This window comes from Qipengyuania vesicularis (assembly GCF_019711415.1).
Classification (GTDB): Bacteria; Pseudomonadota; Alphaproteobacteria; order Sphingomonadales; family Sphingomonadaceae; genus Qipengyuania; species Qipengyuania vesicularis.
Window position 1 is genome coordinate 169,000 of record NZ_JAIGNJ010000003.1, and the last position, 54,287, is coordinate 223,286.

Genomic DNA, 54,287 nt, shown 5'->3' on the forward strand with positions numbered 1-54,287 from the left:
CTGTCGGCGAGAGCTACAATCTGGGCGGTGGCACCGAACTGCCCAACGTGGAGATCGTCGAGGCGATTTGCGCCCATATCGACCGGATGTTCTACGAGCGCCCTGAGCTGGCAGAGCGCTACCCTGCATGTCCCGCAGCACATGGAGGCAAAACCGGTCGGCTGGTGACCTTCGTCGAGGATCGTCCGGGTCATGACCGCCGCTATTCGGTCGACGACAACAAGGCCCGCAGAGAGCTCGGCTATTCGCCGCGCCGCGAGTTCATGCAGTCGCTCCCCGAGACCATCGACTGGTACCTCGCCAATGAGAAATGGTGGCGCGTCCCGACGACCTAGGCGCTCGTTCAGTTCACCCCGGCAGCCTTGTCCTCATTCGCGCGCGCGATGATGTACTCGCGGATAGCGTCCATCTCTTCCTTGGTCAGCGACCCGGCGAAGCTCGCCATGCCGTTGTCCTTGAGGATGCCGTCGTGGACTACCGCCAGGAACGCCGTCTTGTTGCTCAGCGTCCCGCTGCGGCGAAGATCGGGCAGGTAGTCGGTGCCGACCGCAGCAGGGGCGTGGCAGACTGCGCAGTAGCGGGCATACTTGGTGCTCCCGAGGGAAATGGTCGCCGCGCTCGCCCGGCTGGGAGGCGGGTCGAGCGGCAGCTTCGCCAGCGCAGGTATCTCGGGCAGTTGCCCGTTCCCCCCGAGCTTGAATACCAGCAGGCGGCTGATGTTGCGAACCGGCCGCGCATCGTCGATCAACCTGCCGTCTGTGATGAGCGCAAAGGCCCCGCCCCATCCTGCGAGGACTGCGACATATTGTTCGCCTCCTACGCTGTAGGTGATGGGGGGAGCGACGATGCCGGTCTGCGCGTCGAAACTCCAGAGCTTGTCGCCGTTCGAGGCGCGATAGGCCGCGAACTCGCTCGAGGCGTTGCCCTGGAACACGAGACCACCGCCGGTGGCGAGGATGCCGCCGTTCCAAGGGCCGGGATGCTCCACTTCCCAGCGCGCTCTCTGCGCAACCGGGTCCCAGGCGAGCAGCTTGCCGCGTACCGTGCCGTAAAGCTGCCGCCTGATGCCCAGATCGGCAGGCAGATTGCTGGCAGCAACGTCGAAACCGATGTTGATCCCCCTTTGCGGATCGGGCTTCCAGTCGGCTTCGGGTGCGTAGACCGATGCGGCTTCGAAGGCCGGGATATAGACCAGGTTTTCGCCCGGGTGGTAGGCCATGGGATGCCAGTTGTGGCCGCCCAGCGGACTGGGCAGGATCATCGCCGGCTCGCCCGTCACATCGATCCGCGCCTCGAGGTTCTCGATCGGGCGACCGTTCTCATCGATTCCCTCCGCCCAGGTTTGCGGGATATATTGTTCGGCGCTGATGAACTCGCCGGTCGCGCGGTCGAGGACATAGAAGAACCCGTTCTTGGGGGCCTGCACCAGGACTTTGCGCGCAGCACCCTCGATTTCCATATCGGCGAGGATGATGTGCTGGGTCGCGGTGTAGTCCCAGGTCTCGCCTGGCGTGGTCTGGTAATGCCAGACATATTCACCCGTGTCGGGGCGGACCGCGACGATTGAGGACAGGTAGAGGTTATCGCCCATGCCCTTCCCGTCGGGCCCGGGGCTGCGATAGGCGCGGTTCCAGGGCGAGCCATTGCCCACCCCGAAATAGAGCAGGTCGAGCTCAGGATCGTAAGCCATCGAATCCCACACGGTGCCGCCACCGCCGATGCCGCTTTCACTGCCGAGGACATCGCCATGCCAGGTCTCAGCGGCGCGCTGGAGATAGGCGGGCGAGCTGTCATCCTCGTCGCCGGCAGGCACGGTATAGAAGCGCCACAACTCCTCCCCATTGCTCGCGTCATAGGCGGCGAGATAGCCCCGCACCCCGAACTCCGCGCCCCCGCTGCCGATGAAGACCTTGCCATCGATCACACGCGGCGCACCGGTGATGGTATAGTTCTCGGACTGGTCGAAAGTGACGGTTTCCCACTCGACGGCACCTGTCTCGCGATCGAGCGCGATCAGCCTTCCGTCGAGCGTGCCGAAGAACAGGCTATCGCCCCATGCGGCTAGCCCGCGATTGACCACGTCGCAGCAGGCCTTGACCCCCGTTTCGCCGGGAACTTCGGGATCGAATTCCCACAGCAGTTCGCCGGATACGGCATCATAGGCCTTCACCTTGCTCCATGCGGTAGTGAGGTAGAGCTTGCCGTCGATGACCAGCGGCGTCGCTTCCTGGCCGCGCGCCGTATCCATGTCGGCGAACCAAGCGAGGCCCAGATCGCCCACGTTGAGCTCGTTGACCAGTTCGAGAGGCGAAAAGCGCTGTTCGGAATAGGTCCGGCCATGCGTAATCCAGTTGGCATCGTCAGCATCAGCGTTGCGCAAAGTCTCGCCGTCGATCCCGCCCGCTTCGCGTTGCCCGCAGGCCGTCAAGGCGAGACAAGCCGCAAGCAGCATTCCACCGAAATTCAGATTGCCCACTGGCCGCATCGCGTGTCTCCCCTTGGCGCGCCTGATAGCGCGCTCCCGCCCCTAATCTCCTTCTCCGATGATAGCGGGAGATCAAGCGCGCCGACAACCTGCAATGCTTGCAACCTAGTACAGCCCGACAAAAGCTTGCGCCTCATCCTTGTTGGGCGCAGGTAATCTGGAAGAGGGGGAAGGCTCGATGGTGAAAAAGGCAGGGATCATTTTGGCGGGCCTCGTCGCGTTCGCCTTGGTCGCCGCGATCGCGTTCCAGGCTCAGATTGGCACCGCCCTGTTCAAGCGTGCGGTCGAGCAGAACAACGGGCGCGATAGCCTCGCAGCGCTAGAGGATGGCTTGCACGTCGGACTTTGCGGAACCGGTTCGCCCATGCCCAATCCCGACCGTGCCGGCCCGTGCAACCTCGTGGTCGCTGGCAAGCAGGTTTTCGTCGTCGATATTGGGGAGGGCGGGGTCAGGAACCTCGCGATGATGGGCGTCGATGTAGGCAGGCTCGATGCGCTGTTGCTCACCCATTTTCACTCCGATCACATCGACGGGTTTGGGCCGCTCATGCTCAATTTCTGGATCCGCGGAACGAACACCTCTCCCTTGCAGGTCTACGGGCCTTCCGGGGTCGAGGCGATCGTAGACGGTTTCAACGCCGCCTATGCGACCGACGACACTTATCGCACTGCGCATCACGGTGAGGACGTCGCTCCCTCGACCGGCGGCGGGGCGCAAGCGCGCGTCTTCGACATGGCGGGCGACAGTGTCGTGGTTCTCGAAAGGGACGGGCTGACGGTCACGGTATTCAAGGTCCAGCATGCGCCGGTCGATCCGGCGGTCGGCTATCGCTTCGACTACAAGGGCCGCTCGCTCTGCATCAGCGGGGACACAGCGAAATCGACCAACCTCGAACGCGCCTGCAAGGGTGCCGAACTGATCGTGCACGAGGCGCTCCAGCCAGCCCTCGTCGCGGAGATGGAGACGCAACTGGCCGCCTCGGGCAACGCCTCGGGCGCGAAGATCATGGTCGACATCCAAGATTATCACGCATCGCCCGAAGATGCCGCCGATAGCGCGCAGCTGGCGGGCGCGCGCATGCTCGTGCTCTCCCACCTCGTCCCGCCGCTACCGAGCAAATACCTCTATCCCGCTCTCCTGGGCGATGCGGAAAATCGCTTCGATGGAGATCTGGTGGTTGGCGAGGACGGCATGCTGTTCTCCCTCCCTGCTGGCAGCGATGCCATCAATACGAGTGAACTGATCTAGAGATAGGGAATACGGGGCCGATTACTCGATGCCGCTGGGGTCGCAAGAGTCATCGAAGACGAACACTCCGATGGACTTCGGGATTGGAGCGAACAGTTTGCCCCAATGTGTTTCTCTGAAAAGAAGATGGTGCCCAGAAGAGGACTCGAACCTCCACGCCCTTGCGAGCGCCGCCACCTGAAGACGGTGCGTCTACCAATTCCGCCATCTGGGCACACTTACGGGATTTGCGGATCATCCGAGTCCGCACCCGTGGTAGGCGCGCGCCACTAGCGAAGCGGCGCGGGGCTTGTCAACGCTATTTGGTCGCGGCGCGCGCGGAACGCTTGCAGGCGCTCGCCGGTTATGGCTAGGGCGCACCCGACGAATCCCCACTTCGCATATTCGAGACGAGACACATGGCTAAGAGCGGCGCATTGAACGGCAAGATGGTGGTCCTGATGGGCGGCACCGGATTCCTAGGCAATTACGTAGCGCAGGCGCTGCTGTCGCGCGGCGCCCGGCTGCGGATCTGCGGTCGTGATCCGCAGGCTGCTTTCAAGCTCAAGCCGCTTGCCAACCTCGGCCAGCTGCAGTTCGTACGGATGGATGCAACCGACCGCCGCAGCGTCGAACGCTGCATCGATGGCGCCGATGCGGTGGTGAACCTCGTCGGCAGCTTCGACGGCGATCTCTACAAGCTGATGGGCGAGGCGCCCGGCTGGATGGCCGAGGCAGCGAAGGCAACTGGCGCCAGCAGTTTCGTGCATGTCAGCGCGATCGCTGCCGAACCGGATGAGGACACGGACAATGCCTATGCGGGCGCCAAGCATCTGGGCGAGCGGCGCGTGCGCGAGGCGTTCAAGAAATCGACGATCATCCGCCCCTCGATCATCTTCGGGAAGGACGACAACTTCCTCAACATGTTCGGTGAGCTGATTTCCAAGCTGCCGGTGCTGCCGGTTTTCGGTCCCGAAGCGAAACTGCAGCTCGTCTATGTCGACGATGTGGCCGAGGCGATCGCGCAGGCCCTCGAAAATCCCGGTACGCATGGCGGCAAGACCTACGAGCTGGGCGGGCCTGAAGCGCTGTCGATGTTGGAGGTCAACCAGCGCATTGCCGATGCCCAACGTCGCAAGCGCACATTCCTGCCGATGCCCGATGCCCTGTCGGCAACTTTTGCCGCCCTACCGGGCACACCGATGGGCAGCGACCAGTGGAACCTGCTCAAGCAGGGCAATGTCGCCAGCGGAGATTATCCCGGCTTTGAGAAATTCGATATCGAACCCAAGCCGCTCGGCCTGTTCCTCGACAAGTGGATGACGCGGTTCCGCAAGCACGGCCGTTTCGAACCGCGCTTGTCGGCCTGATGCGAGCCTAATCTTCGATCTTTTCCACGATCAGCACGGCACCATCGCTGCCGCTGATCCTGACGCGTTCGCCCACTGCCGCATCGCAGCCCTTGGCAAGCCATTCGCTGTCGCCGTGCTTCACACGACCCGTGCCGCCATCGAGCGCTGTGACAACCGTGGCGGTCTCACCCGCCAGCCGCATGCCGCGCCGGTTCATCTTGGGATCGGCATCGACGATCGGATTGCGGCGGACATAGTTTCGCCCTGCAAAGACCATCACGATCGACAGAATGGAAAAGACGACAACCTGGAGCAGGACCGCCTCGGGGAAGAGCAGCGCAACGATGCCTGTCAGCATGGCAGCGCCGGCCAGCCACATCAGGAAGAAGCCCGGGATGAGGATTTCCGCCGTGGCCAGGAGCAGGCCGATCGCCAGCCAAATCCAGAACGGATCGAGCGAACTGAGCCATTCCATCATCGTGCAGCTCCCGGACCGCTACGAGGCACGCTGGGCGTGGGGCGAGGCGCCGGCGGAGGAGGCGGAGAGGACGGTCCGTCGCTGGTAATGTCTTTCACGAGTTCGCCAATTCCGCCGAGCGAACCGATGAGCTGCGTGGCCTCGACCGGGAACAGGATCGTTTTGGCATTGGGGCTGGTGGCGAACTTGCCCACTGCCTTGGTGTATTCCTGCGCCACGAAGTAGTTGAGCGCCTGGCCGCCCGATCCTGCGATGGCATCGTTGACGACCTGGGTCGCCTTGGCTTCCGCCTCCGCTTCGCGCTCACGCGCTTCGGCGTCGCGGAAGGCGGCTTCGCGGCGCCCTTCGGCTTCCAGGATGGTCGACTGCTTCTCGCCCTCGGCACGCAGGATCTGCGAAGCGCGGTCACCTTCTGCTTCGAGGATTTCGGCACGCTTCAGGCGTTCCGCCTTCATCTGGCGTGCCATCGCCTCGGAGATGTCCATCGGCGGACGGATATCCTTGATCTCGACGCGGGTGATCTTCACTCCCCAGGGCGAGGTCGCGTGGTCGACCACCGAAAGCAAGCGGGCGTTGATCTCGTCACGCTTGGACAGCGTTTCGTCGAGATCCATCGAACCCATGACCGTACGCAGGTTGGTGGTGGTTAGCGCCATGATCGCGTTGTAGAGGTTCGACACTTCATAGGCCGCCTTGCCCGCATCGAGGACCTGGAAGAACACCACCGCATCGGTGCCGACCATGGCGTTGTCCGCAGTGATGATTTCCTGGCCGGGAATGTCGAGAACCTGCTCCATCATGTTCACCTTCTGGCCGACGCGGTCGATGAAGGGGATGATGAGGTGAAGGCCCGGTTCGGCAGCCAGCGTGAACTTGCCCAAACGCTCGATCGTGTAGACATAGCCCTGTTTGACCACGCGCACGCCCATCGCCAGGAAAATGAAGACGAAGACGAGTATCGCGAAAGCGAATACGAGCAGATCCATAGCAACCCCCCAAATCAATCCTGCGCCGATGCTAGCGCGGCTTGCCTATCGGGGGAAGCGAAACCGGATGAAATCCGCCTAGAGTGCCTTCGAATAGGTCGCGAGCAGGCGGGTCCAGGCACGCTCGGCTTCTGCGCGGTCGTAGGAGGGGCTGTCGGGCACGCACCAGCCATGATCGGCTGCGTAGACCTCGATTTCCGCATTGGCGCCCACCGCATCCGCAGCCTCGCGAAACTCCTTTTTGGAGTCAGGGTCCTTCGCATCGTCGTTCTGCGCGATGGCGATGAGGTAGTGTGCGTTTTCACGCAGCATGCGGTGCGGGCTCATGTCGCTGTCGCGCACCAGCCCGCCGCCATGGAAACTTGCCGCAGCCCGGAATTTCTCGTGCGCTGCAACGCTCCACACGGTGAAGGGACCACCCATGCAATAGCCTTGCGTGCCGATTCCTGCGGACTGGTCGACACCGGGTTGCTCGGCGAACCAGCCAGCCACCGCGCGAGCATCGCTCTGAATGGCCTCGGCATCGAGCTTGGCGCGCCAGGGAGTGACCTTCTCCCAGCCGCCATTGCCCGCGAAATCCGCGAAATCGGCGAATTGTTCGCCCGCAACATCGCGGTAATAGGGATTGGCGACCAGCACCGCATAGCCCTCGTCGGCAAGACGCCGCGCCATCGCACGCTTGGATTCGCGCAGCCCCGCGATATCGGGCCACAGGAGGACGGGCTTGTTCACGCCTTCGATCGGACGGACGAAGAATCCATCCATGGTGCCGGAAGCGGTGGTGATCGCGACGGTACTTTCGGAGAGATCGTTGAGCCTTTCGGTCGTTTCGCTCGCATTGGACGCGCAGGCCGCAGCTCCTACCGCCATGGCCGCACTGCCGAATCCACGCCGCGTCAGGCGGCCTTTCGCCCAGCGGGCCACTTGTTCCTGATCGCACATCGCAGTCTCTCCACCACCTCGTTTGCGGACGAGCGTAGCAGGGAAGGGAGTATCGACAAGGGCGCGCGGCACGGGCGCGCAAGTCAGCCCCTGAAGACGACGGTACGCTGGCCATTGAGGAGAACGCGCTCCTCGAGGTGGAGCCGTACCGCTTCGGCCAGCACGCGGCTTTCGATTTCGCGGCCCTTGCGCACCAGTTCATCCGGGCTGTCGGCATGGCTGATCGGTTCGGCGGCCTGGTGGATGATCGGCCCTTCGTCGAGGTCGGCGGTCACATAATGCGCGCTCGCGCCGATCATCTTGACCCCGCGCTCATAGGCCTGGTGGTAGGGTTTCGCGCCCTTGAAGCCGGGCAGGAAGGAATGGTGGATGTTGATGCACCGCCCCGAGAAATGCGCGGCCTGCTCGTCTGACAGGATCTGCATATAGCGGGCGAGCACCACGAGCTCGGCGTCATACTCTTCTGCAAGCGCGCGTACCTGCGCTTCCTGCTCGGCCTTGGTTTCGCGGGTGATCGGCAAGTGATGGAAGGGAATGTCCCCGAGCGGCGTGTGCTCGATTGCCTCGCGCGGATGGTTGGAGACAATTGCCACCGGCTCCATCGGCATTTCGCCGATGCGCCAGCGATAGAGCAGGTCGGCAAGGCAATGATCGAACTTGCTCACCATGATCAGCACACGGCGCGGACGATCGCGCAACGACAGCTTCCAATCCATCCCGAATTCGGCAGCGAGCTGGGCGCAGCCCGTGCGGATCGTGTCGCGATGCGTTTCGCTCGGATCGAATTCCACGCGCATGAAGAAGGCGTCCGAAGCCCGGTCGTTGAACTGCTGTGCCTCAAGGATATTGCCGCCCTGTTGGAACAGGAACGAGGTAACGCGCGCGGTGATGCCGGGGCGATCGGTGCAGGACAGTGTGAGGACAAGCGGTTCGGACATGGGTAGGTTGTGCCGGTTCGGTAGGCCGCGCGGCAAGGTCAAAGCCCTACGCCGCGGTCAAGAAGTGTTTGTCAGTCGTCGCTCTCGAACACGACCTCACGAATACCTGTTTCATGCAGCGCGGCCTTGATGACCGCGCGATCGGCATCGATCAGTGTACCCTCACATCGCACGACATGGGCAATCGGATGGCGAAGCGAAAAACCGCCTTCGCTCAGGATCTTGCGGATCGCACGGACGATCGTGTCTTCGAGAAACCTCGGATGAGCGACCAGCGAGCTTTCCGACGAAAAGGGATATTCGGCTCGCTGATCGACGAAAGTCTCGGTCCCGCGGTGCGTCACCTGCACCCTGTCGCGGTATATCGCGACATCGAGATCGAGCGAATGGATCGCCATCCTACCTGCGCGTGAGCGCCTCTTCGCTTTGTGCCATCAGCTTTTCGATGATGTCGGCCACCGGCTCTTCCGCTTTCAGCATGCCGACCGACTGCCCGGCCATCAGGCTGCCGTTCTCGACATCGCCATCGATCACCGCGCGGCGCAGCGCGCCTGCCCAGTAATGCTCGATCTGCAGCTGGGCCTCGTCCATCGCGATTTCCTCGCGATCCAGGACGCCGGCCACCTCGATCTGCTTGCGCGTGAATTCCTCGGTGCCCTTGTTCTTGAGCGCCCGAACCGGGATCACCGGCAATCGCGGATCGACCTGCACGCTGGCGACCGCGTCGCGGGCACTGGCGCGGAAGAATGCCTTCTTGAAATTCTCATGCGCGATGCTCTCGGTAGCGCAGGCGAAACGCGTGCCAAGTTGGACGCCCGCCGCGCCCATTTCGAGATAGCCCGCAATGGCCTGACCGCGCCCGATGCCGCCAGCCACGAATATTAGGTGCTCTTCGGCAAGCTCGGGGAGCATTTCCTGCGCCAGCACGCTGGTCGATACGGGGCCGATATGACCGCCTGCTTCCATGCCTTCGATCACCAGCGCATCGGCACCGGAACGCAGCAGCTTCTTGGCGAGCGCGAGCGTGGGCGCGAAGCAAATGACCTTTGCCGGGTTATCGCCACCCTTGATTGCCTCGACACTGCCCTTGGGCGGGATACCGCCAGCCAGCACGACGTGGCTGACACCCGCCTTGTCGCAGACCTCGATCAGGTCGAACAGCTGCGGGTGCATGGTAATGAGGTTCACGCCAAACGGCTTGTCGGTGAGCTTCTGCGTTTCGGCGATTTCGGTTTCGAGCAGTTCAGGCGTCATCGCACCGCAGGCAATTACGCCGAAGCCCCCGGCATTGGAGATGGCGGAGACGAGATTGCGTTCCGACACCCAGCTCATCGCGCCGCACAGGATCGCATATTTCGAACCGAGGAATTCTGCGCCGCGCTGCATCAGGCGGTCGGTCTTGGGGTAAGTAGTCATACGAGGGGCGCTTAAGGCGCGCCGAACGCTACGGCAAGCGGCTTGCTCAGTCGCCGTAGACGATGCGCACCTTGTGGGCAGCATCCCGGGCCTTGCGGCGGGCCTCCTCGGTATCACCCGCGGTGGCCAGCGCCACGCCCATGCGGCGATAGGGGCGGCTGGTGGGTTTGGCGAAGATACGAAGGTCCGTGCCGGTTTCGGATAGCGCTTCGGCGAGGCCGTCGTAGCCAAGTTGCGCACTATCCCGCTCGGCGAGGATCACGGCGCTGGCGGAGGGGCGGGCGCGCAGTTCGGCAGGCACTGGCAAACCGAGTACGGCGCGGGCATGCAAGTCGAACTCGGTGAGGTTCTGGCTCACCAACGTCACCATGCCGGTGTCGTGCGGTCGCGGGCTGAGTTCGGAGAAAATCACCTCTTCACCCTTCACGAAGAACTCGACACCGAACAGGCCATGGCCGCCGAGATCGTCGACCACCTTGCGCGCCATGTCCTGCGCACTGGTAATGGCCTCATCGCTCATTGGCGTGGGTTGCCAGCTTTCCTGGTAATCGCCGCGTTCCTGCCGGTGGCCGATCGGCGGGCAGAACGTGACCCCGCCCTTGTGGCGCACTGTCAGCAGGGTGATCTCGTAATCGAAATCGACGAACTGTTCGACGATCACGCGCTGCCTGTCGCCGCGCATGTTCGCGCATGCATAATCCCACGCTTCCTCGAGCGCACCTTCCTCGCGGACGGTGCTCTGGCCTTTGCCGCTGGACGACATGACCGGCTTGATCACGCATGGGAAACCCGTGTGCTCGGCTGCCGCGCGCACTTCGTCGAAGTTCTTGGCGTAGCGGTATTTCGAGGTCTTGAGGCCCAGTTCGTTCGCGGCAAGATCGCGGATCGCGTCGCGGTTCATGGTCAGCTGCGCGGCGCGTGCAGAGGGAACGACCGTAAAACCCTCTTCTTCCAGTTCTGCGAGTACGGACGTCCTGATCGCCTCGATCTCCGGGACGATATAGTCGGGCCGATGCTTCTCCGCAGCCGCTCGCAGCATGTCCCCATCGAGCATGGAGAAGACTTCACGGCTATCCGCCACCTGCATGGCAGGCGCATCGTCATAGGCATCGCAGGCCACGACATAGGCGCCCAACCTCTTGGCCGAGATCACGAACTCGCGGCCGAGTTCGCCCGATCCGAGAAGGAGGATTTTGGCCGTGTGGCTCATCGCCGATCCCTAGGCCGCCTCATCCGCCGCATCGAGGCCGTAAGCAGTGTGCAGCACGCGGACGGCAAGCTCTGTCTCGTCCTCGTCGATCAGCACGCTGACCTTGATCTCTGAGGTCGTGATCGCCTGGATGTTGATGCCGCGATCGGCGAGCGCCTGGAACATGGTGCTGGCGACACCCGCATGGCTCTTCATGCCTACGCCCACGACACTGATCTTGGCGATCTGGCTGTCGGTGATCAGGCGGTTGTAGCCGATCTCGTCACGCTTGTCCTCGAGCAGCGCCTGGGCGCGCGCGAGGTCTGCTTGCGGGACGGTGAAGGTCACGTCGGTCTCACCCTTGTCGCGGCCGACATTCTGGATGATCATGTCGACATTGATCCCCGCCTTGGCGAGCGGATCGAAGATATGCGCCACTGCGCCCGGCTTGTCGGGCACGCGGGTGAGGATGACTTTGGCCTCGTTCTTGTCATGCGCGATACCGGTTACGTGCTGGCGTTCCACTTCGCCCTTCTCCACCAATTCGATCATTTCTTCTTCCGACACGATCATCGTGCCCGGAAGCTCATCTGCGGGGACGGCGTCGTCGCCCACGAAGCTGGAGAGGACCTGCACGCGCACGCCCTCTTTCATCGCGAGGCCCACGCTGCGGGTCTGCAGCACCTTGGCCCCCACGCTCGCCAGCTCGAGCATTTCCTCGTAGGTAACCGCCTTCAGCTTGCGCGCCTTGGCGACGATCCGCGGGTCGGTGGTGTAGACGCCGTCGACATCGGTGTAGATGTCGCAGCGGTCCGCTTTCACAGCCGCAGCAACTGCAACGGCCGAGGTGTCTGAACCGCCCCGCCCAAGTGTCGTGATGCGGCCATCGTCCGACAGGCCCTGAAAGCCGGGGATGACTGCGATCTCGCCCGCTTCCATCGAGGCCACCAGGTCATCGGCGTCTATGCCTTCGATGCGCGCCTTGGCATGTGCCTCGATCGTGCGGACAGGGAGCTGCCAGCCGAGCCAGCTGCGCGCCTTGCAGCCCAGAGATTGCAGCGTGAGGGCGAGAAGGCCCGAAGTGACCTGTTCACCGCTCGCCACCACCACGTCGTATTCCGCCGGGTCGTAAAGCGCGTTGGCTTCGCGGCAGAAATTGACCAGCCGGTCGGTCTCGCCCGCCATGGCGCTGACGACCACTGCAACTTCATTGCCACCGGCAGCCTGCTTGCGCACGATGTTGGCGACGCGGCGAATGCGTTCGGTCCCCGCCATGGAGGTGCCGCCGAATTTCATCACGATACGGGCCAAGCGAGGAATTCTCCGTGCTGGAATGGTTGCCCTGAGGCTGCTAGCCACGCGGCATGAGCGATGCAACCACGAGCCATGCAAGCAATACTTCGGCAGGCCAAACGATCCGGCCCGATGAGGCTGCGCATTTCGGCAAGCTTGCGAAGGATTGGTGGGACCCGAAGGGTTCCTCTGCAATGCTCCACAAGCTCAACCCGGTGCGGCTCGGTTTCCTGCGCGACGCGATCGACTTGCACTGGGCGGGCGATGTGCGTGACACGAGGCCGCTGGCCGGCAGGAGCGCGCTCGACGTGGGCTGCGGCGCGGGCCTTTTGTGCGAACCGCTGGCGCGGCTTGGCGCAGATGTGACCGGCGTCGATGCCGCACCCGAGAACACTGCAGCTGCCGCCATCCATGCCGAGCGGGCGGGCCTCGACATCCGCTACATGGCGGGCGAACTGGCCAGCCATGACATCGGTACATTCGACCTCGTCACGGCGATGGAGGTGATCGAGCACGTTGCCGACAAGCAGGCCTTCGCGAACGAACTGGCGGCGAGGCTCGCACCTGGCGGGCTGATGGTCCTCTCCACTCCCAACCGCACCGCCCGCTCGCGCGCCCTCATGATCGGGGCGGCCGAAGGCTTTGGCCTGATCCCCAAGGGCACCCATCACTGGGACGATTTCATTACACCCGAGGAACTGTCCGACATCCTCGCCGTCGCGGGTCTCGACATGGGTGAGCCACGCGGCATCGCCTTCTCGCCAATGAAGGGCCTGCACCTCTCGGACGACCTCTCGCTGAACTACATCGTCACCGCCCGAGCGCGCTGAGCACCACGGCGGGATCGTCGGTAAATAGCCCGTCGATCCCCGCAGCCGAAGCCAGCAAGACAAGCGCAGGCAGGTTTCCCGCCGTGCCCTCTCCTCCGTCCTTGCGGAAGGGCGCGGGGAGGAAGGCGTTTTCCTTGCGCAGCGTCCATGCATGGACCTGGAGACCTGCCTCATGCGCCGCCTCGATCACGCCGGTGGAGCTCCCGTCGGGTGCCAGCAACATGCGCATGTCCGCCCCGATCGCATCGGCATAGCCTGCTACCTCGGCAAGGCCGCTCGGCGAGACCATGTCTTCATAACGCAACGCAGGTTCATCCGCCGGACCCGCGCCGGGCTTGACGAGCAGGACCAGTGGCACATCGACCAGCCGGTCGAGGCGCCGTAGCGGAGCGACTTCGAAGCTCTGGATGAACACCGCGTCATCGACATCGTCGAGATCCGCCTCGCGGAGTGCCGTCACCAGCAGGTCGACACTGTCGATTCCCGCCTCCTGTAGCAGGAAATGGGGGTGCTTGAGCTCGGGATAGAGGCCGATGGTGCGGCCCGTCTCGGCCTCCTTCGCACGCACGAGCTGCACGATTTCGGCAAAGGTCGGGACGCCATAGAGTCCGTCGAAGCGCGCATTGGCGCGGCGCAATCCGGGCAGGCGCTCCTTGGCTCGCAGCGTGCGCAGTTCGGCGAGCGTGAAATCCTCTGCAAACCAGCCGCTCACCAGTTGGCCGTCGATTGTCTTGGACCGCTGGCGATCCGCAAACTCCTCGCGGCTTGCCACATCGGTCGTGTCCGAAAGCTCGTTCTCGTGCCGTGCGACTAGCACGAGGTCCTTGGTCACCACGAGATCGGGTTCGATATAATCCGCGCCCTGGTCGATCGCGAGTTCATAGGCGGCCAAAGTATGCTCGGGCCGCTCACCGCTTGCGCCGCGATGGGCGATAACCAGCGGGTCCTGCGCTGCCACAGGCAGTCCAAGAACCAGCGCGATGATCGCGACCAATCGCTTCAGCATAGCACTAGGTCCCATTCGCTTTCCGAGAAGCCGACCAGCACCCCGCCCGGATGCTCGACCACCGGGCGTTTGATCATGCTTGGATGTTGCAGCATCAAGTCAATCGCTTTTGCGCGGTCGATATCCGTCTTGTCGGCATCGGATAGCTTGCGGAAAGTCGTGCCGCGCTTGTTGAGCAGCACTTCCCACCCCACCGCATCGGCCCATGCCGCAAGCTTGCCCGCGTCGGCCCCTTCCTTCTTGTAGTCGTGGAAGCCGTAGTCGATGCCGTTCGTATCAAGCCACTTGCGCGCCTTCTTGACGGTATCGCAGTTCGGAATGCCGTAGAGGTGAATGGTCACTGGATCGTCCTACAGGATGGAACAGATGGAACACGGTCCAGGCGAGAAAAGGCCCCACCCGCATAAACCGCACATTTTCGCCTGTTTCCAGCCGATCCTGCGCGATGTCGGAGCCTGCCTAACGCGGGTGCGGCGCGTAGGAAAGATGCGCATCGGCAATAGCCACGGCAAGCGCATCGGCCGCATCGGCTCCGGCGATCTTGGCGCCAGGTAGCAGCACCTTGAGCATTGCCTGTACCTGCGCCTTGTCTGCCCCGCCCGTACCGACCACGGCCTTCTTGACCAGCCGCGCGGCGTGTTCGTTGACCGGCAGCCCCTGCGCGCCGCACGCCGCCAGCACGCAGCCGCGCGCCTGCGCCAGCTTCAGCGTCGATTGCGGGTTCTTGTTGACGAAGACTTCTTCCGCCGCGGCGCGGTCGGGGCGGTGGATGGCGATGACCTCGGCGAGTGCGCTTTGGAGCGATGCCAGTCGCTCGGCCATCGGCGCCTTGGCATCGGTTGGCACCTGGCCATTGGCGATATGCGCAATGCGCGAGCCCTCGGCCCGGATCACGCCCCAGCCGGTACAGCTAAGCGAGGGATCGAGGCCGAGGATGATCACGGATGGATCAGCCGACCTTCTCCATCACCTCGTCGGAGATTTCGTAATTGCCCCAGACGGTCTGGACGTCGTCATCGTCTTCCAGCGCGTCGATCAGCTTGATCAGCGTGCCCGCGCCCTTCTCGTCCATTTCGACGGTGATGTTCGGCTTCCACGCAAGCTTCACGTTCTCTGCTTCTCCGAGCGCTTTTTCGAGATCGCCCGCGACCTGGTGGAGATCGTCCGCGGCCGTCCAGATAGTGTGACCGTCTTCCGAGCTTTCGACATCCTCTGCACCTGCTTCGATAGCGGCCTCGAGAACCTTTTCTTCGTCACCTACGCTGGCAGGGTATTCGATCAGGCCGAGACGTTCGAAGCCATGCTGGACGCTGCCTTCGGTGCCAAGGTTGCCGCCATTCTTGCTGAAGGCCGTGCGCACTGCCGTTGCGGTGCGGTTGCGGTTGTCGGTCAGCGCTTCGACAATGATCGCGCTACCGCCCGGGCCATAGCCTTCGTAGCGGACTTCCTCGTAGTTTTCTGCATCGCCTGCCGAAGCCTTGTCGATCGCGCGCTGGATATTGTCCTTGGGCATCGACTGGCTCTTCGCCGCATTGACGGCAAGGCGCAGGCGCGGGTTCATGTCCGGATCGGGCATGCCCATCTTCGCCGCCACAGTGATTTCGCGGCTCAGCTTGGAGAAGAGGTTCGAACGCTTCTTATCCTGCGCACCCTTGCGGTGCATGATGTTCTTGAACTTGGAATGGCCTGCCATGGGTCTCGCTTCGCTTTGCCCGGACGATCGGGCGCAGATGAATGGAATCGAGCGCTCCCTTAGCCCTCCTCCCCCCTTGCCGACAACCCTCGTGCGCCCTGCAACATAAGTGAATCGCGGCATTCAATACCGGTTCATGGCACTTGGCGTAACACCCTGATCATTCGCCGGAAGAATGCCCAAGGGGAACGGGCGCGAGGCGACACTATGACAATTTCGTGTTACGGCGATTGCGCAACCGTGCGAGACCGGTGCCACGAAGCGAAAGGATGACTGCCATGACTACCCGTACCAAGGGTTGGGGGCGCGCGCTCAAGCTGGCCTCCGTTCCGATGATCCTCGCGGGCCTTGCTGCCTGCGCCACGCCGTTCAAGGCCGATGTTTCGCGCTTCCAGACGCAGCTTCCCGCCCCCGAGGGCGAAAGCTTCTACGTGGTGGCCGACGATCCGTCGCTCGCCGGTGGTCTCGAATTTGCGCAATATGCCGACTTGGTAGAAGGCCAGATGGCGCGCCTCGGCTATGTCCAGGCGCCTTCGGCCGAAGATGCATCGCTGCTGGTGCGCTTCGATTATGGTGTCGACAACGGTCGTGAGCGCGTGCGCACCACGGGCTTCCATGATCCGTTCTATTCGCCCTGGTATGGCTATCGCGGTTTCCACCGCCACTCGCCCTTCTACCGCCCGCGCTACTATCGCACGCGCGACGGACGCCTGATCCGCACGGGCTATGTCGGCAGCCGCTGGGGCTATGGCTTCTACGACCCATGGTTCGGCGGCCCCGAAGTGCGCAGCTACACCGTCTACACCAGCGGCATCGACATGAAGATCGACCGTTCGGCAACCGGCGAGAGGCTGTTCGAAGGCAAGGCGCAGGCCCTGTCGACCTCGAACCGCCTGCAGTATCTCGTCCCGAACCTGGTCGAGGCCATGTTCACCGACTTCCCCGGAAATTCGGGCGAGACGGTGCGCATTTCGGTCAAGCCGGAAGAGGAAAACACCGTTCGCCGGATCGACTGACGCGAGCAAGACATCCCGTCTGGACGGGGACTACCGAGGAAGGGCGGCCACGGATCGGGCCGCCCTTTTTTGTGCGGTATCAGCGATTGTCGAGCTGTGCCCGAACCGCTTCGAGGCCCTGCCTCGTGATGCGGTAGGGGTTGCCATTTACACTCCGGATCAGCCGCCGCTTGCGCAACCGGTCGAAGACGGGAAGCGTGCAATCGGCGAGACGGAAGCCATCGCGGTTGAAGCAATCGACTTCGGTCACCCGGCCGCCGGTGGTGCGGATGAACTCGATGCGTCCACCCTGCGCGAGCGCGTGCAGCACGCGCTGTTCGTATTTTGAGATATTCAATGTCAGATTTCCATCTGCTGGACAGGTGTGCAGCTGCCGCGGGCATTGGCCCTGCAACGCGCACGTCAGCCCATCCCGCATGTCAGACGCGGGCCGGGCAGCTCAGCGGATGGCAATCTCTGGCATAAATCCTTCAGGTCGCGGATGCGATGGAGGCAATTAGGGGCCTGCGACCCCGCTGGTCAAGCGGTCACAGCTTCTCGTGGCCGCCGGTCGAACCGAAACCGCCTTCGCCGCGCTCGGTCGCATCGAGTTCCTCGACCTCGGTCCATTTCGCTTGCGTAACCGGCGCCAGCACCAGCTGTGCAACGCGATCACCGCGGGCGATGGGGAAATCGTCCGCCCCGTGATTGATGAGGATGATCTTCAATTCGCCGCGATAGTCGCTGTCGATCGTGCCTGGCGTATTGGGCACCGAGATGCCGTGCTTGAGCGCAAGGCCCGAGCGCGGGCGGACCTGGATCTCAAATCCTTGCGGAATGGCCATGGCGAGGCCCGTGGCGACGGCATGGCGCTGGCCGGGCTTCAGCGTAACGCTTTCTGCCGCCAGCACGTCCATCCCCGCAGCGCCATCGGTGGCATAAGCGGGAAGGTCGAGGCCGTGACCGTGCGGCAGGCGCTTGATCTCTACGCCCACGGGATCAGTCACGCGGATCTTCCTCCGGCTCTGCGAGCGCTTCGGCGGCACGGCGGACGAGTTCGCGAGCGACCTCTTCCTTCGGCATTTCGGCAAGGCTTTCGACCCCGCTCGAAGTGACGATATGCACCTGGTTCATGTCGCCGCCCATCACGCTTTCGCCTTCCGCGAAGGAGACGTTGTTGGCGACGATCCAATCGGCACCCTTGCGCTTGCGCTTGGACTTGGCGTTTTCGACCACGTTCTCGGTCTCGGCGGCAAAGCCGATGAGGAGGTGCGGACGCTTGCGACCTGCAGCTACGGCGGCGAGGATATCTGGGTTTTCCGCCAGGATCAGGGCCGGCGGGGCAGACCCGCGCTTCTTCATCTTTTCGGCGGCAACATGGCGGCTCTTCCAGTCGGCCACGGCGGCGACCATGAAGGCGGCATCGGCGGGGAGCGCATTGCGCACTTCTTCGGCCATGTCCTCCGCCGTCTCGACATCGATCCGGTCGACGCCCAGCGGCGTGGGCAGGTGGACCGGGCCGGAAATCAGCGTCACGCGCGCGCCGGCTGCGGCGGCCATGGCGGCAATCGCGAAGCCCTGCTTCCCGCTCGAGCGGTTGGCGATATAGCGTACCGGGTCGATCGGCTCGCGTGTCGGGCCGGCAGTGATGAGAACGTGCTTGCCGTGCAGCGGGCGATGCTCGGGATCCTCATCGAAGATCGCCTGCCCGTAGAGCGGATCGGCGGCCAGCGCCTCGCCATGGTCGAGCGTTTCGACGTCCTCGGGCATAGGCTGCGCCTTGGCGCGTGCATCCTGCTTGCCGACAGTGTGGTTGATCGCTTCCTTGTCGGTCGGCGGCGCGGCAGCAGCCCCGCCCTTCTTCGCGAGAAGCGATCCGCCAAGGTCGGGATTGAACTCCGGCTCCTCGAAGTCTTCCGCGTCGAAATCCGGCTCGACCTCTTCGAAAGCCTCTTCCTCGAATGCTTCCTCTTCCTCGATTTCCTGCTGCTTGCGCTTTGCTGTGCTGCGCGGGATGATCGCGTTGAGCAGGCTGCCAAGGCCGGAGCGGGCGGAGAGGTCTTCTTCCTCTTCCTCGGGTTCGGGCAGTTCTTCGGTGAACTCTTCCTCGACCTCTTCCTCAACCACCTCATCAGTCGGCGGTGCGAGCTGCGGCGCGGGAGCGGCAAGTTCGGGCAGGTCGATATCGAGATCGAGCGTTTCGGCAATCTTCTGCAGGATCGCGGCGGGCTCGGGCAGGCGGCCGGGGCCGAATTCGCCGCAGGCCATCGCGCCTTCGTCCGGGTCCATCACGGTGACGCCCGCCTGGCGCAGCCATTCGGCATTGCGCTGCGTCGCCGAATGCTCCCACATCCGCACGTTCATTGCCGGAACGGTGATCACCGGCTTGTCGGTCGCGAGGATCAGCGTGGTGGCGAGATCGTCGGCAATGCCGGCGGTCATCTTGGCCAGCAGGTCTGCCGTCGCCGGGCACACGACCACGAGGTCGGCCTGCCGCGAAAGCTGGATATGGCCCATTTCGACCTCGTCCTTGAGATCGAAAAGCGAGGTATAGACCTTGTTCTCGGACAATGCGGCGAGCGCCATCGGGGTGACGAACTGCTGACCACCTTCGGTGAGGACGCAGGTGACATCGCCGCCCGCCTTCTTGATCAGCCGCACGAGCTCGCATGACTTGTAGGCGGCGATACCGCCCCCGATCACGAGCAGGATCTTCGGACCGCTCACGCGCCCGTCTCCGCTGTTTTCATAGCGCGCGGAGACTTCCGCGCGGATCGGCTGGTGCATTCCCATTGCGTCATCGATGCGCTTGCTAGCGCCCCCTGTCCGTCATTGCCAGCGCCATCGGGCAGGCTTTGCCCTGCCGAATCCGGCGCAATTGACGGCTAGCCTTGGCAGCCTATGGTTGAGAAAACGGTAACGAGGGGGCTTTCACCATGCATTTCATCCTTGCGGCGTTGCTTGCGCTGGGCGCGCTGCTCGACCTGTTCCTGGGGCTGAGCTTCTTCATCGACCCGGCAACGGCAGGCAATGATTTCGGCCTCCAGTCGCCCACGCCGATGGGCCTCTCGGCCATGCGCGGCGATTTCGCGGCCTTCTTCTGGGTGGCGGCATTGAGCATGGGGATCGGCGCATGGAAGCGCCGCGCCGACGTGCTCTGGCCCGCGCTCGCGCTGTTTGCCATCGCCTTTACCGGGCGGCTGGTGAACCTGCTGGTGGTGGGCGATTATGACGGCTGGTGGCAGCCGATGACGGTCGAGGCGCTGCACCTGATCGTGATCGCGCTGGCGATCAGGACATTCCCCTGGCGGGGTGCTAGCCCAGCAGTCCCTGCGTAAGCGCAAACCAAACTGCGCCACCGCCCGCCGCGAAAGTGACGAGGTAGCGCAACCAGCTGCGATCTTTCTTCGCGTTCGGCCCTATGATCAGTTCCACCTCGGGTAGCGGTGGAGGTTCGGGCGCGCCGCCCTTGGGCGGGAAGCGGTCCTCGATCCGACGCACGAGATCGGGGATGCGCAGCAGCGTCTCGGTATCCTCGCGAATGCGGTCCGCGATCGCGGCTTCGGGCCCGAGTTCGTCGCGGATCCAGCTGCGCACATAGGGGGCCGAAGTGTCCCACATGTTGATCTGCGGATTGAGCTGGGTGGCGATGCCTTCGACCATCACCATGGTCTTTTGCAACAGCAACAAATGCGGCTGCGTCTGCATGTCGAAATCGCGCGTGATTGCGAACAGTCCATCGAGCATCTGGCCGACCGAAAGCTCGCTCACCGGCTTGCCGCGCATCGGTTCGCCGACCGCTCTCAGCGCCGTCGCAAACTCGTCGACATTGTGGTAGCTCGGGACGTATTGCGCCTCGAAATGGATTTCGGCGACGCGTTTGTAATTGCCTGTCGTCAGGCCGTAGAGGATTTCCGCCAGCCACATACGCGCGCGCCGATCGATCCGACCCATGATGCCGAAATCGATCGCGGCGATGGTCCCGTCCGCTTTCACGAACAGGTTCCCCTGATGCATATCGGCGTGGAAGAAGCCTGCCGCGATGGCCTGCTTGAGGAAGGCGAGCACAAGGCGGCTGGCAAGCTCCTCGGTATCGTGGCCCGCCGCGCGCAGCTCATCGACCTTGCTTATCTTGATGCCGTCGATCCAGTCGATGGTCATCACTCGCCCATTGGTGCGGTCCCAGTCGATGCCGGGGATCTCGTACTTCTCCGTGCCGACCATATGGTCGGCGAGTTCGGAAGCAGAGGCCGCCTCGCGCCGCAGGTCGAGCTCGCGATTGGTCCAGCGTTTGAAGTTGGCGATGACGAGCCGCGGGCGCAGGCGTGCAGCTTCGCCGCCCATCGCCTCGACATGGGCCGCGGCCCATTCATAGGTGTCGATATCGCGCGCAAACTGCTCGCGCACGCCGGGGCGCAGCACTTTCACCGCGACTTCACGGCCCTCGGTCGTGACCGCGCGGTGGACCTGCGCGATCGAGGCTGCACCGATGGGCTCGGGATCGAAGTGGGAATAGAGCGCTTCGAGCGGTTGTTCGAAACTTGCCTCGATGCTGGCCTTGATCTTGTCGAATGAGACCGGCGGCAAATCGTCCTGCAGCTTGAGCAGGTTTCTCGCAGCATCTTCGCCTACAAGGTCGGGGCGAGTGGCGAGCGTCTGGCCAAGCTTGATCGCGGCAGGGCCGATATCGCGAAAGGCGCCCGCGTAATCCGGCTCCTTGGGCTGCACCGTGCCGAACCGCGCAATCCGTGCCAGCCGCTTGACCGGCGGAGGCGTATTGGGATCCCGCTCGATCCCGCGCAGGGCGCCATGCTTCGCCAGCGTGCGGCCCCATTTCAGGAGCCGGAAGATATGCTTAGCGGGGCGTGCCACTGGTTAGACTTTCCACCCCGAATGGATGTTCACCGCGCCGCCGAGGATCTTTTCGACCCGCGTGTTCTCGAAGCCCGCATCGCGGATCATGGCTTCGAACTCGGGTGGCTTGGGGAAGCGGCGGATCGATTCGGCGAGGTAGCGATAGCTGTCCTCGTCATTGGCGATCGCCTTGCCGATCTTCGGCATGATGTTGTGCGAATAGAGGTCGTAGACTTCCTTGAAGCCGGGCCAGTCGGTCTGGCTGAACTCCATGCAGAAGAAGCGCCCTCCGAACTTGAGCACGCGGTGTGCTTCGCGCAGGGCCTTGTCGATATAGGTCACATTCCTGATACCGAAGACTATGGTGTAGGCATCGAAGGTGCGGCTGGAGAAGGTCAGCTCTTCCGCGTTCTGCTGGCTCCACACCAGCCCGTCGATCCCGCGCTCCATCGCGCGTTCGATGCCGACGTCGAGCATGTCCTGGTTGATGTCGCTGACGGTGACGCTCGCCCCGCGTTCTGCCATGCGGAAGGCGATGTCGCCCGTGCCGCCTGCCATATCGAGGATCTGCTCGCCCGGCTGCGGTTTTACGCGTCCGACGAAGCGGTTTTTCCAGAGCCGGTGCATGCCGCCGCTCATCGCGTCGTTCATCACGTCGTACTTGGCGGCGACGCTCGAAAAGATCTCGCCCACGCGGCCGGTCTTTTCGCTCGCGTCGATATCTTCGTAGCCGAAGGAAACGGTGTCATTCATGGAGGCAGGCCTTAGGGGGAATTGAGCGGGGCGCAAAGGGTGTTAGAGGGTATTTCATGCCGGAATTACCTGAAGTCGAAACAACGGTGCGCGGCCTTGCACGGTTCCTCGAGGGCGAGACGATCACGCGGGTGACGGTGAACCGTCCCGACATGCGCCGCCCGTTCCCGCCCGATCTGGTGCAGGCGCTGACTGGCGCCAGCGTGACGCATCTCTCGCGCCGGGCGAAATACGGCCTCATCCACACCAGCCGCGATCATGCGATGGTGTTCCATCTCGGCATGAGCGGGCGCTGGCGGATCGATCCGGAGGCAAACGAGAAGCACGACCATCTCGTGATCGAGACCGCGGGCCATCGCTTCGCGCTCAACGACCCGCGCCGCTTCGGCTCGGTGGACCTGATGACCAATGGCGAGTTGGTGACATGGAAACCCTTCGCCGCGCTGGGGCCGGAGCCTTTGGGCGATGATCTCACGCCCGAGCACCTGCGTGAAGCGACACGCGGGCGCAAGCAGGCGATCAAGCTGCTGCTGCTCGACCAGAGCATCGTGGCGGGCCTCGGCAATATCTATGTCTGCGAGGCGCTGTGGCACGCGGGGATCCATCCGCGAAAGGCGGGCGGTAAGGTGACCATGCCACAGCTCCGCCGCCTCGTCCCCGCGATCAAGGACGTGCTGGAGCGCTCCATCCGCGACGGCGGCAGCACCCTGCGCGATTTCGCCCAGCCCGACGGCGAGCTAGGCTATTTCGCCACCCGCTTCCACGTCTACGGCCGCGAGGGCGAACCCTGCCACCACGAGGACGGCGGCACGATCCGCCGCATCGTGCAGGGCGGGCGCAGCACGTGGTTCTGCCCGGTTTGTCAGAGGTGATCCGGATCGCTGTAGCTGACTAGTTTGCGAATACAGGATGTACGAATTCTCGCAGCAAGTCCGCAGAGAGGAATTGCGAGGTGAATAGCCTTTCGACCCACGGCGCTCCGGAAATTCTCGGAAAGATTATCGAGCCCTCCGCGAAGTAAGCAGCGTCCAGCATTACCGCTTTGGCCTCTTCAAACGGCAATTCCCGCACGGCATCGACGCCGGATATCAAGGACTTCAATTGGACAATTTGCTCATCAGTTCTAGCGTATTCGATAGCGAACACCGCAGCTTCGGCGTACCAATCCAGATCGTTGAGCTCCCTAGTGCTTATCTCCCCATTGATGTATCTCTCAGCGCCTTTCAAACCTTCGCGTAATGCGGCTTGCGGGATGAGGTGCTCATTTTGCCAGCAACAAGCAATCAGGAAGCGGTGTAATTCCTTTATCTGCTTTCTGAAGAATTTCGGCTGCTCGGCGTGCAACAACGCAACTAGCTTCCTCGGGTCATTGGAAGTTTCCCAATCACGTCGAGACAGGAAGACATCTTTCTTTGATCGGCGGAAGATAGGGGTCATAGGTCCAGTGAAGCATATTCCCGCGGCGGGGGTAGGCCGTCCATCTTCTCGCTCAGCAGGGGGCGGAAGCTGGGGCGGCTTTTCATGACCATGTACCAGCCCTGCGCCTGCTCGTGCCCGCGCCAGTCGACCGCGCCGAGGTAATCGACCACCGAGAGATGCGCCGCGCAGGTGAGGTCGGCGAGGCTCAGCTGCGGGCCCGCGAGCCACTGCCGCGTGTCGACCAGCCAGTCGATATAGTCGAGATGGCCGTGCAGCATCCGGCCCATCTGGCGCAGAACCTGGCCATCGGGCGACTGGCGCAGGATCAGGCGCTTCTTCATCTTCTCGTGCAGCGCCGGTTCGGTGACGTCATGGTAGAAATTCTCGTCGAACAGCGTCGTCAGGCGGCGAATTTCCGCGCGCTGGACCGCGCTGCCCGAGATCATCGGGTTCCGCTCGACCGTCTCTTCGAGATACTCGCAGATCGCCTGGCTGTCGCACAAGGTCATGCGGCGCGCGGGGTCATGCAGCACCGGGGTGCGACCGGCAGGGTTCAGCTGCCAGAACGCATCGCGCCCTTCCCAGGGGTTCTCGCGCACGAGTTCATAGGCGACCGACTTTTCCGCCATGAGGAGGCGGAGTTTCCGGCTGAAAGGACATAAAGGGAATTGGTGGAGCTGCCACATAGCTGGCCTCCCCATGCCTCACCCGCGCGCCCGCGTCCACACGGGGAAGCGCGGGTGTGCCAAAATTTTCCGGCCCGGATTTTAGCTGCGGAATCAGTCGGCTTGCGGCGCGACGTCCTTCATACGCTCGGCCATCTGTTCGAGCGCGGGCAGCATGGTCTGGAATGCCTCGGCCATCGAGCCCATCGCATCGAGCGCGCGCGGCAGGTTGCGTTCGATTTCTTCGGGTACGCGGTCGGCCCCGGGCGCCATGGACCGCAGCGTGGCATCGGGAGCGACGTCAGGCGCGTCTTCGCCCGCGACATCGCCCATGGCCTCCATCAGCGGGGCGAGCGGGAGGTCGAGCAGCACTTCGCTCATCGTGCGCAGCATCAGCGCCATCTCGCGCTGGTATTCGGGATCCTGCATGCGCTCTGCCATGGCAGAAAAGGGCGCATCTCCTTCTTCGAAGGCAAGCGGCGCTTCGGCCTCTTCGTCCTGCGCGAGAAGCGGCATGGGCGCGGCGAAAGCTGCCGCTGCAATTGCAGGAAAAAGATATTTGCGCATGGGAGCCTCTGGTGACTGCGACGTAGGCCTTTCCTAGCCGGACGCCGCTGACACAGGGCTGAACGGCCCCTATCCCTCCGCGGCCTCGAGCAGCTGGAAACAGCCCGGCATCAGCGCGTGGAGCGCGTCGGGACCCTGGGCAGCCATCAGTTGGGTTTCGTACAGCGTATAGGCGCGCACCTGGTCGCGAGAGAGTTTCGCCTCGTCCATCAGGCGGGCCATGACCTGCACAAAGAATTCGCGTGCGCGATCCTGGCTGACCGCTGGATAGTGCTGCGTGGATGCGACGCCGCCTGCCTGCCCCTTGGCCACCATCGCCAGATTGACCGCGCAGCGCAGCCAGGTCGTCTGCGATACAGTGAGCGGCGGCAGGTTCGCCGGCTTCTCGGGCATGGGCGGGCGCGGCGGTGCTTCCTGTGCATGGGCAGGAACGGCAAGGGCCAGAAGGGCGAAAGCGCTGATCAGGGACTTCATACGGGTACTCCTAGACCAGCCGCGATGAACCGCAAGCAACTTGCTCCTACCCGCGCGCTTCCCTAGGCCTGCGCGAAGAGGAGAATATCGCCAATGAAGACTCGCGCCGCCGTCGCATTCGAAGCCAAGAAACCGCTCGAGATCGTCGAGCTCGACCTCGAAGGCCCCAAGGATGGCGAGGTGCTGGTCGAGATCAAGGCCACCGGCATCTGCCACACCGATGCCTATACGCTCGACGGCTTCGACAGCGAGGGTATCTTCCCCAGCGTGCTCGGCCACGAAGGCGCAGGCATCGTACGCGAGGTCGGCAAGGGCGTGACCTCGGTCAAGCCGGGGGACCATGTGATCCCGCTCTACACGCCGGAATGCCGCCAGTGCAAAATGTGCCTTTCGGGCAAGACGAACCTGTGCAGCGCTATCCGCGAGACGCAGGGCAAGGGATTGATGCCCGACGGGACGACGCGGTTCAGCTATCAGGGCAAGCCGATCTACCATTACATGGGTTGTTCGACCTTCTCGAACTTCACCGTCCTGCCCGAAATCGCGGTCGCCAAGATCCGCGAGGACGCGCCCTTCCACACCAGCTGCTATATCGGCTGCGGCGTGACCACGGGCGTGGGCGCGGTCGTCAACACCGCCAAGGTCCGTCCCGGCGACAATGTCGTGGTGTTCGGCCTCGGCGGCATCGGCCTCAACGTCATCCAGGGCGCGAAGATGGCCGGCGCGGACCGCATCGTGGGCGTCGACATCAATCCCGACAAGAAGAGTTACGCCGAGCATTTCGGCATGACCGACTTCATCAACCCCAAGGAGGTGAAGGACGTGGTCGCAACCATCGTCGAAATGCTCGACGGCGGGGCGGATTACAGCTTCGACTGCACCGGCAACACCGATGTGATGCGGCAGGCGCTCGAATGCTGCCACAAGGGTTGGGGAACATCGATTATCATCGGCGTCGCCGAAGCGGGCAAGACCATCGAGACGCGCCCCTTCCAGCTGGTCACGGGACGCAACTGGCGCGGCACCGCGTTCGGCGGGGCAAAGGGGCGCACCGATGTGCCGAAGATCGTCGACTGGTACATGGACGGCAAGATCCAGATCGACCCGATGATCACCCACGTCCTCAAGCTTGAAGAAATCAACAAGGGCTTCGACCTGATGCACGCGGGCGAGAGCATCCGCTCCGTGGTGGTGTACGACTGATGCCCTACAAGGTAAATCTCGACGAGAAGTTCGGCCAGTTCAGCGAACAATGGGCACCGCGTATCGCCGCGCGCTTCAACGGCAACGAGGTGCGGCTGTGCAAGGTCGAAGGCGACTATCACTGGCACAGCCATCCCGACACGGACGAGCTGTTCCTGGTCGTCGAGGGCGAACTCGAAATCGACTTTCGCGACCGGACGGAAAAGCTTGCCGCAGGAGAGATGATCGTCGTCCCGCGCGGAACCGAACATCGCCCGCGCGCCTCAAAAGGCGAGGCAAAGCTCTTTGTCATGGATACCGAGGGCACGCCGAATTCGGGCGACCATGCCACGGCCAAGGTCGCGGTCGACATCTGAGCGCTTGCGCCGCCGCGCGCCGCGCTTAAGGTGGCGAATCGAAACCTAAAGGAGAGAGTTCCATGTACAGCCACATGATGGTGGGTTCGAACGACATCGATCGTTCGAAGAAGTTCTACGATGCGACCTTCACGGCCATGGGCGGCCGCGAGGGCAGCGTCGATCCCAAGGGCCGCCTGATCTACATGCACAACGGCGGCCTGTTCCTCGTCACCAAGCCGATCGACGGCGAACCGGCAACCCACGGCAATGGCTGCACGGTGGGTTTCGCGATGACCCCAGAGCAGGCCGATGCATGGCATGCGGCTGGCGTTGAGAACGGCGGCACCGCCATCGAAGACCCGCCGGGCATCCGCGAGGGATCGGGAATGAAGATGTATCTTGCCTATCTGCGCGATCCGGACGGCAACAAACTCTGCGCACTGCACCGCGTGACCGATTGAGCGAACACAAGCATCGCGGCGAAGCGGGATTGCGGGAGGATCTGGACGCCCTCGCAATCCCCTTCGAGCATTTCGAACACGAAGCCGTATTCACCGTCGAGGAAAGCGCGGGCATCAAGGCCGCGATCCCCGGCGAGCATACCAAGAACCTGTTCCTCAAGGATGCAGGCGGGGCCTTCTGGCTGGTCACCGTCCCCGGCGAGATGCGGGTTGACCTGAAAGCGCTTCCCGGTGCCATCGGCTGCAAGCGCGTGAGCTTCGGCAAGCCCGAGCCGATGCTTGAGCTGCTTGGCCTGACACCGGGCTCGGTCACCCCGCTCGGAGCAATCCATGCGCCGCCGGGCAGCATCACCGTGGTGCTCGACTGCGCTCTCGCCGAAGCGGACCGGATCAACGTCCACCCACTGCGCAACACCGCGACCATCGGGCTTTCCGGCGCGGACACCTTGCGGCTGCTGGAGCATTGGGGCCATGCGCCGATGATCGCCGACATCCCCGCATTGGAATCCGAATGACGCTCGACTATCTCTCACAGAACAAGGCTTTCGGGGGCGACCAGTTCGTCCTCTCTCACCAGTCGGAGGCGACGGGGACGGAGATGACTTTCTCGGTCTATGTCCCGCCACATGCAGAAGGCGCGAAGCTGCCGGTTCTGTGGTACCTGTCGGGCCTCACCTGCACGCATGCCAATGTGACCGAGAAGGGCGAATACCGCGCGGCCTGCGCTGAGCATGGGGTAATCTTCGTCGCGCCTGACACGTCCCCTCGCGGCGAGGATGTTCCGGATTCGAAGGACGAATACGACTTCGGGAAGGGCGCGGGCTTCTATGTCGATGCGACACAGCAGCCATGGTCGAAACACTATCGCATGCGCAGCTACATCGAGGACGAACTGGTCGCGATCATCGAGGCGAACTTTCCCGCCGACATGGCGCGTCAGGGCATCACCGGCCACTCGATGGGCGGCCACGGCGCGCTGACGATAGCCCTGCGCAATCCCGCCCGCTTCCGCTCGGTCAGCGCCTTCGCCCCCATCGTCGCTCCGAGCAAGGTGCCATGGGGCGAAAAGGCGCTGGGCCGCTATCTGGGTGAAGACCGCGAGGCCTGGGCCGAGTATGACGCGGTCGCGCTGATCGAAAACGGTGCACGGCTCGAGCACCTGCTGGTTGACCAGGGCATGGCTGACAATTTCCTCGAGGAGCAGTTGAAGACCGGCCTGCTATCGGTCGCTTGCGCCAAGGCAGGCATTCCCGCCGAGATCCGCATGCAGGATGGCTACGACCACTCCTACTACTTCATCTCGACCTTCATGGCCGAGCACGTGGCTTGGCATGCGGAGCGGCTGAACTAAAGCGCAAGCCACTCTTCGGCCACGTCCCGCTGGTCGAGATCGAAGCTCTTGATCTCGATACCCGGAAAGATCGCGCCTTCGATCTCTGCGGCCTTCTTCAGCCAGTCGGAATCGCTCAGAACGGCGCATTTGTCGAAGGCACCGAGCAGGCCGAAAAGCTTGGGCAGGCGGCTGAACTCGACCCCGATCGCACCCAGGGTCGGGAGCTCGAAATTCGTGATCCGGTACAGCATCTTGCCACCCTTCACGCCCTGCGACTTGTCGATCAGATCATCTAGCGCGCTGCGCATGATCTCCGCGTCGATCTTTCCGTCGAGCTCGATATCGACGCGGTCGGCAAACGGCTTGGTGATCTTCAGCATGGGCTTTCCTCGCTATTCCTCGTCGGAGATACGCACCATCAGATGCGCGAAGGGCGTATCCTTCCACATGACATAAACGGGTTCCGACGTGTCGTTCGTCATTCCCTCATACGCAGCGGGATCGGGCAGGATTATCATCATGTGCGGACCATCCTTGATCCACATGTTGTCTTCGGTGGGCTCGGTCGCGGCGGGATCGATATTGCTGACACCGGGCGCCCCACCCTCACCTGCGAGCATGTAGGAGACACCGAACTTGCCGGTCGGGAATGCCTCGCCGGCCTGCATCGCGCCAAGCGCTTCCATCCAGACCGCATCATTGCACATCGGGCCCATCCCCGGCGTCTCGGCGATGCAGGTCCACCCGTTCGTTCCTTCGCGCAGGACGTTGCCATCCGCGTCGAGTACCGTCGCAGCATCGGTAACATCGGCCGGGCCGGCAGACAGGGCGCTCTGCATGGGATCTGCCGGGTCTGTTTGCCCGGAATCGGTCTCGCCAGCGTCGGATTCGTTCTCGGTCTGGCTGCAAGCGGTGGCGAGGGTCAGGGCCGCAATCGATGCGGCAAGGCGAGAAATCTTCATGGTTTCCTCCCGCGACCCCAGGTTTCGGGAGCGGGAAGCATACGCTTCCTGTGCGCCAATCGCAAAATGGGGCCAAAGCCCTCTGTTTACAGGCCTTTTCTTGCAGCCTTAGCGTGCGGTAGAAGTAGCGCAATCCGTGCGAGAGCCGGAGTCGCCCTCACCCATGCTTGGCGATGAACTCCTCGACCACCGGGGCAATCTTTCCGCGCCATTTGCTGCCGTTGAAGATGCCGTAATGCCCGGCCCCCTCGGCCATGTAGTAACGCTTCTTGCTCGCCTTCAGATTGGGCGTGAGGTCGAGCGCTGCCTTGGTCTGGCCCAGCCCGGAGATATCGTCGCGCTCACCCTCGATGGCGAGCAGCGCCGTCCTGGTGATATCGCCGAGGTCCACCAGCTTGCCTCGGTGCATGAAAGTGCCGTTGGGGATTGCGTGGTCCTGGAAAACCTCCTGCACGGTCTGGAGGTAGAATTCCGCGGTCATGTCGCAGACGCTGCGGTATTCGTCGTAGAAATCCTTGGTCGCCTGCGCGCTGGCCTCGTCGCCCTTGGTGAGGTGTTTGAACATCTCGTAATGGCTCATCATGTGATTGCCGAGGTTCATGCTCATGAAGCCGGCAAGTTGCATGAAGCCGGGATAGACCCGGCGTCCGGAGCCACGATACTGCATCGGGACGGTGGCGATCACGTTCTGGCGGAACCATTCGATCGGCCGTTCCATCGCGAGGTCGTTGACGCTGGTGGGCGAGCAGCGCGTGTCGATCGGCCCGCCCATCATGGTGAGCGTCTTCGGCGTGCACTCGTGCGCGTCGCGGTTCATGATCGCAGTCGCAGCGAACACGGGGACCGAGGGCTGGCACACGGCCATGACCTGCGCGCCGGGGCCGATATGCTCGAGGAAACCGATCACGTAATCGATGTAATCGTCGAGATCGAAATGTCCTTCGTGCAGCGGTACGTCGCGTGCATCCGCCCAGTCGGTGACGTAAACGGTATAGTTCTCGAGCATCCGCTCGACCGTACCGCGCAACAGCGTGGCGTAATGCCCGCTCATCGGCGCAACGACCAGCAGGCGCGGGGCATCTTCGGGCAGGCCTTCGCGGCGGAACCGCTTCAGATCGCCGAAGGGCCGGTTGACCACCGTCGCCTCGACTACCGGATAATGGTGGCCTCCGGCCTCAACCGTCTCGATGCCCCAGGCGGGCTTGCCGTACGTGGCTGTTGCGTGCGCGAACACGTCGAGCGCGCTCGCAGCCACCGGGCCCATGCCCATGTAGCCGAAAGGCAGCGCCGGGTTGGACAGCATCTCGGCTCCGATGGAAGCCCAGGTGCTGGCGCTCGAAAGCCAGCTGCGCTGCAGTTCATAGGCGTGGTAAAGCATTCTCGTCCCCTGCGGCCCGCCTGTGTTGTGTTTTCTCTAACGGACAATGTTGAACCGAGGGTTCTGCCGCGAAGAATCCCATTGTGCAATGCACAAACGGGGTAAAAGTGCCGGTAAGGTGCCTCTGCTGTGGATTTTCCCTGTCGCGATGCCTAGTTGGGCGGCAATGGACGAGACGGGCAACACGAAGAAATCTAAGCGCAGGCTGTTCCGCCGCCGCAAGAGCGAACCGCGCACGCTGAAGCCGCTGCGGATGGTATTTGCTGCGATGCGGAAATACCCTGGCCATGTCGCGCTGGCGCTGATCGCGCTGCTGATTACAGCCGCCGCTACACTGGCGATCCCGGCAGGCTTCAAGATGGTGATCGATAGCGGTTTCGGTGCCGATGGCGATCCCAACCAGATGGGCCGCTGGTTCCGCTACCTCCTCATGATCGTGTGCGTGCTGGCCTTCGGGACGGCCATGCGGTTCTATTTCGTCAGCTGGCTGGGCGAGCGCGTGGTCGCCGACGTGCGCATGCGCGTGCAGGAGAATCTGCTGCGCCTCGCCCCCGGTTTCTACGAAGAGAACAGCCCCAAGGAAATCTCCAGCCGGATGACGAGCGATACCGCGCTGATCGAAACGACCGTGGGCAGCACGGTCTCGGTCGCCCTGCGCAACACGCTCGTGTCGATCGGCGGTACAGCCTACCTGTTCTACCTCGTGCCCGGCCTGACCATGGGCATGCTGCTGATCATCCCCGCCATCGTCATCCCGATCACACTGTTCGGCAGCCGGCTGCGCAAGGTCAGCCGCACTAGCCAAGATCGCGTCGCCGATATCGGGGCCATGGTGACCGAAGTCTTGTCTGCGATGAAGATCGTGCAGGGCTTCAACCAGGAGACCCGCGAACAGCAACGCTTCGGCGAGGCTGTCGAGCGGACCTTCACCGTCGCCAAGCGCCGCATCATCATCCGCGCTGCGCTCACCGCCTGCATCATCCTGTTCATCTTCGGCGGTATCACCCTGCTGGTGTGGCGCGGTGCCGAGGCCGTCAACGAAGGGACGATTTCTGGCGGCACCATTGCGGCCTTCGTCCTGACAGCGGGCCTCGTCGCCGGCTCCTTCGGGGCGTTGACCGAGGTTTACGGCGACCTTTTGCGCGCCAGCGGAGCAGCCAGCAGGCTGTCGGAACTGCTCGAAGAGCAGCCCGGGATTGCGGCGCCCGATAACCCGATGGCGCTGCCCAGCCCGCCGCGCGGCGGATTGTCATTCCGCAATGTCAGCTTCTACTACCCGACCCGGCCAGAGGCCCCCGCGCTGAGCGACTTCAGCCTCGAAGTCGAGCCGGGCGAGACCGTCGCCATCGTCGGCCCTTCCGGGGCAGGCAAATCGACCATCTTCCAGCTCGCCGAACGCTTCTACGACCCGCAGGCGGGCACGGTTCGCCTCGACGGCATTCCGTTGACCAAGGCAGATCCGGCGCATGTCCGCGACCGCATGGCTTTCGTGCCGCAGGAAGGCGTGCTCTTCTCCGCCAGCGCACGCGACAATCTGCGCTACGGCCGTTGGGACGCGACCGAAGAGGAGATCTGGGCTGCCGCTCGCGCAGCGAACGCTGCAGAGTTCCTCGAGAAACTGCCGCAGGGCCTCGACACCTACCTTGGTGAAAGCGGGACCCAGCTGTCGGGTGGCCAGCGCCAGCGTGTCGCCATCGCGCGCGCCCTGCTGCGCGACGCACCGATCCTCCTGCTGGACGAAGCGACCAGCGCACTCGACGCGGAGAGCGAGCGCCTGGTGCAGGATGCGCTCGAACACCTCATGGAAGACCGCACCACGCTGGTGATCGCACACCGCCTCGCCACCGTGCGTGCGGCCGATCGCATTGTCGTGATGGAGGATGGACGCCTCGTCGAACAGGGCACGCACGACCAACTGGCTGGCAATGGCGGGCTCTACGCGCGGCTTGCCAAGCTCCAGTTCGGTGAGGAAACCGCCTGATCGCTCGACCAATCCCCAGCGCCAGCCGACGAACGACAACTTCACAAGTCGCAAGCTGCTAATCAGCTTCGCACGGGGCCGATCGTGCGCAAGAGGGACGCGCCCGGCCTGCTACCTGTTTCGGAGAGTTATTGATGACCAAGACATTCCTTGCTGCAGGCGCTTCGGCGCTTGCCCTGATGCTTGCGGCGCCTGCCGCGGCGGAGACCGCCGAAAGCACCGCGCCGACCATGGATTTCGGCGAGTGGGGCGTCGGCCTCGACCTGATCGATGAAAGTGTCGATCCGGGCGACGATTTCAATGCCTATACCAATGGCATCTGGATCAGTTCGAACGAGATCCCGGGCGACCGCAATCGCTACGGTGCCTTCGATATGCTGCGCGAAGAAGCGATCTATGACGTGCGCCGGTTGGTGACCGACCTCGTCGCGTCCGATCCCGCACCGGGCACCTCCGCACGCCGCATCGTCGATGCCTACAACGCCTATATGGACGTGGACGCAATCGATGCCTCCGGCCTCGCCCCCGCCCAGCCCTATCTCGGCAAGATCTTTGGCGCGGAATCGCTCGACGACCTGGTGAAGCTGTTCGGCACGCCGGGCTACTCCGCAATGGTCAGCGCCAATGTCGGCGTGGACGCGCGCAACCCTACGCAGCATGCCGTGACCGTCGGTTTCGACGGGATGGGGCTGCCCGATCGCGACTATTACCTCGTCGATTCGGAAAACAATCTGAAGGTTCGCGAGGCCTATCTCGATTATCTGACCACGGTTCTTGGAGCGGCGGGCTACACCGATGCGCGCGAAGCTGCAGAGGCCGTCTACGCCTTCGAGACCAAGGTCGCCGAACTCGAATGGGCACGCCAGATGCTGCGCCGTCCGCAGCTGACCTACAATGTCCTTTCGCGTGACGATCTCGTCGCAATGGCTGGCGATTTCCCGATCGAGACCCTGCTCGCCACTTCCCGGTTCGAAGGCGAGACGCGCTTCCTCGCCAACCAGATCCCGCCGACCGACGAGGAGATGGAAAGCGAAAAGCTGACCGATGAGCAGAAGGCGATGATCGGCGGCGGACTGCCCGCGATGATGCAGCTGCTTACCGAAACCCCGCTGCCCACGATCCAGGCCTACATGGCCAAGAACTTCCTCGGCAATAACGCGGCAGTCCTGTCGAGCGATCTCGACGCAGCCGTGTTCGATTTCTACGGCCGCACGATCAATGGCCAGACCGAGCAGCAGGAACGCTGGAAGCGCGGCATCGCGCATGTCGAAGGCGCGCTTGGCGAACAGCTTGGTGCGCTTTACGTGGCGCGCTATTTCCCGCCCGAAAGCAAGGCGCGGATGGACGAGCTCGTCGCCAATCTCCAGCGTGCGATGAACAGCGCGCTCGATCGCAACGAGTGGATGACGCCCGATACGATCGCGCAGGCGCGCGAGAAGCTGAACGGCTTCACCCCGATGATCGGCTACCCCGAGGAATTCGAGACCTATGACGGGCTCGAAATCGATCCGACGGACCCGCTCGGTAACCTCATGAGCACGCGTCGCTGGAACCGTGAAGACAATCGTGCACGCCTCGGAACCGAAGTCGATCCCAGCGAATGGGGCATGTTCCCGCAGCAGGTGAATGCCTATTATTCGCCGCTCACCAACCGCATCGTCTTCCCCGCCGCCATCCTGCAGCCGCCGTTCTTCAACGCGGATGCCGATGAAGCGGTGAACTATGGCGGAATCGGTGCCGTTATCGGCCACGAGATCGGCCATGGTTACGACGACCAGGGCAGTCAGTTCGATGCCAAGGGCACGCTGCGCAACTGGTGGCAGGACGAAGACCGCGAGGGCTTCGAACGCTACACCGCGCGCATGGCCGAGTTCATCGAAGCCTATTGCCCGGTCGAAAGCCCCGAGGGCCCAGTCTGCCTCCGCGGCGGCCAGTCGATGGGTGAAACGCTAGGCGACGTGGTCGGCCTGCAAATGGCCTACCAGGCCTACAAGCTTTCGCTCAATGGCGAGGAAGCCCCGGTAATCGACGGGCTGACCGGCGACCAGCGCTTCTTCCTCGGCTTCGCGCAGATCTGGCGTGGGATGGAACGCGAGGAATCGCTGCGCAACCGCGTGATGACCGCCAACCACCCGCCGGGTGAATTCCGCCTCAACAATGCCGTGCGCCACATCGATGCATGGTACGACGCGTTCAACGTCACCGAGGACGATGCGCTCTACCTGCCGCCGGAACAGCGCATCAAGATCTGGTAATCGAGCTCTCGAGAGAGGAGCGAAGCCCCGTCGGCCAGTGGTCGGCGGGGTTTTTTGTTTGTGCTGATCTCTTGTGAACCCGCCTCCGCGGATTCATCCTCGCTATGCGTGCAGCACGCTGCACCCGCTGCGGGCGGGCGGTCGCCCTTGCCGGACCTCAATCAGCCCGGCTTTCCTCGGCGACAAAATGGTTTGATTTGGCCCGGTCTTGTGCCAATTCCCGCCGCCAATGACATTCCTCCAAGAACTCATCGTCGCGATCGTCCAGGGCATCACCGAGTTTCTCCCGATCTCATCCTCGGGACACCTCATCCTGATCCCGAAGCTGACCGATTTTCCCGACCAGGGGCCGCTGATCGATGTGGCCGTCCACGTCGGATCGCTCCTCGCGATCATCCTCTATTTCCGCAAGGACGTGATGGGGCTTGCGCGCGGCGGGTTCGCGAGCGTCGGGCTCGGCAAGGATGACCAGCAGCGCAAGCTGTTCTGGTTCATCGCGATCGGTACCATCCCCGCTGTACTCGCAGGGCTATTCATCAAGATGGGCGGCTATCTGGAGGGATTTCGCTCGACCGACCTCGTCGCGACCAACCTCATCGTGTTCGGTATCCTGCTCGGCCTTGCCGACAAATTCGGCAAGCAGACCAAGGCCTATGAGGACATGAGCCTCAAGGACGCCGTTCTGGTGGGCATCGCGCAGGCGCTGGCTCTGATCCCCGGCACCAGCCGTTCCGGCGCCACCATGACGGCAGCGCGGGCATTGGGATACGGCCGGGTGGAGTCGGCCCGGTTCTCCTTCCTTCTGGCAATCCCGGCCGTTGCCGGCGCGGGCATTCTGGCCGCATTCGACCTGTCGGAAGCGACTGCGCAGATGCAGCAGGATGCGCTTGTTTCGGGCGTGCTGACCTTCTTCACCGCGCTCGCCACGATGATGTTCTTAATGAGCTTCCTCAAGAAGGCATCGATGCTGGTATTCGTGGTCTACCGGGTGGTCCTCGGGATCGCGCTGCTCACCCTGCTTTAAGTCCTCGGCTCGCCGCACCCCGCCATCTTTCCGTCACATTGCCGGAACCATCGCCTCGCGCATGGTTTGATAGGGCGAGTACCAATTGCAAGGAAGCACTAATGGGTCTGATCATCCTGATCGTAACCGGCGCCCTCCTGGGCTGGCTGGCGACGATCGCCCTGAAAATCGAAGATGGGCGCGGCATTCTGCGGAATGTCGTTGTCGGCATCATCGGTTCGCTGGGCGTGGGGCTGGCGACCTCGGGCGGCGTCTTTCTGGGCGCTATCCGGGCAAGCACGCTCCTGTGGGCTGCGATCGGAGCTATCGTGCTGATTGGCTTGTACAATTTCGTGCGCGAGAAGGCCTTGCCATAGGCTCGCCACGCTTTACCAAACGCTTATGAGGTCGCAGCGCTTCTGCTCGCGCCTCTCAATGAAGGGGAATACAACATGAAATTCACCAAGACCGCACTCGTCGCCTCGGCCGCCGCCATGAGCCTCGGCCTCGCAGCCTGCGACAGCCCGGCAGAAAACCAGGCCGAAGACGAAGTCGAAGCCATGGAAGATACCCGTGACGCAACCGTCGACCAGATGGAAGAATCGGGCGAAATCACCGAAGACCAGGCCGATGCCATGGACGACCAGACCGACGCCATGGAAGAGACCATGGAAGACGAGATCGACGAGACGATGTAGGTCTGACTGTTCGATCAAAGATACGAAAGGGGCTCCGGAGCAATCCGGGGCCCTTTTTTCATCCCAAGCGGAACCAAATCGCCTGCGACACATTCTTGCCATGATTGAGGGTTGGTCGCGAGGGCGCGGCAGGTCTCGCAATCAAGGTAACCAAGGGGAACTAAACATGAAATTCACCAAAGCTACGCTCGTCGCATCGGCAGCAGCCCTGAGCCTCGGCCTCGCAGCATGCGACGGTCCGCAGGAAGAAGCCATGGAAGATGCTGCTGAAGAGCAGGAATCGGCCATCGACGCACAGGCTGAAGCCATGGAAGACGCTGGCGCTTCGGAAGAGGCCGTGGAAGCCATGGAAGACAAGGCTGACGCCGTCGAAGACGCTGGTGAAGAAGCTGCCGACGAAATGGACGGCATGTAAGCCAGACATTTCCTTCGGGAAAAACGAAGAGGCTCCGGAGCGATCCGGAGCCTTTTTCATTTCAGCTGGCGTCCCGATTCAGACCGGCATTGCTCCCGATCCGCGACCGCCGCGCAGCGTGTATTCGAGCGTGCCCTCGTTCACGACATAGTCGACATCGATCACCGCCGTATTGGCATAGGTGAAGCCCGCGCCAAGGCTCTTGTAGAGCTTGTCGAAATCGCGCTCCACTGTCTGGCGGTAAAGGTCCTCGAAGCTCGAAATTACGAAATAGGTCGGCTGCAGGTCGCTGATGACGTAATCGGTACGCATAACGCGGTCGACATTGAGCATGATCCGGTTCGGGCTCTCGGCCTCGACCGAATAGACCACTTCAGTCGGCCCCGACAGAATACCTGCACCATAGGCGCGGATGTCGCCAGGCGCCTCCTCGATCAGGCCGAATTCGACCGTGTACCAGTAGAGCGAGCCCAGCGCCTTCAGCCGGTTGTAGCGCATCGCCTTCCAGCCGGCCTTGCCATATTCCTGCATGTAATCGGCATAGACCGGATCGGTCAGCATCGGGACGTGGCCGAAGACATCGTGGAAGACATCGGGTTCCTGGATGTAATCGAAGGTCTCGCGCGTGCGGATGAAATTGCCCGCCGGAAAGCGGCGGTTAGCAAGGTGCCAGAAGAAGACGTGATCGGGAATGAGCATGGGAACGGGCACCACGCTCCAGCCGGTCAGCTTGTCGAGCTCTTCGGAAAGCTTGCCGAATTCGGGCACGCCGCCGCGGCCAAGGTCGAGCTTCTCGGTGCCTTCCATAAACGCGGTCGCCGCGCGGCCGGGCAGCATTTCCATCTGCCGCTTGAACAGATCGTCCCAGATGGCATCGTCTTCGCTGTCGTATTCGGTCTGTTTGGGCTCGAGCCAGTCGTCACCGACATGCGCGGGCTTTTTCAACGGCGCGGTAAAAACGTCTGCCGGAAGGTCCGGAAGGCGGCTAAAGTCCTGATCGGATTCTGCAAGTGTAGCCATATCGTTACCGTTGATACTACTACTGCCGGTGCGACGCAAATGGTCAGCGAGAGGGGGAGATATGAAGAAATCGGATTACGAGGACGCGATCGAGCCGATGCAGGAGGAGCTGGTGGCTATGGCGCGCTGGGCGCGGGTCACCGGCCAACGGATCGTGGTAATCTTCGAAGGGCGCGATACCGCCGGCAAGGGCGGCGCGATCCGCGCTGTTTCGGAAAAGCTCAACCCGCGCCAATGCCACGTCATCGCGCTGGGCAAGCCGACCGAAGACGAGCAGGGCCAGTGGTATTTCCAGCGCTATGTCGATTACCTGCCGACCAAGGGCGAGATAACGCTGTTCGATCGTAGCTGGTACAACCGCGCGGGCGTCGAGAAAGTCATGGGCTTCTCGACTGACGAGCAGGTCGAGCAATTCCTCGACCAGGTTCCTACGTTCGAAAAAATGCTCGTCGATGACGGCATCCTGCTTTTCAAATACTGGCTCGGCACGGATCAAGCGAACCAGGAGGAGAGGCTCCGCGAACGGCTGGAGGATCCCCTCAAGCGCTGGAAGCTGTCACCCATCGACCTGGCCGCGCGCGACAAATACGACGCCTATACCGATGCGCGCGAGGAGATGTTGCGGCGCACGCATACCAGCCATGCACCCTGGACCCTTGTCGATTTCAATGATCAGAAACAGGGCCGGCTCACCCTCGTGCGCGACCTGCTCGACCGGATGCCGGACACTTATTGCGAGCCAGCCGAGATCGACTTTCCCGAGCTTGGACGAGAGCCCCAGGCAGAAACCTACGGCGTGCTCAAGCCGATCGCGAACTATCCGGTAGACTAGGCGGCGCGCTCGAATACGGCGGCCATGCCCTGCCCGCCGCCGATGCACATGGTCTCGAGCCCGTAGCGTACCTCACGGCGCTGCATTTCGTGCGCCATATCGGCGAGGATGCGGATGCCGGTCGCGCCGATAGGATGGCCCAGTGAGATGCCCGAGCCATTGACGTTGACTATATCGCGGCGGCTGTCGTCTTCTGCAAAGCCCCAGCCGTTGAGTACCGCCAGCGCCTGCGGGGCGAAGGCTTCGTTGAGTTCGACGAGGCCGATATCGTCCCAGCCGAGGCCGTTCCTGGCGAAGAGACGCTCTACCGCCGGGACCGGGCCGATGCCCATCCGCGAAGGATCGCAGCCCGCCGCGCTCCACGAATGGAACCACAGGATCGGTTCGAGACCGAGCTCTTCTACCTTGTCTTCCGCCACCACGAGGCAGGCGGCCGCCGCATCGTTCTGCTGGCTGGCGTTGCCCGCCGTAACAATGGCATCGGGATCGCGCTTCAGGTCGATGGCGCGCAGCTTCGACAGGCTCTCCATATCGGCATCCGCCCGGAAACCCTCGTCCTTGGCGAAGACAACCGGGTCGCCGCGCCGCTGGGGAATTTCGACCGGCACCAGCTGTTCGTCGAACTTGCCCTCGTCCCATGCGCGTGCCGCATTCTGGTGGCTGCGCACGGCGAAGGCATCCGACGCTTCGCGGCTAATATCGTAATCCTTGGCGAGATTTTCCGCCGTCTCGATCATGCCGGTGATCACGCCGAAGCGTTCGATCGGCTGGCTCATCAGGCGCCCACGGGTCAGGCGGTCCCATAACACGATGTCCCCCATGCGTGCGCCGTGGCGGGCCTTGGTCGTGTAGTGTTCGACATTGGACATGCTCTCGACGCCGCCCGCGAGCACGCAGTCGGCCATGCCGGTCTGGACCATCATGGCAGCGGTGGCGACCGCCTGCAGGCCCGAGCCGCAGCGCCGGTCGAGCTGCATGCCGGGGACCTCGATCGGATAGCCTGCGGCGAGCCAGCTCCAGCGCCCGATAGCCGGCGCTTCGCCGCTGCCATAGCCTTGGCTGAACACGACATCGTCGACACGCATCGGGTCGATGCCCGAACGCTCGACCAGCGCCTTGATGATGACCGCACCGAGCTCGCCTGCTTCAAGCGGGGCGAGGCTGCCGAGAAACTTGCCGACGGGCGTACGAAGCGGCTTGCAGATGGCGACGCGGCGTAATTGGGTCACAGAAATTCCTCTCAATCCGTTCGGGCTGAGCTTGTCGAAGCCCTGTTCTTCACTTTGGGACGAGCGCTAAAATAAAGTGCAGCCCTTCGACAAGCTCAGGGCGAACGGTGATTAGGTGGGCGCGTCAGACAAACGAGCTATGTCCCTGTCAATCAATTCTCCAATCGCGCCCGACGAAAGCCCCAGCCTCTCTGCCAGCACCTCCTCCGTATGCTGCCCGAGATAGGGTGCAGGAGCGGGCTCACCGGCCTCGCGGCCCGGGATGTTGGCGAAGCTGCGGGTGGCGGGATATTCGAAACCGGACGGGTTGGTGTCGGTCTTCGTGAAGAGCGGATTTTCGTCAACCAGAACAGGGTCGTTCGCCGCTTCGTGCATGGTGCGGTAACGCTCGAACGTACAGCCTTCCGCAGCCATGCGGCGCTCGAGCTCGGGCCAGTCCATCGTCCCAGCACGTGACTGGAAGAGGTCGAACAGCGCATGGCGATGCTTGAAGCGCGGATCGTCGCCATCGGCGAAACGCACGCCGCATTGCTGTTCGAGTCGAGCGATTTCATCTTCGACCCCGAAGGCCTTCACCAGGCCCGTCCATTGCTTTGCCGTGAGTGCCGCGACCATGAAGCGGATGTTGTCGAGGCTGCGGAAATCGCGCCCGAAAGCTCCCCAGATCGCATTGCCGAGCCGTTCGCGGTCGGCCCCGCGATAGAGCATCTCGGCCATGGCTCCGCTGTTCGCGACCGTACCGATAGCCACATCGCCCAGCGGCACGCGAAGCTCGCTGCCTTCCCCCGTGTGATCGCGGTGGCGGATCGCAGCGACCAAGGCGAAGGCACAGTATGCGCCGGTGATGAAATCCCACGCAGGCAGGACCTGGTTGACCGGCGGCGCGGTGGCGTCATCCCATTCCTCCGGCCCGCACATCAACGGGTAACCGCTCGCGGCATTGACCGTGAAGTCCATCGCCTGGCGCCCATCATGCCAGCCCATGATCCGCACGCTGACAAGCTCCGGACAATTTGCCGCCACGGCTTCGTGCGAGAGGAAGCTCTTCTCGGGCAAATTCGTGATGAGGTTTCCGGTCTTCGCCGAGAGTTCGACCAGCAGCTCGCGCCCCTCGGCGCTGCGCAAGTCGAGCGCGACCGATTTCTTCGCCCGGTTGAGGTTTTCCCAACTTAGCGAGCGGCCCTCCTTGGTGAGCATGTAGCGGTCGTAATCGAGACCGCCCGCCTTGTGATCGACGCGGATCACCTCTGCACCCATCTGGGCGCAGTAAAGCCCGGCAGTGGGCGAGGCGACGAAGCTGGAGGCTTCGATAATGCTCAGGTCGTTGAGGAGGCCGTACACCCCTCAGACACTCGCCGCATATTCGCGCAGCATGCGCTTGGCTATCTGCAGCTGGAGGATCTGCGTCGTGCCTTCGTAGATCCGGTAGATGCGCGCATCGCGGAAGAAGCGCTCCGCATCGTATTCGGCGAGATAGCCTGCCCCGCCATAGATCTGCACCACGCGGTCGACCACGCGGCCGCACATTTCGCTAGCGAAGACCTTGAAGGCGGCGGCGTGTTTCACCGTGTCCTCGCCCCGGTCCACGCGCGCGGTGACGTCGGCCATCATCGCTTCGGCGGCGTAGATCTCGGTCCAGCTTTCGGCGAGCATCTGCTGGATCAGCTGGAAGTTGGCGATAGGTTCGCCGAAAGCCTGCCGCTCGTTCGCATATTTGATCGCGCTGTCGAGCGCGCGGCGGGCATAGCCAGCGCTCGCCGCGCCCACCGAGATGCGGCCATTGTCGAGGCTCATCATGGCAAAGCGGAAACCCTTGCCGGTCTCCCCACCCAGCAGCGCTTCGCCCGGAACGTGCACATCGTCGAGCATGACATCGGAGATATGGCTGCCCGACTGGCCCATCTTCTTGTCGGGGCTACCGGTCGAGATGCCCGGCGTGTCCATCGGCACGATGAAGGCACTGACATGCGCGTTTTTCGGCAGAGCGTCTTTCTCGGTTCGCGCCATGATCAGCGCGACATCGGCGTGCGGGGCGTTGGTGATGTACCGCTTGGTGCCGTTGAGGATCCAGCCGTTCCCGTCCGGGTCGGGCTTGGCCATGGTCTGCATCGCCGCGCTGTCAGAGCCGCTGCCGGGCTCGGTCAGGCCGAAACAGGCGATCTCGCCAGCAGCGATCCGCGGCCACCATTCGGCCTGCTGTTCCGGCGTGCCGCCGTTCTTGATCGCCGAATTGAACATGCCGACGTTGATCGAGAAGATCGAGCGATAGGCAGGCGCGGCATAGGCCATCGTCTGCACGACCTTGGCATATTGCGTGATATTGAGCCCTGCGCCGCCATGCTCTTCCGGAACCGTGAGGCCGAAAAGACCCATGTCCTTCATTTCGGCGAGGATGTCGTCGGGAACCTTGTCTTCCTCGATCACCTGCTTTTCGGCAGGGATCAGGCGTTCGCGGACATAGCGTTCAAGCTGTTCGAGGAACTGGTCGAACGTGTCCTGGTCCATTCCGGGATTGGGTGTCGTCACGGCGTCTCTCCCTCGCTGGTGTCGCCTGCTTCCTCGCCCGGTTCGGCCATCAAGCGCTGCTCGTCGAGCATGGATGCGGCATCGTCCAGCGCCTCGGCTTCCTCCTGCGTGACCGGGCCGGGATCGACCCCTTCGGTGGAGGAATTGCAAGCAGCAAGGACTGCCATGGTCGCAAATGCGGGCAAAAGGACGAGTCTGTTCATGGCGGCGATGCTATCTCTCCCGGGCGCAAGCGCCAAAGCCGCTACGGAAGAGGGCGAGCGAAGCCCGGGCTCCAACCCGCCCTTCCGGTGTTTCTGGCTTACTCGGGCAGATCTTCGCCCATCGCGTCCATGGCCGCTTCGGCGGTAGCGGCGGCGTTGTCAGCGGCTTCCTCGACCCTGGCGGTTTCGGCTGCTGTCGGGCCTGTGTCTTCTTCGATCGCGGCTTCGGGATCGGCGACCGGTTCGTCGGTCACGCCGTCCATGGCCTCGTCGGCGGCGACTTCGACCGTGTCGGCTTCGGCTTCGGTCGAGGCATTGTCCGAGCTCCCGCAAGCGGCGAGAGCGAGGCTGGCAGTGGCAGCGGCCACGAGACGGAATTTCATGTGGTAATCTCCTTTAGGGGCTGTGCGGCGTGGTTAATCGCTTGTTCGCATCAACGCCAAGGGGAAAATGCGCGGCGGCTCCTTGCACCGGGCGGGAGGTGTGGCAGGAGGGGCGTATGGTCGCCGCTTCCGACATAGCCGAATTGGATCCCCGCGCCGCGCTGAGGAGTACCTTTGGTTTCGAGGACTTTCGCGGACGGCAGGCAGAAGTGGTCGAGCGGACGCTGGCAGGACAATCTAGCCTTGCGGTCATGCCGACTGGCGCGGGTAAGTCGCTGACCTACCAGCTCCCCGCCGTGATGCTCGAAGGGACCTGCGTCGTCATCAGTCCGCTGATCGCGCTGATGCACGACCAGCTGAGAAGCGCGAGGGCCAATGGCATTCGCGCCGCCACGCTGACCAGCGCCGATTCCGATTGGCGCGAAACGCAGGACGCCTATCGCGCAGGTGAGCTCGACCTGCTCTACGTCGCGCCCGAACGCGCAAGCCAGCCGCAATTCCGGGATTTCCTCGCCAGCGCCCGCATCGCGCTCTTCGCGGTGGACGAGGCGCATTGCGTCTCCGAATGGGGGCACGATTTCCGGCCTGACTATCGGATGCTGCGCCCGCTGATGGATGCCTTTCCCGGCGTGCCGCGTCTTGCGCTGACCGCGACCGCAGACCGGCAGACGCGCGAGGATGTGCTGGCGCAGCTCGGCATTCCCGATGACGGCCTGATCCTTGCGGGGTTCGACAGGCCCAATATCCGCTACGCCATCCGCCATCGCGACAATCCCGTGCGCCAGCTGGCCGATCTCATGATTGAGCGGCCGGGCCCGGGCATCGTCTACGCACAGACCCGCCGCAAGGTCGAGGATCTGGCGCAGAAGCTCGCGGCTGCAACCGGGCGGCAGGTCCTGCCATACCATGCCGGCCTCGACGCCGACACGCGCGCCGCCAATCAGGCGACCTTCGTCGCCAGCGAGGACATGGTGATCGTCGCCACAGTCGCCTTCGGCATGGGCATCGACAAGCCCGACGTGCGCTTTGTCGCCCATGTCGGCGTACCCAAGTCGATCGAGGCCTATTACCAGGAGACGGGCCGAGCAGGCCGCGACGGCGATCCTTCCGCTGCAACCCTGTTCTGGGGCGCGGGCGATTTCGCGACAGCACGCGCGCGGCTGGCCGAGGTGGATGAGGATCGCCGCAATGCCGAACGTGCGCGGCTCGATGCGCTCGCCGGACTTGTCGAAACCGCCGGTTGCCGCCGCGCTGTGCTGTTGCGCCACTTTGGGGAGGACCCGCCTGCGCAATGCGGCAATTGCGACAATTGCCTCGACACGCCGGGCGTGACCGACGTGACCGAACTGGCCCGCAAGCTGCTCTCTGCCGTCTACAGGACCGGCCAGAGTTTCGGCATGGGCCATTTGCAGAAGGTACTGATCGGTGCCGAAGACGATCGCGTCCGCCAGAAAGGCCATGACCGACTGAGCGTCTACGGCATCGTCGAGGGCGAGGAGGCACGGCTGCTCCAGCCACTCGGGCGCGCACTACAGGCACGCGGCGACCTCCTACCGACCGAGCACGGCGGCCTCGCCCTTGGAGGAAGCGCACGCGAGATCCTCAAGGGCGAAAGAGAGGTGGAAATCGTCGTCCCGCCCAAACGCCAGCGCGGCCGGAAGCGCGGTGGCGACGAGGCGAACCCGGTCGGCGACCCGCTGTTCGAAGCCTTGCGCGAACTGCGCCGCGAACTGGCCGCAGAGGCGCAGGTCCCGCCCTATGTCATCTTCCACGATTCCACCCTGCGCGAGATGATTTCCACACGCCCCACGACCATGGCCGAGATGGGGCGAATCGGCGGGATCGGGGGCAAGAAGCTGGAGGCCTATGGCGAGCGTTTCCTGAGCGAGATCGCACGCCACTGACCGGATCCGATTGACTTTCGTATCATTTGATATAAATATGATATCATAATTATATCGAAGGAGGCACGAACATGTCGGTCGACCTGTCCGGAATGAAAACCAGCCGCGAAAGCGCGGCGACCAGCTACAATGGCTACATCATGCTGCTGATCCTCGTGGTCGCAGTGGCAGCGCTGGCCTTTATCCTGCCGGGGATGGCGCCCTATGACGGGGCACCGAAAGCCGTGAAGATCGGCTTTGTGGGCATGCTCGTCGTCTCGCTGATCGGCGTGCTCGTCCTCGCTTCGGGCTTCTTCATGATCCAGCCGAACCAGGCCGCGGTCATCACCCTGTTCGGCGAATACAAGGGTTCCGAACGGACCGAGGGGCTGCGCTGGGTGTGGCCGTGGATGGGCAAGAACAAGATCTCCGCCCGTGCGCACAACATCCATTCCGAGCGGGTGAAGATCAACGATTTGCGCGGCAACCCGATCGAGATCGCCTGCAACGTGGTATGGCGCGTGCGCGACACCGCACAGGCGAGCTTCGATGTCGACGATTACAAGGAATTCGTGAACATCCAGATCGAAGCGGGACTCCGCACCGTGGGCTCGCGCCACCCTTATGACGACTTCGAAGGCGAGGAAGTGACGCTGCGCGGCGGCGCCGAGGTAGTAAATGGGGAACTGCTCGAAGAGCTAAACGACCGGCTCAAGGTTGCCGGTGTAATGGTCGACGAAGCGGGCCTCACCCACCTTGCCTATGCCAGCGAAATCGCCAGCGCCATGCTTAAGCGTCAGCAGGCCGACGCCATCATCGCGGCGCGTGCCAAGATCGTTCTTGGTGCCGTGGGAATGGTCGAGGATGCGCTGACCAAGCTCAGCGAGGACGGCATCGTCGACATGGACGCCGAGCGCCGTGCGACGATGGTCTCCAACCTGATGGTGGTGCTGTGCGGCGAGAAGGAAGCGCATCCGGTCATCAACGCCGGTTCGATCTACTAGGAACGGAGCCCGCACGGGAACTCTCCCATGCCGCAAAAGAAAGCCTTTGCCTTGCGTCTCGACCCGGCAGTCCACGCCGCGGTCGAGCGCTTGGCTGCCAGCGAATTGCGCAGTGCCAATGCGCAGATTGAGATGCTGCTGCGCGAGGCGCTGAAGAAGCGCGGTGTCGAGATCGCGCCGTCCAAGCCACCACGCCGGGGGCGCCCGCCTTCGAACCCCTAGGTCGGCCCATGCCGGATATTAACCTTTTCCCGCCAAGATGGCAGGATGGACAGGCGTGTCATCTCGAATACCCAGCGGTTTCCCGAGTGGATCGTCGCCGCAGTGGCGCTGGCTTCGGTCGCGCTTATTCCGCTTGCCGTCTTCCTTTTCTGAAGGAACACCGACCCTCCTCCGCCCGTTGAGCGGGCAAAGGAGTTTCCCATGGCCGGAGGATGGGCGCGCGATGGCGCCGTTCAGGACCAGATCGACGATACGGTGAACGATGCCGTCAGCGCCGCCCGCGCGCGCATGCCGACTGGCGAGAGCGCGAAGTATTGCGATGAATGCGGAGAGCCGATCCCGGAAAAGCGGCGCGAAGCCCTGCCGGGAGTGCGCACCTGTGTCGCCTGCCAGTCGGGCCGCGATGCGGCTGTTCGACAATCCGGTATCAATCGCCGTGGCAGCAAGGACAGCCAGTTGCGCTGAAGCGCGGCTGGACTATGGACACCCGCATGACCTCGCCCTTCATCTGGTTACAGCACGTCCTTCCTCATCACGCCGTCTCGCGCGGCGCTGGCTCGATCGCTTCGAGCGAAGTGCCGTGGCTCAAGAACCTGCTCATCCGCCGTTTCATCAAGGCTTATGACGTCGATATGAGCCAAGCGGCGCGCGAGGTGGAGGAGTTCAAGAGCTTCAACGACTTCTTCACGCGCGAACTGAAGCCCGGGATGCGGCCTCTTGCAGACAGTTCGGCGCATATCCTGAGCCCCGCCGATGGCGCGGTGAGCCAGATCGGCAAGATCGAGCAGGGGCGGATTTTCCAGGCCAAGGGGCGGCACTTTACGACCGTGCAATTGCTCGGTGGAGACAAGGAAGCAGCGGCGAGGTTCGAAGGTGGCAGTTTTGCCACGATCTATCTCTCCCCGCGTGACTATCACCGTGTGCATATGCCCGCCGCCGGCACGCTGACATCGACAACCTACGTCCCGGGCGAGCTCTTCTCGGTGAACCAGGTGACGGCAGAGAATGTCGACGGACTCTTCGCCAGGAACGAACGGCTCGCCTGCCTCTTCGAGGGGCCGGATGGAATCTTCGCAAATGTCATGGTGGGCGCAATGATTGTCGCGGGCATCGAAACCGTCTGGAGCGGTCTCGTCGAAACGCATAATCCGAAGCTGGTGCGCGAAGAGTTCGGGGCGGGCGAGCATGCCTTCGAAGCGGGCGACGAGATGGGCCGTTTCATCCTCGGCTCGACTGCTGTGCTGCTGTTCGAACCGGGCAAGGTCGAATGGGATGCCTCGCTAAAGGCCGGTGATGCCGTCCGCATGGGACAGGCGATCGGGAAGCGGCTTCAGCCGAAAGCCGGCGCGTAGCTGACAGTCCCGCGCGGCGCTTCGCCTTCGAGAACGAGGCGCTGGAAATATTCGGCAGGTGGTCCGGGATAGGTCAGCTGCGGATCGTGTTCGAAACCGAAGCGCTTGTAATAGGCTGGCTCACCCAGAAGCACGAGGCCGCGAGCACCCTTCATCCGCATGTCTGCGATGGCGCGCTGCATCAGGCGCAGGCCCACGCCTTCGCGCTGATGGGAAGGCAGGACGCTGATTGGACCAAGGCCGTACCAGCCCTCGCTCCCATCGGAAATCGTGACCGGCGATACCGCGACATGGCCGATGATCCGCTCGCCATCCTCGGCGACGAGCGAGAGAGCGAGATCACCCGCTGCACGCAAGCCGTCGACGATCTGGACCTCGCTGCCATCGCTATGCTCGACTTCGGCGAAGGCGGCGTTGGTGACGACTGCGATCTCGGCATGATCGCAGGAATCCTCAGGGCGGATCGTTAGCGCGCTCATGGGAGGATGTGCCCCGCGCGGTCGCGCTTGGTCGCAAGGTAGCGTGCGTTGTGCGGATTGTCGGGCAGCGAATGGGCGACCCTCTCGGTGACAGTCAGGCCCTCGCACTGGAGCGCTTTCACCTTGGCAGGATTGTTCGTCATCAGCCGGATCTCCTTCACGCCCAGCAATTCGAGCATGCGCGCTGCCGTCGGGAAATCGCGCGCTTCGTCGGGCAGGCCTAGCCGCGTATTGGCATCGACCGTATCGAACCCCTGATCCTGCAACCGATAGGCGCGCAGTTTGTTCACCAGCCCGATGCCGCGCCCTTCCTGCCGCATGTAGAGCAGCACGCCCCAGCCGCCCTTGTCAGCCTCATCCGCCATCGCGCGCAGCGCTGCATCGAGCTGCGGCCCGCAATCGCATTTGAGGCTGCCGAGAATATCGCCGGTCAGGCATTCCGAATGGAGCCGCACGAGCGGCGGCCTGTCCGCGCGCTGCTCGCCGATCACGAGGGCGACATGCTCGCGCGTGTCGTCGGGGCTGCGGAAGGCGACGATGCGGGCGCCCTCAGCTGCTGCGACAGGGAGCCTGGCGCGGGTCGCGATCTTCAGGCGCTGCGGGTCGGTGAATGCGGCGAGGTCGCCGACCTCGACCGAAGCCGGTTCGCCCGCCCCCGTGGGATCGACGAGGAAAGCCGGAAGGATGCCCGCAATGCGCGCAAGTTCCAGCGCCGCCTTGGCCTGCTCCTCCCATTCGATCGGAAGCGCCTTGAACGGACCCTTCAGCGGGTTCTGCAAATCGAGCGCAGGGTCAGCAATGGCGAGTGCGGCAGGGAGGTCGAAAGTCTCCGCGCTGCGCATCAACACCGGCTGCCGCGGTGCAGCGGCCTCCAGCTGATTGGCGAGCTTGAGCGTCGCGGCGCGCGAGGCGGAAATCAGCATCGCCTCGCCCGACAGTTCGGAGAAGGCCGTCTCCACTGGTTGCAGCAAAGGTGCGCCCTCGATCGCGAGCGGCCAGCCGTGGCGCAGAGCGTCCACTGCCAGCGCCGCGCGGCGGGAGGGCGACGGCTCGCTCAGAGGCTGAACTCCGTCACCAGAGGCACGTGGTCGGACGGCTTTTCCCAATCGCGCGCATACTCATGGACCGAGTGCCCAGTCGCCTGTTTCGCGAGTTCCGGGCTGGCCCACATATGGTCGAGGCGGCGGCCGCGATCATTCGCCTTCCAGTCCTTCGCGCGGTAGCTCCACCAGCTGTAGTAACGTTCGGGAGCCTTGATGTGCTCGCGACCGATATCGGCCCAGCCATGCGCATCCATGAAGCGCTGGAGGCTTTCGACCTCCACCGGCGTATGGCTGACGACCTTGAGCAACTGCTTGTGGTTCCACACGTCGCTTTCGAGCGGGGCGATGTTGAAATCGCCGACGATCAGCGTGGGCCGATCCACCTTGTCGGCCCATTTCGTCATCCGCTCGAGGAAATCGAGCTTCTGGCCGAACTTGGGGTTCACCTCGCGGTCGGGCTCGTCGCCGCCAGCTGGCACGTAGACGTTCTCGATGATCATCCCGTCATGATCCGGCAGCTCGACACCAACATGGCGTGCCTCGCCATTATCCTGCCAGTCGTGGCGCGAGAACTCGCGCAGCGGCACGCGGCTTACGGTTGCAACACCGTGATAGCCCTTCTGGCCATGCACGGCGACGTGCTCATAGCCCAACGCCTTGAAGGCTTCGAAGGGAAACTGTTGCTCCTGGCATTTGATTTCCTGGAGGCACAGCACGTCGGGTGACGTCTCCTTGAGGAAACGTTCGACGATCGGCATGCGCAGGCGGACGGAATTGATGTTCCAGGTAGCTACAGAAACCATGGCGCGGAGATAGGGCGGCGCGCGCCACGGGTCTACCCGCCTTCCCCAACAAAAAACCCTTGAGCCGGGGGCATTGGCTCAAGGGTTCCATGTGAGCGTTCGTCACGCTTGGATACCGAGCGACTTATCGGGCGGGGCAATCAACAGGGGGGAAATTGCCGCCCGCCGCTTCGATAGGGACTGTTTTATCCCTGTTCGGCTTGCTGCTCAATGAACATTGCACTTCGGCGGATCGCATAGTCGCCACATGTCAGCGCCGAAACGTTTATCCCGGGCGACGGGATGTGCGGCGCGGATCGCGGAACCTGAACGTGCTGTCGGCAACCGCCATGCCATAGCGGTGGTTGCGCAGCCGGACGGTGGTGCGGTGGTTCTGCGAATCGAGCGCGACCCAGTGCGTCAGCCGCAGTCCGCCCGGTGCCGATGCGTCGCGCTGAAAGATGAGCGTGATCACACCGAATTCGGGGCGATCGCTGTCGCGCACCTCGATGCTGACCACGTCGCTATGCGAGGTCTCGATCAGCCGGCCATACTTCTTCACGTCGCGATTGGGATCGAGCAGCGCGCCGAGCGGCGAATTCCTGATCGGCCAGCGCTGGACCTGGTTCACCGCGTAATCGATCATGTACATCGACTTGCCGTTCGAGACGACAAGCAGGTCGACGCCCTTCTCATATTCGAACCGGATCTTGCCCGGGCGCTTCAGCGTCATGACGCCCGACACGGCCTGGCCGTTGCGGTCGGTCTGGACGAAATCGGCCTTCATCGTCGAAATGCCGCGCAGAGCATCGACCGCACGGTCGAGATCGCCCGCTGCCGCTTCGACAGGTGCGGGAGCCACGTAGAATGAGGCAGGCACGCCAACGGCCAACGCGAGTGCGAAGGCCGAGGCGACAGGTCGGTTCTTGAAGAGAGACAAGGTGTTCATGCTCCGTGATCTACAGTCGGAGCATTGAACTGTCACTGAACTAAAGGCGTTCCCGCCATTCAGCTTGTGGAGCAAACGCCCCGCCAGATCACTTGATCTTGGCTTCCTTGAATTCGACGTGCTTGCGCGCCACCGGGTCGTACTTCTTGAAGACGAACTTCTCGGTGTGGTTGCGCGGATTCTTCTTCGTCACGTAGTAGAAGCCCGTGTCGGCGGTCGAGACGAGCTTGATCTTGACGGTTGCGGGCTTCGCCATGGCGTGTTCCTAAAGATCTTTCGGTGGCGGCCGATTTCGGCCGAAATAATAAGGGCGGCGCGAGCTGCACCGCCGTCCGGCGCGCCCTTTGTGTGATTCACGGGGAAAAGTCAAGCGTCAGCCGACGATCCGCTACCAGTCGACCTTGCCGCGATTTGCCTTCACTTCGCCGCGCACTTTCTTCGCCTTGAGCCGCTTCACCTTGCCCACGCGGTTCACGCGGCTTTTCTTGCGCTTCTTTGGCGGTGTGAGCGCCTCGCCGAGCAACGCGACCAGCCGCTCTCGCGCTGCCTCACGGTTCTGTTCCTGCGTGCGGTATTCGTTTGCAGTGAGCACGATCTCGCCCGCCTTGGTGAATTTGCTACCAGCCAGTTCCTTCAGCCGCTCGAAGGCATCGGGCGGCATGCCGAGCTGAAAGACGTCGACGCGCAGCTGGACGGCGGTGGCCACCTTGTTGACGTTCTGCCCACCGGGGCCGGAGGAGGCGATGAACTTCTCCTCGGCTATCTCCTGCGCGCGGTCGGCAATTCTACCCATCGGTGAAACCGAGGGCGGCAAAGTCCCGCGGAAGCGGAGCTGCGGCCTCGATTGCGGGCTTGTTCTCGCGCGGTACGACCAGGCCCGCTGCGTGCAGCATGGTGCGCGGCGCACCGCTTTTTTTGTCCGGGCCCGTGCCGTAAACCGGATCGCCGAGCAGCGACATGCCGAGCCCAGCCTCGCAATGGATACGGATCTGGTGCGTCCGACCTGTCTCCGGGCGAAACTCGATCAGCGCCTTGCCGTCGTGTTCGGCCACCTTCCGCCAGTGCGTGACCGAGGGTTTCCCCTTCTTCGCCGCGATCATGCGCCAGCCCCTGTCCGCGCTGCTGATCTTGGACAGCGATAGCTCGATCGTGCCTGCCTCGCCCTCGGGAATACCCGAGAGGATGCCGAGATAGCGCTTTTCGACCAGCCGCTGCTCGAAGGCCATGCCGAAGCGCTTGAGTGCCTTCGGATTGCGCGCGAGCAGCAAGCAGCCGCTGGTATCGGTGTCGAGCCGATGGACAGGCGAAGGCGCACGCTGGAAGCCGAGCTTCAGCTGTTCGTAGTGGTCTTCCAGCGCCGGCCCGCCCTTGCGCGGACGGTCGATGGAAAGGCCCGCGGGCTTGTCGATGACGAGCGCTTCGCCGTCTTCGAACAGGATGGGAATATCGGTCATGCAGTCTTCAGTTCGGCGCGCACCAGCTGGCGCAGCGCATTTCCGAGGAAGAAACCGTCCTCGAGATCGGCAATGGTGAGCTCTGCCTCGCGCGCCTTTCCTTCGTCGAGAAGGGACTGGCGAAACACTCCCGGCAGCAAGCCGAGCGTTGCGGGCGGCGTGAGCAATAGGCCATCGCGCGCGACAAAGATACTGGTGATGCAGCCTTCGGTGAGGAGACCCTCTTCGCGCACGAACAACGCCTCGTCGGCCCCCTGGCTCTGCGCCACCGCGCGACCATCCTCGTAGAAGCCGCGGTCCGTGGTCTTGTGCCTGAGGCGCCAGTCACCCGGATCGACCGGCAGGGGCAGCACGACACATCTGGCCGGTTCCTCCCAGCCTTGCGGCATCCCCGACGTCTCCAGCGCGATCGCTCCGCTGCGCGATGCGAGCAAGCGCACGCGGCTCGGCTTGTCGAGCACGAAACAGCAAGCATGGAGCTGGTTGCGCGCCTCGTGCCGGTCGAAGCTGAAGCCCAGCTCGTGTGCGCTGCTCTTCATGCGCAGCAAATGCGCCTCGAGCAGGGCGATGCCTTCTTCCGGCGTGAAGCGCATCGTCTCGATCAGGTCGAATTGCGCGGCGCGATGGTCTGGCGAGCCCGAGCGGGCGAAAGCGCCCTTGAGCAGCGCCTCGCGCCATTCGGTATGCGCTTCGCTGTCCGCGACGATCGCGCCGCCAACGCCGAGCACGGCCTTGCCGCGCGAATTCTCGATCTCGGTCAGGCGAAGGGTGCGGATTGCCACATTGAATGCGGCATCCCCGTCTGCACCGATCCGCCCGATGGCCCCGCAATAGGGACCGCGGGCATCGCGCTCGACCTCGTCGATCAGCTCCATCGCGCGGATCTTCGGCGCCCCGGTGATCGAACCGCAGGGGAATAGTGCGCGGACGAGGTCGATCGCCCCCATCCCGTCTTGCAATTCGGCACGCACGACGCTGACCATCTGGTGCACGGTCGGGTAGCTTTCGATCGCGAAGGGTTCGTCCACGCGCACACTGCCCGCCTCCGCCACGCGAGACAGATCATTGCGCATGAGATCGACGATCATCAGGTTCTCGGCCTTGTCCTTCACCGAGGATGCGAGCTCTTCGGCATAGGCCCGATCCTGCGGCTCGTCAGAAGAGCGAGGGCGCGTCCCCTTCATCGGCTTGGCCTTGGCCTCGTTACCCTTGAGCGAGACAAAGAGTTCGGGCGAGAGGCTCAAGAGCCAGTGCGAGCCATCGAAGATCACGCCGCCATAGCCAGCCTGCGCGGCGGGCCGGAGCGCCGCGTAGAGACCCAGCGGATCGCCGGTGA

At 63.2% G+C, this 54,287-nt stretch carries 63 protein-coding genes and 1 tRNA gene (2 of these 64 only partly in view); 24 read left to right on the forward strand and 40 right to left on the reverse strand.

The annotated features are described in order from the left end of the window. A protein-coding gene (gene rfbB, locus K3146_RS09635) for a dTDP-glucose 4,6-dehydratase (RefSeq protein WP_221546082.1) crosses the window boundary here: on the forward strand, positions 1-335 show its end. Its footprint begins 718 nt before the window's first position; the window shows 335 of its 1,053 coding nt (coding positions 719-1,053); the start codon falls outside the window, past its left edge; the stop codon is at positions 333-335. 8 nt (positions 336-343) lie between these two features. Here the strand turns inward: rfbB and K3146_RS09640 are convergent, their stop codons facing one another. Beyond that, positions 344-2,485, reverse strand: a complete 2,142-nt coding sequence (locus K3146_RS09640) for a PQQ-dependent dehydrogenase, methanol/ethanol family (RefSeq protein ID WP_221546083.1) — start codon at positions 2,483-2,485, stop codon at positions 344-346. Positions 2,486-2,663: 178 nt separating this feature from the next. On the opposite strand from K3146_RS09640, the gene K3146_RS09645 reads away from it, so the two are divergent. Beyond that, positions 2,664-3,734: an MBL fold metallo-hydrolase gene (locus K3146_RS09645; RefSeq protein ID WP_221546084.1), complete on the forward strand. Its 1,071-nt coding sequence runs from the start codon at positions 2,664-2,666 to the stop codon at positions 3,732-3,734. A gap of 127 nt (positions 3,735-3,861) precedes the next feature. Here K3146_RS09645 and K3146_RS09650 read toward each other — a convergent pair. Next, positions 3,862-3,948 (reverse strand) — tRNA-Leu (locus tag K3146_RS09650). Positions 3,949-4,132: 184 nt separating this feature from the next. On the opposite strand from K3146_RS09650, the gene K3146_RS09655 reads away from it, so the two are divergent. Beyond that, positions 4,133-5,083: a complex I NDUFA9 subunit family protein gene (locus K3146_RS09655; protein WP_221546085.1), complete on the forward strand. Its 951-nt coding sequence runs from the start codon at positions 4,133-4,135 to the stop codon at positions 5,081-5,083. A gap of 7 nt (positions 5,084-5,090) precedes the next feature. On the opposite strand, the gene K3146_RS09660 is transcribed toward K3146_RS09655, so the two are convergent. The 8 genes from K3146_RS09660 to K3146_RS09695 all read right to left on the reverse strand — a co-directional run bounded on the left by K3146_RS09660 (position 5,091) and on the right by K3146_RS09695 (position 12,325). Next, a complete protein-coding gene (locus tag K3146_RS09660; protein ID WP_345724163.1) occupies positions 5,091-5,543 on the reverse strand; it encodes an NfeD family protein in 453 nt (150 codons plus the stop codon). Further along, positions 5,540-6,529 (reverse strand): SPFH domain-containing protein, encoded by a 990-nt coding sequence (locus tag K3146_RS09665; RefSeq protein ID WP_221546086.1) that lies wholly within the window; start codon positions 6,527-6,529, stop codon positions 5,540-5,542. Before K3146_RS09665 ends, K3146_RS09660 begins: the two co-directional genes overlap by 4 nt. 78 nt (positions 6,530-6,607) lie before the next feature. Next, entirely contained in the window at positions 6,608-7,471 is an 864-nt protein-coding gene (locus tag K3146_RS09670) for a dienelactone hydrolase family protein (RefSeq protein WP_221546087.1), read from the reverse strand. An 83-nt stretch (positions 7,472-7,554) separates the two neighbouring features. Next, positions 7,555-8,409, reverse strand: a complete 855-nt coding sequence (gene purU, locus K3146_RS09675; RefSeq protein ID WP_221546088.1) for a formyltetrahydrofolate deformylase — start codon at positions 8,407-8,409, stop codon at positions 7,555-7,557. Positions 8,410-8,480: 71 nt separating this feature from the next. Beyond that, a complete protein-coding gene (locus tag K3146_RS09680) occupies positions 8,481-8,807 on the reverse strand; it encodes a hypothetical protein (protein WP_221546089.1) in 327 nt (108 codons plus the stop codon). 1 nt (position 8,808) lies between these two features. Beyond that, positions 8,809-9,825: an NAD(P)H-dependent flavin oxidoreductase gene (locus tag K3146_RS09685; RefSeq protein ID WP_221546090.1), complete on the reverse strand. Its 1,017-nt coding sequence runs from the start codon at positions 9,823-9,825 to the stop codon at positions 8,809-8,811. A 46-nt stretch (positions 9,826-9,871) separates the two neighbouring features. Beyond that, positions 9,872-11,035, reverse strand: a complete 1,164-nt coding sequence (purT, locus tag K3146_RS09690) for a formate-dependent phosphoribosylglycinamide formyltransferase (RefSeq protein ID WP_221546091.1) — start codon at positions 11,033-11,035, stop codon at positions 9,872-9,874. Positions 11,036-11,044: 9 nt separating this feature from the next. Further along, positions 11,045-12,325, reverse strand: coding sequence for an aspartate kinase (locus K3146_RS09695; protein WP_247711190.1), 1,281 nt, complete (start codon positions 12,323-12,325; stop codon positions 11,045-11,047). 53 nt (positions 12,326-12,378) lie between these two features. On the opposite strand from K3146_RS09695, the gene ubiG reads away from it, so the two are divergent. After that, a complete protein-coding gene (gene ubiG, locus K3146_RS09700) occupies positions 12,379-13,137 on the forward strand; it encodes a bifunctional 2-polyprenyl-6-hydroxyphenol methylase/3-demethylubiquinol 3-O-methyltransferase UbiG (protein ID WP_221546092.1) in 759 nt (252 codons plus the stop codon). Here the strand turns inward: ubiG and K3146_RS09705 are convergent. The 4 genes from K3146_RS09705 to K3146_RS09720 form a co-directional block, all read right to left on the reverse strand. Then, positions 13,118-14,143, reverse strand: a complete 1,026-nt coding sequence (locus K3146_RS09705) for a glycerophosphodiester phosphodiesterase family protein (RefSeq protein ID WP_221546093.1) — start codon at positions 14,141-14,143, stop codon at positions 13,118-13,120. The two genes, ubiG and K3146_RS09705, sit on opposite strands and share 20 nt — an antisense overlap. After that, positions 14,137-14,484, reverse strand: coding sequence for an ArsC family reductase (locus tag K3146_RS09710; RefSeq protein WP_221546094.1), 348 nt, complete (start codon positions 14,482-14,484; stop codon positions 14,137-14,139). The genes K3146_RS09705 and K3146_RS09710 overlap by 7 nt, the downstream gene beginning before the upstream one ends. A gap of 118 nt (positions 14,485-14,602) precedes the next feature. Continuing rightward, complete coding sequence (ruvC, locus tag K3146_RS09715) at positions 14,603-15,085, reverse strand: crossover junction endodeoxyribonuclease RuvC (protein WP_221546095.1); 483 nt, start codon at positions 15,083-15,085, stop codon at positions 14,603-14,605. A gap of 7 nt (positions 15,086-15,092) precedes the next feature. Then, on the reverse strand, positions 15,093-15,836 hold the full coding sequence (locus K3146_RS09720; protein WP_221546096.1) for a YebC/PmpR family DNA-binding transcriptional regulator: 744 nt from the start codon (positions 15,834-15,836) through the stop codon (positions 15,093-15,095). A gap of 278 nt (positions 15,837-16,114) precedes the next feature. On the opposite strand from K3146_RS09720, the gene K3146_RS09725 reads away from it, so the two are divergent. Continuing rightward, on the forward strand, positions 16,115-16,852 hold the full coding sequence (locus K3146_RS09725) for a DUF4136 domain-containing protein (protein WP_247711191.1): 738 nt from the start codon (positions 16,115-16,117) through the stop codon (positions 16,850-16,852). Positions 16,853-16,931: 79 nt separating this feature from the next. Here K3146_RS09725 and K3146_RS09730 read toward each other — a convergent pair whose 3' ends face one another. From K3146_RS09730 to K3146_RS09740, 3 genes are all read right to left on the reverse strand, one after another. Next, positions 16,932-17,189: a YjhX family toxin gene (locus K3146_RS09730; RefSeq protein ID WP_221546097.1), complete on the reverse strand. Its 258-nt coding sequence runs from the start codon at positions 17,187-17,189 to the stop codon at positions 16,932-16,934. A gap of 190 nt (positions 17,190-17,379) precedes the next feature. After that, positions 17,380-17,838: a dUTP diphosphatase gene (gene dut, locus K3146_RS09735; protein ID WP_425594596.1), complete on the reverse strand. Its 459-nt coding sequence runs from the start codon at positions 17,836-17,838 to the stop codon at positions 17,380-17,382. After that, a complete protein-coding gene (locus tag K3146_RS09740) occupies positions 17,831-19,618 on the reverse strand; it encodes a bifunctional phosphopantothenoylcysteine decarboxylase/phosphopantothenate synthase (RefSeq protein ID WP_345724324.1) in 1,788 nt (595 codons plus the stop codon). Before K3146_RS09740 ends, dut begins: the two co-directional genes overlap by 8 nt. A gap of 149 nt (positions 19,619-19,767) precedes the next feature. Here K3146_RS09740 and K3146_RS09745 point away from each other — a divergent pair, with 149 nt between their 5' ends. After that, positions 19,768-20,169, forward strand: coding sequence for a hypothetical protein (locus tag K3146_RS09745; RefSeq protein ID WP_221546099.1), 402 nt, complete (start codon positions 19,768-19,770; stop codon positions 20,167-20,169). On the opposite strand, the gene ubiB is transcribed toward K3146_RS09745, so the two are convergent. Further along, on the reverse strand, positions 20,147-21,703 hold the full coding sequence (gene ubiB, locus K3146_RS09750; protein ID WP_221546100.1) for a 2-polyprenylphenol 6-hydroxylase: 1,557 nt from the start codon (positions 21,701-21,703) through the stop codon (positions 20,147-20,149). The genes K3146_RS09745 and ubiB overlap by 23 nt on opposite strands. A gap of 3 nt (positions 21,704-21,706) precedes the next feature. Next, the gene (locus K3146_RS09755; protein ID WP_221546101.1) at positions 21,707-22,438 is read right to left on the reverse strand and encodes a class I SAM-dependent methyltransferase; all 732 of its coding nucleotides are present in this window, start codon (positions 22,436-22,438) and stop codon (positions 21,707-21,709) included. A 56-nt stretch (positions 22,439-22,494) separates the two neighbouring features. On the opposite strand from K3146_RS09755, the gene mutM reads away from it, so the two are divergent. Next, on the forward strand, positions 22,495-23,310 hold the full coding sequence (mutM, locus tag K3146_RS09760) for a bifunctional DNA-formamidopyrimidine glycosylase/DNA-(apurinic or apyrimidinic site) lyase (RefSeq protein WP_221546102.1): 816 nt from the start codon (positions 22,495-22,497) through the stop codon (positions 23,308-23,310). Between the two features lie 19 nt (positions 23,311-23,329). Here the strand turns inward: mutM and K3146_RS09765 are convergent, their stop codons facing one another. From K3146_RS09765 to K3146_RS09780, 4 genes are all read right to left on the reverse strand, one after another. Continuing rightward, complete coding sequence (locus tag K3146_RS09765; RefSeq protein WP_221546533.1) at positions 23,330-23,875, reverse strand: hypothetical protein; 546 nt, start codon at positions 23,873-23,875, stop codon at positions 23,330-23,332. Continuing rightward, positions 23,872-24,543 (reverse strand): glutathione S-transferase family protein, encoded by a 672-nt coding sequence (locus tag K3146_RS09770; RefSeq protein ID WP_221546103.1) that lies wholly within the window; start codon positions 24,541-24,543, stop codon positions 23,872-23,874. The genes K3146_RS09765 and K3146_RS09770 overlap by 4 nt, the downstream gene beginning before the upstream one ends. 93 nt (positions 24,544-24,636) lie before the next feature. Beyond that, entirely contained in the window at positions 24,637-25,089 is a 453-nt protein-coding gene (locus K3146_RS09775) for a hypothetical protein (RefSeq protein WP_221546104.1), read from the reverse strand. A gap of 69 nt (positions 25,090-25,158) precedes the next feature. Beyond that, entirely contained in the window at positions 25,159-25,563 is a 405-nt protein-coding gene (locus tag K3146_RS09780; RefSeq protein ID WP_221546105.1) for a hypothetical protein, read from the reverse strand. Positions 25,564-25,656: 93 nt separating this feature from the next. On the opposite strand from K3146_RS09780, the gene K3146_RS09785 reads away from it, so the two are divergent. The 5 genes from K3146_RS09785 (at position 25,657) to fghA (ending at position 28,916) form a co-directional block, all read left to right on the forward strand. Further along, positions 25,657-26,766, forward strand: coding sequence for an S-(hydroxymethyl)glutathione dehydrogenase/class III alcohol dehydrogenase (locus tag K3146_RS09785; RefSeq protein WP_221546106.1), 1,110 nt, complete (start codon positions 25,657-25,659; stop codon positions 26,764-26,766). Next, positions 26,766-27,122, forward strand: a complete 357-nt coding sequence (locus tag K3146_RS09790; RefSeq protein ID WP_221546107.1) for a cupin domain-containing protein — start codon at positions 26,766-26,768, stop codon at positions 27,120-27,122. Before K3146_RS09785 ends, K3146_RS09790 begins: the two co-directional genes overlap by 1 nt. A 62-nt stretch (positions 27,123-27,184) precedes the next feature. Continuing rightward, positions 27,185-27,565, forward strand: coding sequence for a VOC family protein (locus tag K3146_RS09795; RefSeq protein ID WP_221546108.1), 381 nt, complete (start codon positions 27,185-27,187; stop codon positions 27,563-27,565). Next, the gene (locus K3146_RS09800; protein ID WP_221546109.1) at positions 27,562-28,080 is read left to right on the forward strand and encodes a prolyl-tRNA synthetase associated domain-containing protein; all 519 of its coding nucleotides are present in this window, start codon (positions 27,562-27,564) and stop codon (positions 28,078-28,080) included. Before K3146_RS09795 ends, K3146_RS09800 begins: the two co-directional genes overlap by 4 nt. Next, positions 28,077-28,916 (forward strand): S-formylglutathione hydrolase, encoded by an 840-nt coding sequence (gene fghA, locus K3146_RS09805; protein WP_221546110.1) that lies wholly within the window; start codon positions 28,077-28,079, stop codon positions 28,914-28,916. Before K3146_RS09800 ends, fghA begins: the two co-directional genes overlap by 4 nt. Here fghA and K3146_RS09810 read toward each other — a convergent pair. From K3146_RS09810 to K3146_RS09820, 3 genes are all read right to left on the reverse strand, one after another. Continuing rightward, positions 28,913-29,278: a SpoIIAA family protein gene (locus tag K3146_RS09810; protein ID WP_221546111.1), complete on the reverse strand. Its 366-nt coding sequence runs from the start codon at positions 29,276-29,278 to the stop codon at positions 28,913-28,915. The two genes, fghA and K3146_RS09810, sit on opposite strands and share 4 nt — an antisense overlap. A gap of 12 nt (positions 29,279-29,290) precedes the next feature. Then, a complete protein-coding gene (locus tag K3146_RS09815) occupies positions 29,291-29,860 on the reverse strand; it encodes a hypothetical protein (protein WP_221546112.1) in 570 nt (189 codons plus the stop codon). 157 nt (positions 29,861-30,017) lie between these two features. Further along, the gene (locus K3146_RS09820; protein WP_221546113.1) at positions 30,018-31,238 is read right to left on the reverse strand and encodes a polyhydroxyalkanoate depolymerase; all 1,221 of its coding nucleotides are present in this window, start codon (positions 31,236-31,238) and stop codon (positions 30,018-30,020) included. A gap of 166 nt (positions 31,239-31,404) precedes the next feature. Between K3146_RS09820 and K3146_RS09825 the strand changes: the two genes are divergently transcribed. The 6 genes from K3146_RS09825 to K3146_RS09850 all read left to right on the forward strand — a co-directional run bounded on the left by K3146_RS09825 (position 31,405) and on the right by K3146_RS09850 (position 37,590). Continuing rightward, positions 31,405-33,219: an ABC transporter transmembrane domain-containing protein gene (locus K3146_RS09825; protein ID WP_221546114.1), complete on the forward strand. Its 1,815-nt coding sequence runs from the start codon at positions 31,405-31,407 to the stop codon at positions 33,217-33,219. 134 nt (positions 33,220-33,353) lie between these two features. Continuing rightward, on the forward strand, positions 33,354-35,474 hold the full coding sequence (locus K3146_RS09830; protein WP_221546115.1) for a M13 family metallopeptidase: 2,121 nt from the start codon (positions 33,354-33,356) through the stop codon (positions 35,472-35,474). A 229-nt stretch (positions 35,475-35,703) separates the two neighbouring features. Then, a complete protein-coding gene (locus K3146_RS09835) occupies positions 35,704-36,498 on the forward strand; it encodes an undecaprenyl-diphosphate phosphatase (RefSeq protein ID WP_221546116.1) in 795 nt (264 codons plus the stop codon). 101 nt (positions 36,499-36,599) lie between these two features. Further along, positions 36,600-36,854, forward strand: a complete 255-nt coding sequence (locus K3146_RS09840; RefSeq protein ID WP_221546117.1) for a GlsB/YeaQ/YmgE family stress response membrane protein — start codon at positions 36,600-36,602, stop codon at positions 36,852-36,854. Positions 36,855-36,929: 75 nt separating this feature from the next. Beyond that, positions 36,930-37,175: a hypothetical protein gene (locus tag K3146_RS09845; protein ID WP_221546118.1), complete on the forward strand. Its 246-nt coding sequence runs from the start codon at positions 36,930-36,932 to the stop codon at positions 37,173-37,175. A gap of 166 nt (positions 37,176-37,341) precedes the next feature. Continuing rightward, positions 37,342-37,590 (forward strand): hypothetical protein, encoded by a 249-nt coding sequence (locus K3146_RS09850; RefSeq protein ID WP_221546119.1) that lies wholly within the window; start codon positions 37,342-37,344, stop codon positions 37,588-37,590. A 78-nt stretch (positions 37,591-37,668) separates the two neighbouring features. Here K3146_RS09850 and phhA read toward each other — a convergent pair whose 3' ends face one another. Continuing rightward, positions 37,669-38,610: a phenylalanine 4-monooxygenase gene (gene phhA / locus K3146_RS09855; RefSeq protein ID WP_221546120.1), complete on the reverse strand. Its 942-nt coding sequence runs from the start codon at positions 38,608-38,610 to the stop codon at positions 37,669-37,671. 61 nt (positions 38,611-38,671) lie between these two features. Here phhA and ppk2 point away from each other — a divergent pair, with 61 nt between their 5' ends. After that, complete coding sequence (ppk2, locus tag K3146_RS09860; protein WP_221546121.1) at positions 38,672-39,442, forward strand: polyphosphate kinase 2; 771 nt, start codon at positions 38,672-38,674, stop codon at positions 39,440-39,442. Here the strand turns inward: ppk2 and K3146_RS09865 are convergent. The 5 genes from K3146_RS09865 to K3146_RS09885 all read right to left on the reverse strand — a co-directional run bounded on the left by K3146_RS09865 (position 39,439) and on the right by K3146_RS09885 (position 43,783). Next, positions 39,439-40,671, reverse strand: a complete 1,233-nt coding sequence (locus tag K3146_RS09865; protein ID WP_221546122.1) for an acetyl-CoA C-acetyltransferase — start codon at positions 40,669-40,671, stop codon at positions 39,439-39,441. The genes ppk2 and K3146_RS09865 overlap by 4 nt on opposite strands. 111 nt (positions 40,672-40,782) lie before the next feature. Then, entirely contained in the window at positions 40,783-42,012 is a 1,230-nt protein-coding gene (locus K3146_RS09870; RefSeq protein ID WP_221546123.1) for a CoA transferase, read from the reverse strand. Between the two features lie 3 nt (positions 42,013-42,015). After that, positions 42,016-43,176, reverse strand: coding sequence for an acyl-CoA dehydrogenase family protein (locus K3146_RS09875; protein WP_221546500.1), 1,161 nt, complete (start codon positions 43,174-43,176; stop codon positions 42,016-42,018). A 17-nt stretch (positions 43,177-43,193) separates the two neighbouring features. Beyond that, positions 43,194-43,400: a hypothetical protein gene (locus tag K3146_RS09880; protein WP_221546124.1), complete on the reverse strand. Its 207-nt coding sequence runs from the start codon at positions 43,398-43,400 to the stop codon at positions 43,194-43,196. Positions 43,401-43,498: 98 nt separating this feature from the next. Beyond that, the gene (locus K3146_RS09885) at positions 43,499-43,783 is read right to left on the reverse strand and encodes a hypothetical protein (protein ID WP_221546125.1); all 285 of its coding nucleotides are present in this window, start codon (positions 43,781-43,783) and stop codon (positions 43,499-43,501) included. A 116-nt stretch (positions 43,784-43,899) separates the two neighbouring features. Between K3146_RS09885 and recQ the strand changes: the two genes are divergently transcribed. The 5 genes from recQ (at position 43,900) to asd (ending at position 48,244) form a co-directional block, all read left to right on the forward strand. Then, a complete protein-coding gene (recQ, locus tag K3146_RS09890) occupies positions 43,900-45,687 on the forward strand; it encodes a DNA helicase RecQ (RefSeq protein ID WP_221546126.1) in 1,788 nt (595 codons plus the stop codon). Positions 45,688-45,758: 71 nt separating this feature from the next. Beyond that, positions 45,759-46,670, forward strand: coding sequence for an SPFH domain-containing protein (locus K3146_RS09895; protein WP_247711192.1), 912 nt, complete (start codon positions 45,759-45,761; stop codon positions 46,668-46,670). Between the two features lie 27 nt (positions 46,671-46,697). Next, positions 46,698-46,892 (forward strand): type II toxin-antitoxin system antitoxin, encoded by a 195-nt coding sequence (locus K3146_RS09900; RefSeq protein ID WP_221546127.1) that lies wholly within the window; start codon positions 46,698-46,700, stop codon positions 46,890-46,892. Positions 46,893-47,093: 201 nt separating this feature from the next. After that, positions 47,094-47,357, forward strand: coding sequence for a DksA/TraR family C4-type zinc finger protein (locus K3146_RS09905; protein ID WP_221546128.1), 264 nt, complete (start codon positions 47,094-47,096; stop codon positions 47,355-47,357). A gap of 26 nt (positions 47,358-47,383) precedes the next feature. Next, positions 47,384-48,244 (forward strand): archaetidylserine decarboxylase, encoded by an 861-nt coding sequence (asd, locus tag K3146_RS09910; protein WP_221546129.1) that lies wholly within the window; start codon positions 47,384-47,386, stop codon positions 48,242-48,244. Here asd and K3146_RS09915 read toward each other — a convergent pair. The 8 genes from K3146_RS09915 to pabB form a co-directional block, all read right to left on the reverse strand. Continuing rightward, positions 48,223-48,723, reverse strand: coding sequence for a GNAT family N-acetyltransferase (locus tag K3146_RS09915; RefSeq protein ID WP_221546130.1), 501 nt, complete (start codon positions 48,721-48,723; stop codon positions 48,223-48,225). The two genes, asd and K3146_RS09915, sit on opposite strands and share 22 nt — an antisense overlap. After that, positions 48,720-49,742 (reverse strand): GTP cyclohydrolase II, encoded by a 1,023-nt coding sequence (gene ribA / locus K3146_RS09920; protein WP_221546131.1) that lies wholly within the window; start codon positions 49,740-49,742, stop codon positions 48,720-48,722. The genes K3146_RS09915 and ribA overlap by 4 nt, the downstream gene beginning before the upstream one ends. A gap of 35 nt (positions 49,743-49,777) precedes the next feature. Then, complete coding sequence (gene xth / locus K3146_RS09925; RefSeq protein WP_221546132.1) at positions 49,778-50,569, reverse strand: exodeoxyribonuclease III; 792 nt, start codon at positions 50,567-50,569, stop codon at positions 49,778-49,780. A gap of 265 nt (positions 50,570-50,834) precedes the next feature. Next, positions 50,835-51,497, reverse strand: coding sequence for a LolA family protein (locus K3146_RS09930; RefSeq protein WP_221546133.1), 663 nt, complete (start codon positions 51,495-51,497; stop codon positions 50,835-50,837). 88 nt (positions 51,498-51,585) lie between these two features. Then, positions 51,586-51,753, reverse strand: a complete 168-nt coding sequence (rpmG, locus tag K3146_RS09935; protein ID WP_006832561.1) for a 50S ribosomal protein L33 — start codon at positions 51,751-51,753, stop codon at positions 51,586-51,588. 132 nt (positions 51,754-51,885) lie between these two features. After that, positions 51,886-52,290 carry an alternative ribosome rescue aminoacyl-tRNA hydrolase ArfB gene (gene arfB / locus K3146_RS09940; protein ID WP_221546134.1) on the reverse strand — a complete coding sequence of 135 codons (405 nt, stop codon included), beginning with the start codon at positions 52,288-52,290 and terminating at the stop codon, positions 51,886-51,888. Then, complete coding sequence (locus K3146_RS09945) at positions 52,283-52,951, reverse strand: RluA family pseudouridine synthase (protein ID WP_221546135.1); 669 nt, start codon at positions 52,949-52,951, stop codon at positions 52,283-52,285. Before K3146_RS09945 ends, arfB begins: the two co-directional genes overlap by 8 nt. Next, a protein-coding gene (gene pabB, locus K3146_RS09950) for an aminodeoxychorismate synthase component I (RefSeq protein WP_221546136.1) crosses the window boundary here: on the reverse strand, positions 52,948-54,287 show its 3' portion. 472 nt of this gene lie beyond the right edge of the window; only the last 1,340 of its 1,812 coding nucleotides appear in the window; its start codon lies beyond the right edge, outside the window — the gene reads right to left on this strand; the stop codon is at positions 52,948-52,950. The genes K3146_RS09945 and pabB overlap by 4 nt, the downstream gene beginning before the upstream one ends.

Excerpts from the sequence above, each read along its gene's own strand:
- K3146_RS09640 (WP_221546083.1), bottom strand. The coding sequence starts at position 2,485 with ATGCGGCCAGTGGGCAATCTGAATTTCGGTGGAATGCTGCTTGCGGCT.
- K3146_RS09645 (WP_221546084.1), top strand. The coding sequence starts at position 2,664 with ATGGTGAAAAAGGCAGGGATCATTTTGGCGGGCCTCGTCGCGTTCGCC.
- K3146_RS09655 (WP_221546085.1), top strand. The coding sequence starts at position 4,133 with ATGGCTAAGAGCGGCGCATTGAACGGCAAGATGGTGGTCCTGATGGGC.
- K3146_RS09660 (WP_345724163.1), bottom strand. The coding sequence starts at position 5,543 with ATGATGGAATGGCTCAGTTCGCTCGATCCGTTCTGGATTTGGCTGGCG.
- K3146_RS09665 (WP_221546086.1), bottom strand. The coding sequence starts at position 6,529 with ATGGATCTGCTCGTATTCGCTTTCGCGATACTCGTCTTCGTCTTCATT.
- K3146_RS09670 (WP_221546087.1), bottom strand. The coding sequence starts at position 7,471 with ATGTGCGATCAGGAACAAGTGGCCCGCTGGGCGAAAGGCCGCCTGACG.
- purU (WP_221546088.1), bottom strand. The coding sequence starts at position 8,409 with ATGTCCGAACCGCTTGTCCTCACACTGTCCTGCACCGATCGCCCCGGC.
- K3146_RS09680 (WP_221546089.1), bottom strand. The coding sequence starts at position 8,807 with ATGGCGATCCATTCGCTCGATCTCGATGTCGCGATATACCGCGACAGG.
- K3146_RS09685 (WP_221546090.1), bottom strand. The coding sequence starts at position 9,825 with ATGACTACTTACCCCAAGACCGACCGCCTGATGCAGCGCGGCGCAGAA.
- purT (WP_221546091.1), bottom strand. The coding sequence starts at position 11,035 with ATGAGCCACACGGCCAAAATCCTCCTTCTCGGATCGGGCGAACTCGGC.
- ubiG (WP_221546092.1), top strand. The coding sequence starts at position 12,379 with ATGAGCGATGCAACCACGAGCCATGCAAGCAATACTTCGGCAGGCCAA.
- K3146_RS09705 (WP_221546093.1), bottom strand. The coding sequence starts at position 14,143 with ATGCTGAAGCGATTGGTCGCGATCATCGCGCTGGTTCTTGGACTGCCT.
- K3146_RS09720 (WP_221546096.1), bottom strand. The coding sequence starts at position 15,836 with ATGGCAGGCCATTCCAAGTTCAAGAACATCATGCACCGCAAGGGTGCG.
- K3146_RS09725 (WP_247711191.1), top strand. The coding sequence starts at position 16,115 with ATGACTACCCGTACCAAGGGTTGGGGGCGCGCGCTCAAGCTGGCCTCC.
- K3146_RS09740 (WP_345724324.1), bottom strand. The coding sequence starts at position 19,618 with ATGCACCAGCCGATCCGCGCGGAAGTCTCCGCGCGCTATGAAAACAGC.
- K3146_RS09745 (WP_221546099.1), top strand. The coding sequence starts at position 19,768 with ATGCATTTCATCCTTGCGGCGTTGCTTGCGCTGGGCGCGCTGCTCGAC.
- K3146_RS09755 (WP_221546101.1), bottom strand. The coding sequence starts at position 22,438 with ATGAATGACACCGTTTCCTTCGGCTACGAAGATATCGACGCGAGCGAA.
- mutM (WP_221546102.1), top strand. The coding sequence starts at position 22,495 with ATGCCGGAATTACCTGAAGTCGAAACAACGGTGCGCGGCCTTGCACGG.
- K3146_RS09765 (WP_221546533.1), bottom strand. The coding sequence starts at position 23,875 with ATGACCCCTATCTTCCGCCGATCAAAGAAAGATGTCTTCCTGTCTCGA.
- K3146_RS09770 (WP_221546103.1), bottom strand. The coding sequence starts at position 24,543 with ATGTGGCAGCTCCACCAATTCCCTTTATGTCCTTTCAGCCGGAAACTC.
- K3146_RS09775 (WP_221546104.1), bottom strand. The coding sequence starts at position 25,089 with ATGCGCAAATATCTTTTTCCTGCAATTGCAGCGGCAGCTTTCGCCGCG.
- K3146_RS09780 (WP_221546105.1), bottom strand. The coding sequence starts at position 25,563 with ATGAAGTCCCTGATCAGCGCTTTCGCCCTTCTGGCCCTTGCCGTTCCT.
- K3146_RS09785 (WP_221546106.1), top strand. The coding sequence starts at position 25,657 with ATGAAGACTCGCGCCGCCGTCGCATTCGAAGCCAAGAAACCGCTCGAG.
- K3146_RS09790 (WP_221546107.1), top strand. The coding sequence starts at position 26,766 with ATGCCCTACAAGGTAAATCTCGACGAGAAGTTCGGCCAGTTCAGCGAA.
- K3146_RS09795 (WP_221546108.1), top strand. The coding sequence starts at position 27,185 with ATGTACAGCCACATGATGGTGGGTTCGAACGACATCGATCGTTCGAAG.
- fghA (WP_221546110.1), top strand. The coding sequence starts at position 28,077 with ATGACGCTCGACTATCTCTCACAGAACAAGGCTTTCGGGGGCGACCAG.
- K3146_RS09810 (WP_221546111.1), bottom strand. The coding sequence starts at position 29,278 with ATGCTGAAGATCACCAAGCCGTTTGCCGACCGCGTCGATATCGAGCTC.
- K3146_RS09815 (WP_221546112.1), bottom strand. The coding sequence starts at position 29,860 with ATGAAGATTTCTCGCCTTGCCGCATCGATTGCGGCCCTGACCCTCGCC.
- K3146_RS09820 (WP_221546113.1), bottom strand. The coding sequence starts at position 31,238 with ATGCTTTACCACGCCTATGAACTGCAGCGCAGCTGGCTTTCGAGCGCC.
- K3146_RS09825 (WP_221546114.1), top strand. The coding sequence starts at position 31,405 with ATGGACGAGACGGGCAACACGAAGAAATCTAAGCGCAGGCTGTTCCGC.
- K3146_RS09830 (WP_221546115.1), top strand. The coding sequence starts at position 33,354 with ATGACCAAGACATTCCTTGCTGCAGGCGCTTCGGCGCTTGCCCTGATG.
- K3146_RS09835 (WP_221546116.1), top strand. The coding sequence starts at position 35,704 with ATGACATTCCTCCAAGAACTCATCGTCGCGATCGTCCAGGGCATCACC.
- K3146_RS09840 (WP_221546117.1), top strand. The coding sequence starts at position 36,600 with ATGGGTCTGATCATCCTGATCGTAACCGGCGCCCTCCTGGGCTGGCTG.
- K3146_RS09845 (WP_221546118.1), top strand. The coding sequence starts at position 36,930 with ATGAAATTCACCAAGACCGCACTCGTCGCCTCGGCCGCCGCCATGAGC.
- K3146_RS09850 (WP_221546119.1), top strand. The coding sequence starts at position 37,342 with ATGAAATTCACCAAAGCTACGCTCGTCGCATCGGCAGCAGCCCTGAGC.
- phhA (WP_221546120.1), bottom strand. The coding sequence starts at position 38,610 with ATGGCTACACTTGCAGAATCCGATCAGGACTTTAGCCGCCTTCCGGAC.
- ppk2 (WP_221546121.1), top strand. The coding sequence starts at position 38,672 with ATGAAGAAATCGGATTACGAGGACGCGATCGAGCCGATGCAGGAGGAG.
- K3146_RS09875 (WP_221546500.1), bottom strand. The coding sequence starts at position 43,176 with ATGGACCAGGACACGTTCGACCAGTTCCTCGAACAGCTTGAACGCTAT.
- K3146_RS09880 (WP_221546124.1), bottom strand. The coding sequence starts at position 43,400 with ATGAACAGACTCGTCCTTTTGCCCGCATTTGCGACCATGGCAGTCCTT.
- K3146_RS09885 (WP_221546125.1), bottom strand. The coding sequence starts at position 43,783 with ATGAAATTCCGTCTCGTGGCCGCTGCCACTGCCAGCCTCGCTCTCGCC.
- recQ (WP_221546126.1), top strand. The coding sequence starts at position 43,900 with ATGGTCGCCGCTTCCGACATAGCCGAATTGGATCCCCGCGCCGCGCTG.
- K3146_RS09895 (WP_247711192.1), top strand. The coding sequence starts at position 45,759 with ATGTCGGTCGACCTGTCCGGAATGAAAACCAGCCGCGAAAGCGCGGCG.
- K3146_RS09900 (WP_221546127.1), top strand. The coding sequence starts at position 46,698 with ATGCCGCAAAAGAAAGCCTTTGCCTTGCGTCTCGACCCGGCAGTCCAC.
- K3146_RS09905 (WP_221546128.1), top strand. The coding sequence starts at position 47,094 with ATGGCCGGAGGATGGGCGCGCGATGGCGCCGTTCAGGACCAGATCGAC.
- asd (WP_221546129.1), top strand. The coding sequence starts at position 47,384 with ATGACCTCGCCCTTCATCTGGTTACAGCACGTCCTTCCTCATCACGCC.
- K3146_RS09915 (WP_221546130.1), bottom strand. The coding sequence starts at position 48,723 with ATGAGCGCGCTAACGATCCGCCCTGAGGATTCCTGCGATCATGCCGAG.
- xth (WP_221546132.1), bottom strand. The coding sequence starts at position 50,569 with ATGGTTTCTGTAGCTACCTGGAACATCAATTCCGTCCGCCTGCGCATG.
- K3146_RS09930 (WP_221546133.1), bottom strand. The coding sequence starts at position 51,497 with ATGAACACCTTGTCTCTCTTCAAGAACCGACCTGTCGCCTCGGCCTTC.
- rpmG (WP_006832561.1), bottom strand. The coding sequence starts at position 51,753 with ATGGCGAAGCCCGCAACCGTCAAGATCAAGCTCGTCTCGACCGCCGAC.
- arfB (WP_221546134.1), bottom strand. The coding sequence starts at position 52,290 with ATGGGTAGAATTGCCGACCGCGCGCAGGAGATAGCCGAGGAGAAGTTC.
- K3146_RS09945 (WP_221546135.1), bottom strand. The coding sequence starts at position 52,951 with ATGACCGATATTCCCATCCTGTTCGAAGACGGCGAAGCGCTCGTCATC.